The following is a 57,671-nucleotide window of genomic DNA, read 5'->3' on the forward strand; positions in this document are numbered from 1 at the left end:
CCGTAACCCCGACTGAGACAACACCCGTAACCCCAACTGAGACAACACCCGTAACCCCAACTGAGACAACACCCGTAACCCCAACTGAGACAACACCCGTAACCCCAACTGAGACAACACCCGTAACCCCAACTGAGACAACACCCGTAACCCCGACTGACTCTCCAAGCATATAAAACTGCTAATGAGGGTACAAGATATTCTGCGAATGCCGAACGCGGTTCGTTTTGTCATAATTTTGCGTAAGTTCTGGGGACTTAGCTGCTCCATCGCAGTAGCACAGACTTATGCCCGATACCAGATGCAGAACCATGACAAATGAATTGTAGTTACTGCCTTTACAGCAACCACAGCAAAAAGTGATATTCCCTACGACTAGAGAACATCTGCTAGCGCTAGATTAAATCAAGGACAGGACTTACACAGAGTTCACCAGATATCCTTATATAGTGCAATCACATTTTCTGTGTAAGCTCCCAAGAACTAACTTGTTGCTAAAGAGATATATAAATCTATGACTTTTGATTACGACCTGTTTGTAATTGGTGCGGGTTCTGGAGGTTTGGCGGCTTCCAAACGGGCGGCTAGCTATGGAGCAAAAGTGGCGATCGCTGAAGATGATTTAGTTGGTGGTACTTGTGTGATTCGTGGTTGCGTTCCCAAAAAACTTATGGTCTATGGCTCTCACTTTCCCGCACTCTTCAGTGAAGCTTCAGGCTATGGCTGGAAAGTAGGTAATGCCGAGTTGGACTGGGAACATTTCATTACATCTATAGATAAGGAAGTTCGGCGACTGTCCCAACTACATATCAGCTTTTTAGAAAAAGCCGGAGTTGAATTAATTCCTAGCCGTGCCACATTACTAGACTCCCATACAGTAGAAGTTGATGGACGCAAAGTTACAGCAGACAAAATTTTAATTGCTGTTGGCGGGCGTCCCATCAAACCAGATTTACCAGGGATGGAATATGGCATTACCTCTAACGAAATCTTTCATCTAAAAGAACAACCAAAACACATCATCATTCTTGGCGCTGGTTATATTGGCACAGAATTTGCCTGTATCATGCGTGGTTTGGGTTCTGATGTCACACAAATTACCAGAGGTGAAAAGATTTTGAAGGGGTTTGATGAGGACATCACTACAGAAATTGAAGAAGGGATGACGAACCACGGAATTCGATTGATTAAGAATAATGTGGTAAAAACAGTTGAACGCGTGCCGGAAGGATTTAAACTGACTTTATCAGGGGAAGACCAAGAACCAGTAATTGCCGATGTGTTTTTAGTGGCGACTGGTCGAACTCCCAATGTAGATGGACTTGGTTTAGAAAACGCTGGGATTGATGTTGTCGCTAGTTCTATCGAAGGTCCTGGATACGATACCACAAGTGCGATCGCAGTCAATGAATATAGTCAAACTAGTCAAGCCAATATCTTTGCTGTTGGCGATGTCACAGACCGAATCAATTTAACTCCCGTAGCTATTGGCGAAGGTCGCGCCTTTGCTGATAGCGAATTCGGCAATAACCGCCGCGAATTCAGTCACGAAACTGTTCCCACAGCTATATTTTCTACTCCAGAAGCCGCGACAGTAGGCTGGACAGAAGCCGAAGCACGGGAAAAACTCGGTGATGCCGTAAAAATTTTTCGCACTCGCTTTCGCCCCATGTACCATAGTTTGACTGGTAAGCAAGAGAAGATAATGATGAAGTTGGTGGTTGATAGCAACACTGACAAAGTGCTAGGCGCTCACATGGTAGGTGAAAATGCCGCTGAGATAATTCAAGGTATAGCGATCGCCGTCAAGATGGGCGCAACTAAAAAAGATTTTGACGCCACCGTTGGTATCCATCCCTCCGCAGCCGAAGAATTTGTCACAATGCGATAACTAGGTCATTTGTCATTTGTCCTTTGAAATCACAATTGACAAATGACTAAGGACGACCCTAACGGGAAAACTTTAATGCTCACCCAGTATATCTACTTGCACGGCTTCGCTTCCAGTCCTAATTCTGCTAAAGCGCGGGATATAGGCGATCGCTTTGCCAAAATTCACACAAAGCTAAAAATTCCCGATCTAAATGCTGGCAATTTTTCGCAGTTGACAATCACTCGTCAGATGACTCAAGTTGCCGCAGAATTCAGTAATAATTCTACGCCAGTAACGCTTATTGGCTCAAGTTTAGGCGGCTTGACCACTGCCCACTTGGGACAGCAATATTTACAAGTGCAACGTCTCGTGCTTCTAGCACCAGCTTTTGAGTTTTTATCCCATTGGTTACCCAAGCTAGGCGATGAAGAAGTACAGCGTTGGCAGCAAGAAAAATATATCATGGTCTACCACTATGGAGAGGAGCGAAAGCTTCCCTTGAGTTACGATTTCGTTACAGATGCTGCCCAATACCAAGAGGAGTTTTTGCAACGTCCTATCCCCACCCTGATTTTGCATGGAAAAAAGGATGAAGTCATTCCCATTGAAGCCAGTCGTAACTTTGGGCGTTCGCGTCCTTGGGTGAAGTTAGTCGAACTCGACAGTGACCACGCCTTAGGTAATGTTATGGAAGAAATTTGGCAGGCAATTCGCCTCTTTTGCCAATTACCTTGAAGCTGTAAAATATTAGACTCTCACATAACTAATTGTCCTTAGTCATTTGTCCTTTCTTTACTTACTAATGACTAATGACCAATGACCAATGACTTACTAAAATTATGCTTCCCTTTATCCGGTCAGATTTAGCCCAATTTACCGCGTACAAACCTCACCCCAGCAGCGATACAGCCGGAGCTGTCCCCACGCAATTTGATCGGCTAGATACAAATGAAAGCCCCTATGATTTACCACCTGAGTTAAAAGAAAAGCTGGTCTGGACGTATCAGCAAGTAATTGAAACAAATCGTTATCCCGATGGCGGACATGAAACACTTAAGGATGCGATCGCCGAATACGTCAATGAATCAGCCGGTCTCTCAATATCCAATACTGCCGCCAATATCTCTGTGGGCAATGGTTCAGATGAACTAATCCGTTCTTTATTAATCGCTACCTGTCTAGGAGGAGAAGGTTCAATTCTAGTTGCCAATCCCACTTTCTCTATGTACGGAATTTTGGCACAAACTTTGGGTATTCCTATAGTGGCGGTGGGTAGAAATGAAACAAATTTTGAAATTGACTTAGAAGCCGCACAGTCTGCCATCGAACAAACTCAAAATCCCCCCATTCGCGTAGTTTTCGTAGTGCATCCCAATTCGCCTACTGCCAATAGTCTAACTGCGGCAGAGTTGGCATGGTTAAAAAATCTGAGTGAGCATATTTTGGTAGTAATTGATGAAGCTTACTTTGAATTCAGTCAAACTACCTTAGTAGGTGAATTAGCACAGCGCTCCAATTGGGTTATATTACGCACTTTTTCTAAAGCCTTCCGATTGGCATCTCTCCGTGTTGGTTATTGTGTCGCTCATCCCGAAGCGATCGCCATTTTAGAAAAAGTCCGCTTACCTTACAATCTCCCCAGCTTTTCCATAGCAGCAGCATTAGTTGCTTTACAAAACCGCACACTCTTGCTGGGGTCAATTCCCCAAACCCTAAGTGAACGAGCCAAACTAATCGAAGTTTTATCCCAGCAACCAGAACTACGAATTACCGCAAGCGCTGCTAACTTTATTTACCTGCGTCTTAAACCAAATGGCTTTAATTCACAAGATGTTGCGTTAAAAACTTTCCACCAGAAACTTAGGACACTCGGCACTCTTGTGCGACACATTAGCGGAGGATTGCGAATTACTGTAGGAACAATAGAGGAAAACACCCGCACCGTTAATCGAGTACAAGCTGCTTTGGCAAATTTGGAATTTTAGCAATTCACTCAATAATTAAATCGGTTGTCCACCTCACTGCCCAAACGGCGTACTATTCCCACTGTTTGTGGCAGCACACCGACTAAAAGAGCAAAGGCAACATCCGGCAAAAGAGCAACTATTTCTGGCGGAAAGTATTGTTCAAATTGATCGAGAATCTTTTGGACGCGCTGCCCAGCTACAGGGTTTTCTGTAATTTGTTTGATCAATCGAATCCACTGTCGCCTAATCAAGTAAGCCTTCTGGCGTTCTTCATTAGATTCGGGAGTTAATAAAGACAGATTACCTATGGGCAGTGCTCTTTGGCAATCACAATCGTAATCCCCACCCACAGCAGCCCCAGGTCCAGCAAACTCTGCATGGTAGCGTTTAAAGAGGATTAATCCATTTCGTCTACGACTATTGACAATGAAAACTTCTCCACTGTGTAAACGTGTAAGGATATCCGAGCCTTGCGACTGCTCAGTTCCATCTGGCATGACAAGAGAGTCAAGGAAACTAGTTTCAGGGTAATAAGTTGATACCATAGATGTCTGATAGCGCCGATGCTGTTCGCTATCCATGTTTTTTAAACTTTCAACGAATTTGGTAGTAGTATGCACTTCAAAAGGGAACTAGCTGTTATGTAAAATTAGGTTTTTGAATTCTTTATATTATCAAGAGTCTTTTCATCAATTTGACTAAAATAGTAACAAATAGGCATTGTTTAATAATTTAGTGATCATATTTTATGAGATATAACTCGATTTGTCTTTAAATTCGGAGAGGGTTTTCTTAAAGTTTTTATAAAGATGAATAACTTAATTACAAAGTTATTATGAGCTATTGCTAATTTCCTAAAGGTAATTGTACAGCTATTGTCATTATAATTAATTTATTTATCTATATAAAAAACTTTAAAATATTTGTTATTTCATGACCAATAAAAAAAGACAAAATTTAATATTTAATCGTTCTAAGTAAATCTTAAAAACTTATATTTTCATTAATGTGAAGAAGAGTAATAACCGTAAAATCTTCACATTAAATATCATTAAAATAATTATCTGAAGCTATATACATCTAGATATTTAGCTAATCTTGGCTGACTGAGTTTTTAATTAGGTAAGTTTGTGCTTTGATTGTCGATATTGGTGATTTATTTTTTCCAAACTACTGTACTCACAATATCAAAATTTATAATTGCCAAAATAAAATTTAAATAATGGAATCAGCCCTCAGATGCTTGTGCAATAACATTTGGCTTGAGCGCCTTATGAAAAATGTATTCCAATTAGATTCGACTTTATGCACCCGATATCCCAGCTTAAAATAAAGTTGCCTTGCTTGATGGTTATTTTCCAAAACGTGGAGATATAAGTCTTGAAATCCCCACTCACGAGAAACTTTTTCACAGCTAGCCAGTAAGCCTGAAGCCACACCATGTCTCCGGTATTGTGGGTGAACTGCTAAATTGGATAAGTAAGGAAAACCCGTGCCAACCTGGCTCCACGAATCACTGTAACGTACACCCAGTTCCACACTTCCCACTAAATTATTAGCCGCACCAGTAGTAGCTTCAAAGGCGACTAAACAAATATGACGCGGCGGGGGTGATGCCATGCGATGCCTTAAGTCTTCGTAAATACCCAGACGTAGTAATGGAAAAGCCCATCCCCACATACCCTGTTGAGAGTGAAAGCTTTCAGCAATAATTTGGGAAACACCTATCAAATCAGCAGGTGTAGCTGTACGAATTTGAAATTGACAGCAAGCTGGATCGATTGGCTGTTGCTGGTATGGATGAAAAAACCGATATTTCAAGGCTAGTTTAGTATTGATTTGATTCGACGAAAATTTTTTCAAATATCCTCAAACACCATTTAAACTGAAGAAAAACTATATATCTACCCAGGAGCTTGAACTAACCTAACTAAGATTGCTAATTCACTTTTGCTTGTGGATCATACAAAGTTTTACAATTTAGTTTGGGGCTTTATAGCCTGTAAGTTTGAAAAAGTCTTAGAAGTTACAGCTTCATACATCTACAATCTTAAGTTCAGTAGGTTCAGGTGCATATTTTACTTTAGGTAGGAAGAAGATCAGTCTGTTTACCACAAAAGTATCTGTAAATTCGTACAGGTTTATGTAAATGGGTAGACAAATAGCATAACCTGCCCATAGGCATTACCTAAAAAATTGTTAAGTAAGTACACTACCGACAAACTTTGGTTGCAGGACTGAATTTTTTTATGCAATTGCCGCTACACTAACGGGACTTTGATACTAAGTCATAGGAACGGGCTGTACAGTTAGTGGGGAAGAATCTACAGGATTATCCCTAACTTCTTAACCACTACCACTTGTCTTAATGATAGTTCTGATTGCTAAATTAGAAAGAGGCATTTGTCTAATAGTATACTTTGGCTTTAAATCTTATTGTTTTAATTTTTCTGACTCTACCATGACTACCATAAATAAAATTTACCTGCAAGTGTTAGTACAACTGCTGCGGAGGGAAAACTTAATATGCAGCTTCATCTGGATTTTTCAGCCAGCTATGAGTGCTGTATGTAGTATCAGGCGTTGCTCACAGGAGGTGAAGCAAGATTTTGCAAGCAAGCATCGACTCCATAACACTAAAACTGACTATGAAAGCAATTACACTGCACCAAAGCAAACGGTAATCGGCATACGCCATTGAGACGAATTACTGTGAGTAAACGCTCCTACACTCAGCAGTCATGTAGCCAAACAGCCTTATTGGTCGAAATGCTCTGCTCTTACCTGACTCAGAAAAATACTTACCTGATCAGATTATTCTTTATCCGACTGCCGTTGCAGCAGGAAAGCGGTGCATGAAATCCCAAGCAAACAGTAAGCCTAAAATTTTGGTTGTCGATGATGAACCAGACAACCTTGACTTGCTTTACCGCACTTTCTATCGCGACTATAAGGTGCTAAGGGCAAACTCTGGCCCTGCGGCACTCGATCTGCTGGCTCAAGAGGGGGAGGTCGCAGTGATCATCTCCGATCAGCGGATGCCGATGATGAGCGGTACAGAATTTTTGAGCCTGACAGCAACTCAATATCCAGATATTATCCGGATTATTTTAACTGGCTACACCGATGTCGAAGACCTGGTGGAAGCAATTAACGCTGGTAAGGTATTTAAATATGTCACCAAACCGTGGGAAGCTGAGGAACTCAAAGCAGTGGTACGCCAAGCTTTGGATACTCATAATATCCTCAAAGCCCGCACCCGCGAACTTACTCGCACACTCCGACAAGAATCGCTGCTGAATACCGTTACAAATACGATTCGCAGTGCTTTAGACTATCGCCAAATTTTGCAGGCGATTGTAGATACAGTGGGTCATATGTTGGAGGTGGATGTTTGCCTGTTGCGTCCCTTCCAAGATGAGCAGTTAGCGGATAAAGGATTCATTTATCAGAAGGCTCTTTCTGAAGAGGCAGGGGAGCACACACAAGCAGAGGTGCAGGCAAATAATTCTTCTGCTGCGTCCTTCTCAACCTCTGCCCCTCTGCCTCTTTTGGCTCAGACTGTGTGGGAAACCCGCGAAGTCCAGGTGATTCACGATGTAACTGATGATGAGCGTATTCACGGTAATACTCCCGAACTGCGCCAACGTGAGGCAGCTTTTATTGCCGCTAACATTTGCTCTAGTTTAGTTGTGCCATTGATCTGCCAACAAGAACTGATGGCAGTGCTGGCACTACATCAGTGTTCTTTGCCTCGCTTCTGGGGAGATGATGAAGTGCAGCTAGTATTGATGGTGGCAGATCAGGCAGCTTTAGCTTTGTCTCAAGCTTATGCTTACGAACAAGTACGTGCCCTTGCCAAGCGAGAGAGCTTAATTAATACAATTACTAGCGCGATTCGCTCTAGCTTAGACCCCCAAGATATTTTTGCCGCTATCACCCAGCAATTGGGACAAGCTTTACAAGTCGATGGCTGCGTCCTGTCTTTGTGGACAGAGGAAGATGAGTTTGTCGAGTGTGTGGGCTTGTATGAAAGTTTTCAACATTCGGAAAATTTGCGTAGGCACAGCTCGCCGCAGTTGCCAGTTCTAGATAATAATCTTAGTAGTAATAATCACTTATCAACTCAGAGATTACCTTATTCTCAATCATCTATACAGGAGAATCCAATCCTGCAACAAATGCTACAGACACATGAACCTGTGGTAATTGGTAATGTGAGCCATTCTCCCTCAGATGTGCAGGGTTTTGATTTGCCTTTAAAAATGCCAGCACGATCGCTAATGTTTGTGCCATTATTGGCTGATGGGAAATGTATCGGTAGTATTACTTTACATGAGGGTAAAAAAGTACGCCGATGGCTGTCATCTGATATCGATTTGGCTAAAGCAGTAGCATCTCAAGCAGCGATCGCTGTGCAGCAGTCACATCTGTATCAAAAAACTCGCCAACAAGCTGAACGCTTACTGGAATTAGACAAACAAAAAACCGAATTTTTCCAAAATATCTCCCATGAGTTTCGCACACCCATCACCTTGATTCAAGGGCCCTTAGAGTCGGCGGTGGCGGCTGGTGAAGGATTATCTTACTCCCAAAGTGCGATCGCTCTACGTAACTCCCGCCGCCTGCTGCGACTGGTAAATCAACTATTGGATTTACAACGCCTGGATGCGGGGAGAATGCAGCCTAGTTTCCGCCCTTGCGATCTAGTCGAATTTGTCAGCCAAATTGTTGAATCTTTTCGTCCCTACTGTGAGAAAAAAGGACTGCATCTCGCCACCCAGTTAGATGAATGTTCTACGGTGTACTTGGATATGGAAAAATTTGACAAGGTGGTTTATAACCTCCTGTCAAATGCCATGAAGTTCACTCCCGAAGGTGGCACAATCAGTGTCAGACTAAAATCTGAACATGATCGTTGCATATTACAAGTACAAGATACTGGAATTGGCATTATTAAAGAACAAATTCCCCACCTATTTGAGCGCTTCCGCCAAGCTGAAGGTTCCGCAAACCGCTCGTATGAAGGCAGTGGTTTGGGTTTAGCTTTAGTTAAAGAATTGGTAGAACTACATGGTGGTCAAGTCACATTGGAATCAGTTTACGGCGAAGGTACTACCTTTAGTTTATGGCTTGTTAGTGGAAATGCTCATTTACCAGCACAACAAGTACTAGAAACGCCTACTGAACTGAATACAAGCCGAGCTAGTGTAGAATTGGCTGATTTAGAACTGTTAGAGGCAACAACAGACAATATTGAAGATATTACACTAAATTTCTCCCCCAATGTTGATACTCAAGACTCAGCACTTAAGACTCAGCACTCAATTTTAGTTGTAGATGACAACCCGGATTTGCGAACCTATGTATCTGATATTTTTCGCCGCAACGGCTATCATGTACGCACAGCTCGTAACGGTTATGAAGGGCACGGTATAGCTAAGGAAATTATACCCAGCTTGATTGTGACTGATTTAATGATGCCCTTGGTGAGCGGACTTGAGATGATTCAGATGATCCGCAATGAGGAGAAGTTGAAAGGAATACCAATCATTCTGTTGACAGCAAAAGTAGACGAGGAAACCCGCATCGAAGGTACAGAACATGGCGCGGATGCTTATTTAGCAAAACCATTCAATGATCGGGAACTTTTGGCGGAAGTTCGGAATCTTTTAGCATTGAAGGAAAATGAACGCCGAATCGTGGAATTAAATACTTATCTAACAGAATCGGTGTTAAAACGCTTTTTACCAGCTGTATTGGTACAAAAAGCCGCAACTGGAGATTTAACTTTAGATTTGCGCCCAGAACCACGCTTAATTACAGTTTTGTTTAGTGACATTGTGGGTTTTACACAGCTAGCAAATACTCTCAGATCCCGGCGAGTAGCAGAGTTACTAAATGAATATTTAGAAGCCATGACCAAGGTTGTATTTGGCAATGGCGGCACTGTAGATAAATTTATGGGAGATGCTATCTTAGCTTTATACGGAGCGCCGGAAGAACTAACCCCTAATGAACAGGTGCGTCGTGCTATCAACACAGCAAGAGCAATGCACCGCTCACTAGCTGACTTGAACCAGCGCTGGCGAGACCAAGGTGTATTCGATGGTGACAAACTTACTAGCGTACAGTTCCGGTGCGGTATCCACCAAGGTACTGCTGTTGTGGGGATGTTTGGTAGCGCTGAACGTGCCGATTATACTGCCATTGGTCCAAGTGTGAATATTGCTGCAAGGTTGCAAGCTGCGGCTGTTCCCGGTACTATCCTGGTTTCTGCAGCTGTGGCAGATTATTTGCAAGAAGAAGAAATTACTAAAGGTAGTCCGCTAGAACTTAAAGGAGTAGATGAAACAGTTTTGACCTTCGCTGTTAAACCAGAGCTAATTGTTAATCGCTAAAATTTAGACTGGTATTTTAAAGCATTACCAATGAGTAAGAGTGCCTAATCATATCCAGTTTCTATAGTATGACACCATCAGTTGCAGACAAAACTCCAATTCCAGCCAAGGTCTGGAGGCGACACACCGATTCACCCGCTTTGTGGATTTCTGTCGTTATAGGTTCAGTCTCTCTGCACTTACTGGCGTTCTGGCTGATGCGCTCATCTAATGCATTTAGTCTGTGGTTTCCCCAGCAAAGTGAATCTGCTGTTCCCATTGAATTAATAGACATTGCTCCCAAAACAAAAACAACAGCTAAAACAGTTTCGCCAAAGCCAGCATCCGCAAATCAAAAGTCTGTACCAGCGCGTTCACCACAAACAGCACGAACCATGCCCAGAAATCAAGATTTTGGCGCAAGAAATTCTGCTGATAATAATCTCCAGCAAAAGAGCCGAACTTACGCCTCTCAACCTCATAAGCAACCCTTTAGCCAATGGAGAGTTCCTACGCCGACGCCAACGCCGACACCTACATTTACACCGACACCGACACCGACCCCAATACCGAAATCTACACCGACACCTACAGTTCCAGTCGGTAATCTACCTTGGAACCGCCGTCAAGAAATCAAACTGGGAAAGGGAACGCTACTACCAACAGGTATTCCATCAAATCCACCAGTTTCGGAACCTGAAAACAGAGAAACTCCAGCAACTCCGACTAGGGAAACTCCGCCACCCCCGACTAAGGATACTCCGCCAACTCCCACTAGGGAAACTCCAGCAACTCCGACTAAGGAAACTCCACCAACCCCGACTAGAGAAACTTCACCAACTCGAACTAGAGAAACTCCACCAACTCCGACAGAGGGAGCATCGCTAGTAATAGTAGATCCTTTACCTAGAGATGAAATGAGTAACTTGATAGAAACAAGAGGATTTCGACAAGATGCTTTACCTGACGTTATAGCTAGATACAGCGGAAGCACCACAAAACAGTTGGATTCAAGTTTTCTACCAAGCGATTCTGAAGTTAAGCCTGCACAGATCCTTGCTAGCTTAGTAATTGATCACAATGGCAACTTTCAACAGGCTCTAGTTCTAGAAATAGAACCAGCAACACAGCAAAGTGAAAAAATCACATATGAGCGAGTTCTCAACGAGGTTTTCAAAACAGAAAACTTTGTTGCTGCTCACAACAACGATGGCACAAAACCAGATTTGAGCAATCTTTTTGTACGGATCACAATCCAAGCTGCCAATTCCAACTAAATACTTGACTTGAATTTTTACAAAATCTGTGTTATCCTTATAAAGTTGGAAAACTGCGGGCGTAGTTTAGTGGTAAAACTATAGCCTTCCAAGCTATTAATGCGGGTTCGATTCCCGCCGCCCGCTTAGAAAAAGCTCTAAAACGCAATAGTGAATAGAGCGTGAACTGAAACGGTATCTGAATTAAAAAGACTTAGGGCAAAATTCCCTTGTTAAATTAGGTAAAGTTTTAGCAAATTATACTATTACAACAAGTAAGTCTCGGCTTGGTAAAATAACCAGTTAGATAAATAACTATTTCAATTATCCAATACCTACTATGTAAGTAAGTGGGCAAGAATAAATTCACCCATGTTACATAATGTAAAATTAATTATATAAATTGGCTTGTAGTAAGCGGCTCTAGCCGCTTACTACAAGCCTTTAATTATTCACGCCACTTATTTAGTTATTACAATATCTACAAGTAGATAATAAATAGCAAATAGCAAGTCGATCTAATGCTAATACTACGTTAGTCGGTCTATATTGGAGTGGGTATGTTGTCTTTCCGTAACCAGCTGACGCAAGTCTTATGTTAACAGTTTAATTATTGCTTTTCTTGACTAAGTAACAGTCATAATTGATCAAGCGATCGCCAACCTTGGCAAAGAAATAAAAAACTAGAGGAATATCGCACAGCTTTTATTTTCGAGTATCCCTCATTGTTCTAACATCAACAATGTGAAATATTTATTTATCCAAATTTGCCACTGACGTAATCTCGGGTATCTTCCTGTTGAGGATTGTTAAAAATATTCTCTGTAAAGTTGTATTCGACCAGATATCCCATTTTGCTGCCCGTTTCTGTCGCCTGTGCATTGAAAAAGGCTGTCATATCAGACACCCGTGCGGCTTGTTGCATATTATGGGTGACGATAATAATGGTATATTGGGACTTCAGTTCTTGGAGTAATTCTTCAACCCGCAAAGTTGAAATTGGGTCAAGAGCAGAGCAGGGTTCATCCATTAGCAAAACCTCTGGTTGAATTGCGAGCGCACGAGCAATGCACAAGCGTTGCTGTTGACCACCAGATATAGATAAACCACTTTGTTTGAGTTTGTGCTTAACTTCATCCCATAAAGCAGCTTGCCGTAAACTCCGCTCTACCAATTCATCCATATCACCGCGATAACCATTAATCCGTGCTCCAAAGGCGATATTTTCATAAATTGACTTTGGAAAGGGGTTAGGCTTTTGAAAAACCATACCAACCCGACGGCGTAATTCTACTGTGTCAATTCTTTTGTCATAAATATCGGTTTCACCAAAGGTAATTCTTCCTTCAATCCGTGCACCAGGAATCAAGTCATTTAAACGGTTAAAACATCTTAGTACAGTGCTTTTACCGCATCCAGAAGGACCAATAAGAGCAGTAATTTTATTTTTGCCAATGTTTAGGTTAACATCACGAACTGCTTTGAAATTACCATAGAAAACAGATAATTGTTCAGCTTGTAAAATATTCTCGGAAGTAGCGGTTTTTGAGCTTGATACCATACAAAAATTTCAGGTAAATCCTGAAAATCTACATTTAAATGAGGTCGATTTATTTAGCGTGACTGCTGGAATTTATTGCGTAAAAATATTGCTGTTGAATTCATTAACAGCAGCACAATCATCAAAACAACAATACCAGCAGCAGCATTCTGGTGAAACTCTACTTGAGGGCGAGAAACCCAGTCAAAAATTTGAATTGGCAGTGCTGTAAAAGAACTTTGCAAACCTTGTGGAGAAAGCTGAGGCAAGAAAGTAATAAACCCAACAGCCCCAATTACAATCAATGGAGCCGTTTCACCGATCGCTCGTGAAAGTGCCAGAATAGTACCGGTAAGTATACCCGGTAAAGCAATGGGGAAAATTTGTTCTCGGATGATTTGCCACCTGTTAGCACCAAGGGCAAAACCTGCTTGTCGCAAACTATCGGGAACCGCACGTAGCGCTTCACGAGTAGTAATGATGATAATTGGTAGAATCAATAAACTTAAAGTTAAAGCACCAGCTAGTACTGTGCGTCCCTTAGTTATTGGTTCCATTACCCGCACAAAAATTTGTAAGCCCAGCAAGCCATAAATAATTGATGGCACTGCGGCTAAATTTGCAATATTGATTTCAATTAACCGAGTAAACCAGTTGTCCTGGGCATACTCTTCTAAGAAAATTCCTGCGCCTACTCCTAAAGGAAATGAAATTAAAGCCGTTATTACCAAGAGCCAAATAGTACCAACTAAGGGAGCTAATACTCCAGAAGAAGAGGCACGACGCGAGGAAAAACTGGTAAGAAAAGACCAATTCAACCGTCCAACACCGTCAGTTAAGACATCAATGAGCAAAATAGCTAATATCAACAACGCAAATAAAGTTGCAACCCAAGTAGCGATCGCAAAAACTTTGTCAAGGTTGTAGCGTTTATTGATCGATAGGTTAAAGTTCGGATTTGTCCCAGAGTCAGACAGATTTGTAGAGTCAATATTGCCCTTTGTCATTCGTATTTCTCCCGGAAGCGACGAACAAACCAGTAACTAAAAATATTTAGGGCTAAGGTTATGAGAAATAAAGTCATACCCACCGCAAAAATAGTTTTATAGGCCAGTGAGCCTGCTGGTGTGTCTCCTTTACTTACTTGGACAATGTATGCTGTCATTGTCTGAATGGGCACTAGCGGATTTAAGCCCAACTGAGGATTTTGACCAGCCGCGATAGTAACAATCATTGTTTCACCAATCGCGCGGGAAATAGCCAAGATAAAAGAAGCTACTATCCCAGATAAAGCCGCTGGTAAAACTACTGAAATAATTGTTTCCCGCTTAGTTGATCCCAATGCATAGGCACCTTCCCGCAAACTACGCGGAACTGAATAAAGAGCGTCTTCACTCAAAGAAGCTACCAGAGGGATAATTGAAATTCCCAATACTATACCTGCACTCAAAGCATTGAATCCCTGCATCCCTGGGATGAATGTTTGAAGAAAGGGTGTAACTGTGAACAATGCAAAGTAACCAAACACAACAGTGGGTACCCCTGCCAATACTTCTAAGGCTGGCTTTAGCCATTTGCGAAGTTTAGCTGGAGCATACTCACTTAAGCAGATGGCGGCTAACAATCCCAGTGGTAAAGCTACTGCGATCGCAATTACAGATATGAGCAATGTGGCGCTAATTAGCACCATGATTCCGAACTGCTTATTAGTAAACAGCGGTGTCCATTGTGTATCTGTTAAAAACTGCCAGATCGAAACTTCTTGAAAAAATTCAACAGTCTCAAAAATCAGTGTTAAGACAATGCCAATCGTGGTTACAACCGAGATCAAAGCAAACAAGGCGAACAGGACTTTGACGCCAGTTTCTACTCGTTTACTCAAAGTCCGATTAGGCTGCCATAAGTTGGAATTACCTGGTTGATTAGATAACGGGTTGTAAGTCATTTGCGGACAACCTCATAAATTCAAACTCTCTTTGTATGTATGGACACACTACCATTCTATGAGAACTGGCCTTAGGCTGGAAATAAAGCTTACTTTCAAGACCATAAGCCTTAAATAAAGCCAGTATAAGCAGACTTTTTTTGACAAGCTCCTACTTCCAGCTACTAGGGCTTAGTGCAAATTGTGCAGATAAACTCGCATTTTCAAAAAAGTAATTAGTGGATAATTCTTACTTTTCTTGCTTGAGAAGGTCTTTTAAAGTAACACCCACTTGAGAACCCTTACCCTCAAAAATCGAACCTACTTTTCCACTATTAAAGCGTCCCTGAACTTCAGTCAGTAGATCGCTAGGTAAAGGTACATAGCCCACTTCTGTAACTAGCTTTTGGTTTGCTGGAGCATAATTGAAATCAACAAAAGCCTTGACTTCAGGACGAGTCGCCGCAGTTTTCTTAACGTAGATAAACTCTGGGCGCGAAAGCGGCTGATAAGTACCATCGCCGATGGTTTGTGGACTTGGCTGAACACAGCCCTTACCACCATCAATGCCAACCAGCTTTAACTTCTCTTTGTTGTTCTCATAATAGGCATAGCCAAAGAAGGCTATACCACCTTGATCAGCGCTCACTCCCTGTACCAAGGTGTTGTCATCTTCACTAGCAGTGAAATCCCCTCGGCTTTGCCCTTCTTTACCGACAACGGCTTGAGTGAAATAGTCGTAAGTACCAGAGTCAGTACCAGGGCCATACAAACCTATTTTCTGTGCAGGAAATTTCGGGTTAATTTGGTTCCATTGGGTAATTTTGCCTTGAGCCGCAGGTTCCCACATTTTCTTTAGTTCATCAACTTTGAGGCAAGCTGCAAAGTTGTTTTGGGGGTTAACCACTACAGATAGACCATCGTAAGCAATTGGCAATTCAATGTACTCGATATTACCTTTTTTACATAGTTCCACTTCTTCCGGCTTAATGGGGCGGGAAGCATTAGAAATATCAGTTTCACCCGCACAGAATTTCTTGAAGCCGCCACCTGTACCAGAGGAAGCCACAGTAACTTGCACCCCAGGATTAGCCTTTTGAAACTCTTCTGCCATCGCCTCAGAAATAGGATAGACGGTACTAGAACCATCAATCTGGACTTTTCCAGATAAATTTGATCCGGTTGCTGTGTTGGTGGCTGGGGTAGCGCCGCCATCAGCTGCTGGGCTAGAGTTGTTAGAAGCTTGATTATTATCGCCGCAAGAGCCAATACCAATTGCTAGAGCAACCAGGGGAGCAACCAACTGCACCTTTGAAGAGAACATAAGGATCTTTATAAATGATGCTATGGATTAACAGTATGAACATTAGCACCCAAAAGTAAGACAAAGGTTAACAAACGGTTAAGTAAATGCTAATACATACTTATAATTCCTAAAATTAAAGTTAGCAAAGGCACATATTAAGACGGATAAAGCCTTGAAGTCATGATACAAATTATACCATTAATTAGTGTTGCACAAAGTAAAATACAAATAATAATTTGGGTACGTTTTAAATATTTTTTTGAGATTGCACATTTTAAAATAAATTTACTGCTATTAATTATCAATTAACAAGCAGCTTTAAGGTAAGGTATTCCGCAGTAAGATTGAAACCCCTCCTTGCCATTTGGGTTCTGCATACCCCTACGGGGAAGGAAGCTAGCAGTATAAGCAAAGCTAAGGTGGGAGAGTTCATAGATTAATGTTTATACTGGTTCCTGTTGGTTTTTTCTTTTGCCTTTCCCTGGTTGTCTGATAAATGTTTGCTGCTTCCAATCAATTACTATGGTCTATGATTGGCTTACTCCTGACAATGGGTGGTACTTTCCTAGAAGCTTATGGCATCACCTTACCTTGGAGTTGGAGTAGGCACGGAATTCAGACTTTTTCTTTAGGTGTCACTTTTCAAATTGGTGCAGTGCTACTGGTAGGTTGCTTAGGGGGCAAAAATGCCGGTGCCCTGTCGCAAATTGCTTATTTAGTGATGGGTTTAACGTTATTACCAGTATTTGCCGATGGCGGCGGTATCGGTTATATCAAGTTATCTCAATTTGGCTATTTGCTAGGCTTTATTCCTGGAGCTTGGATTTGTGGCTTGTTCGCTTTTAAAGCTAGACCTCGACTGGAAACTCTAGCCTTTAGTTGCATCTGTGGCTTGTTAACTCTCCATCTATGCGGTATTACTTATTTGATTATTAGCTATATTTTTCAGTGGAAAGGCACAGAAAATCTACCCTTGATGCAAGCAATCCTCAGATATTCCTGGTTTGCACTACCAGGGCAACTAACTGTGGTCTGTGCCATTACTGTAATAGCATATGTATTGCGTCATTTAATGTTTTATTAATTTATTGTCCTTTGTCATTTGTCAAAAGCTCATGACCAATGAATGACCCTTACGCGTGACGCTCGTTTGCCTTCGGTGTCTCTCCTTGGGAAAGGAATTGCTAACGCTACGTTATCACCAGTAGCTCCTATGAGCGGCTGTGTTGGGTAGGCAATGCCCAACTTGTATCCCTTCTGGAAGGCAAGCTACGCGCAACATCTCCCCTTGGGAGAAGGAACTGACGTGGTTTCCACACAACTTGCTACAACTTTAGGAGACTTCCTAATGCAGTGGCTCGCCTTCTCCCAAAGGGAGGAATAGCAACTGTGCTGCCTCAATAATGACCAATGACCAATGACTAATTCACCATGCGTTTAAAAAATCGCCTTTTCTGGATCGCTGCCTTCATAGCTTTTTTCTTAGACCAAATAACAAAATACTGGGTGGTGCAAACCTTTAGCTTAGGGCAGACACTACCACTCTTACCTGGGATATTTCACTTCACCTATGTCACTAACACTGGTGCCGCTTTTAGTCTGTTAAGTGGGAAAGTAGAGTGGTTGCGATGGCTATCTTTAGGAGTGAGTTTAGTATTGATAGCGTTGGCCTTGTTTGGCCCAACGTTAAACTTATGGGATCAGTTGGGCTATGGCTTGATTTTAGGTGGAGCTATGGGCAACGGTATTGATCGCTTTGTTTTAGGCTACGTCGTTGATTTTCTTGATTTTCGCCTGATTAACTTTGCTGTATTTAATGTGGCTGACTCATTTATCAGTATCGGTATTGTTTGCCTGTTAATTGCTTCCTTGCAAAAAACACCAACTTCAACTGGCAGGTCGCATTAAACTATTAAGCCTGGGATTAATCATCCCAGGCTATCGATTTTTGAAATCCTTGCTCAGTCTTATATGCGAGGACTTAATTTATTGGTTTTAGCGATTTTGACTTTTCATCTTATACCAGTTCACATAACTGGTGTAAGAAGTCAAGATGCACTGACAATCGCTGAAGACAAACTAGTATTCAGATTATGCCCCAGCTTTTAATTTAATTACCTGGGGTAGGAGTGTTTGGCGAACTAGAGCCTGGAATTGTACTCGGAGAACTCATACCTGGTTCGGTAGTGCTGCCAGGAGTACCAGACTCAGGTGAAGTTGAGCTTCCTGGTTCGGTAGTGCTACCAGGAGTACCAGGTTCATTTGGGGTGACGGTTCCTGGTGCTGGAGTTAAATTGCTAGGAGTGCCAGGTTCAGTTGGGCTGATGGTTCCTGGTGCAGTTGTGCTACCAGGAGTGCCAGGTTCAGTTGGGGTGACGGTTCCTGGTGCTGGAGTTAAATTGCTAGGAGTGCCAGGTTCAGTTGGGGTGATGGTTCCTGGTGCAGTTGTGCTATCAGGAGTGGTGGTGCTATCAGGAGTTGTGCTATCGGGCGTGGTGGTGCTATCAGGCGTGGTTTCTGCCGGAACTGTAGTGCTACCAGGAGCGCTAGGGGTGACTGCTGTGCCACCGGAACAACGGGAATTGAGTGGAAAATACTCGCACAGAATTTTCATTCCTTCCGGCGACATCTTGATTTCCGTTGGTGCACTAGTAGAGTCGCTACTGGATTGGGCTATGGGGGATTTACTGGATTCGGCTACGGCAATATTAGTGGTGAATGCCAAAGATAAAGCCGCACCAATCAGAGTCAGAGATTTTCCCATCATTCTGTAATTAACCTAAACGGAACACTCGGCCCATTAAAACAGACAATAAGATTTAGAAAATCTTCCTAAATGAATATATTTAGGTTTGTTTCAAAATATATGGATATGTAAAATTGGTAAAAATTAAATCTGCTGTCTCCTGATAACTAGTGTTTATAAATACAACAATAAATGTAATAACTGTAGTTATATAACTAGTAATATTATATAAAATAAGCCTTTGAGAATAGAGAAAAAAATGTGCCTTTGTAAATAAGTTACAAAAATAACAAACTAATTCTGGCCTTAAGCTGGTTACAAGTATAAATTAGCTCAAAAAGTACCGTATAAAAAATTTATGCTTTGGCTTATGAGTAAAATGATGAAAGACTAACATCTAAAATTGTAATTCGCCCGATTCTTCACTAAAAACTGTGATGTGAATAGCCGATGAGTTTTCCCCAACCCCCTCAAAAGCCACAAACGTTACTTGGTCAACTGACTCAAGCAGTACATACTATTCAAGCTAGGGTCGATTTTTCTAAATTGGCGCTCAAGCCTAATGCCAAAGTACCGGAACTCTGGGTGCAGGATGCGGGGGCGGATAAGGCAGAGGTATATCCACTGTTGGGCGATCGCTATATTCTAGGTCGTAGCTCCAAATCCAGCGATATCGTCATCCGTAACCCTGTTGTCAGCCAAATTCACCTATCGCTATCGCGGAATTCTACTCAGCGCACACCAGTTTTCGTCATCAAAGACGAAAACTCGACCAATGGCATTTATCGGGGCAAGCGTCGTGTTAATTCCCTGGAACTGCGTCACGGCGATATTCTTACTCTGGGCCCACCAGAACTCGCCGCTTCTGTGCGGTTGCAATACGTCGATCCACCAGCTTGGTATGTCAAAGCTGCCAGTTGGACAGCTTATGGTGTTGGCGGTGTGAGTGCCCTGTTAGCGTTAGTGATTGGCGTAGAATGGCTAAAATTTCAAGTTAAACCCCTACCTACAGCTACACGCGCTCCAGTAGTTGTTTACGCCCGTGATGGAGCCACTCCCCTAAGAGAGCCTCGGACTACCTCTCATGTAGACATGAAGCGATTAGAGGAATTTGGCCCTTATTTACCTGCTGCGGTAGTGGCTTCAGAAGATAGTCGTTACTACTGGCACTTTGGGGTTGACCCTCTGGGAATTTTACGAGCCGTGTTGATCAATAGCCGCAGCGGAGATGTGCAACAAGGAGCCAGCACTGTTACCCAGCAAGTTGCCCGCAGTTTGTTCCGCGAGTATGTAGGAAGACAGGATACCCTTGGACGCAAATTGCGAGAGGCAATTGTCGCTTTGAAGCTCGAAACCTTTTACAGCAAAGATGAAATTTTGCTGATGTACTTAAATCGGGTTTTTTTGGGGGGAGATACCTCTGGCTTTGAGGATGCAGCCCGGTACTACTTTGAGAAGTCGGCTAAAGAATTAACTTTGGCAGAAGCAGCAACTTTGGTAGGAATTTTACCTGCTCCCAACGCTTTCGATTTCTGTGGGGATGGGCCAAATAAGCTAGAAGCAGCTGAATACCGGAATCGCGTGATTAAGCGGTTGCTGGAGATGGGCAAAATTAAACCTGAAGATGCGAACCGAGCTAGACGCTCCACTGTTCAAGTTAGTCCTAAAGTCTGTGAACAGCAAGCTAAGACGATCGCTCCTTATTTTTACAGTTACGTCTTCTCTGAGCTTGAATCAATCTTGGGGGAGGGAGCCGCAAGAGAAGGAAATTATATCATTGAAACAAAGCTTGATCCAGCGATACAGAGCCAAGCAGAAGCAGCATTGAATAATTCAGTGAACAACGCCGGTAGAAATTTTAATTTTTCTCAAGGGGCGGTGGTCACACTTGACTCTAGTACAGGCAGTATCCTGGCAATGGTGGGCGGGACTGATTACAGGAAAAGTCAGTTCAATCGTGCTGTTCAAGCCAAAAGACAACCAGGTTCCACCTTCAAAATTTTTGCTTACACCGCCGCTATTCAACAGGGAATTTCAGAATCAAAAAGTTATTCTTGCGCCGCTTTACCTTGGCAAGGCTTTACTTATAAACCCTGTCGTGCTGGTGCTGGCGCTAGTTTAGATATTGCCACCGGGCTGGCTCTTTCAGAAAATCCCATCGCCCTGCGAGTTGCCAGAGAAGTCGGGCTGAATAGAGTCGTGGCAATGGCACAGCGTTTGGGAATAAAATCAACCCTTGATCCAGTTCCTGGCTTAGTATTAGGTCAAAGTGTGGTCAATGTTTTGGAAATGACTGGTGCTTTTGGCGCTATTGGCAATCGTGGTGTGTGGAATCCTCCCCATGCGATTAACCGAATTTTAGACAGTGGTGATTGCCGCGATCGCAATGATATCAAAACCTGCCGTGTAATCTACTCCTTCGACCAAGATCCAGATGCCAACAAACGAGTGCTGGCAAATGGTGTAGCCGATGAGATGACTAGTTTGATGCGTGGCGTAGTCACAAGAGGTACTGGTCGTAGTGCTGCAATTGGACTGGGGGAAGCTGGAAAAACAGGCACGACTGATAAAAACGTTGACTTATGGTTCATAGGTTTTATCCCCGGTCGGCGGCTTGTGACTGGTGTTTGGCTGGGAAACGACAATAATTCCCCTACATCTGGTAGCAGCGCTCAAGCAGCTCAGTTGTGGGGAAATTATATGCGGAGAATTACAAGGTAAATTGGGGACTGGGGACTGGGGACTAGGAAAAGGCAAAAGGTTACAGGGTGGGCAGAATTCACGTTTGCTAACTTATCTCTTCCCAATTTCCACCAATCCCCAATCCCTAGTCTCCAGTCCCCAATTACTATTGATATCCCCGCCAAGGAATAACTTCCAGCGTACCGCTAGGCTTAAATATCACTTGGAAGTGGGCAAGAGGTTCTTTATCGTTGGGAGCTGCGACGTTGGAACCGTATATAGCGTTGAACATTTTAGGAAGGGGTGTTTCTCGGAAATAGTCAAAGGCGACTTGGTTGAGTGGTTCATAGTCAGCAATTACTCCTTCTTTGTTGACTGCCACCCGATATTTCAAATCTCGCGTAAAAGTGGGAGTACCACTCCAGGTTTGGCGAACTGTACTATAAAGCTTTTGGTTTAAACCTTTGACTATATTAGAGTCAGTAATTTTTGTGCCGACAACCTCTGGTGTTCTAGCATATCCCCGCCAAGGGCTAACTTCTAACACACCTTTTGTAGTAAACACTACTCGAAATTGGGCGATCGGTTCATTGGAAATGGGAGCGCGGTTAGCTGGATTGTAAAGTACGTTAGGCAGAGGAGTTTGTCCCACTCCTAGATTTGCTTCTTTATTCAACGCTTTATAACCAACGATCGCTCCATCCGCAGCTACACCCAGACGATAGATCAAATCCTGTTGCAATCCTGAGCGATTAGTCCAAGCTGGATGAACCTGGTTGTAAACTTGACGATTCAATGCACGTAACTGGGATGGATCAGTAATTTCTGGAACTGTATTTAAAAGTGCTTCTAAATCTTTAACTGTCGGCTTTGTATTAGCTGTGGGCGTTGGTGTCGGGGTTACAGCTGCGAAGGGAGTTGCAGCAGCTGATGCTGGAGGAGTGATATTGTTTGTTGTAGAGCTAGTTTGCTCATCTGGTTTAGGCTGCGGTGGACGCATTTGGGGAGGTGGAATCAAGTTAAAGGCGATCGCTGCTACTGCTAAACTTGACACACCCACAGCAGCAGGTACAGCCTGCCTGATTAAAGCCTGACTAGCACCGCCATAGCGTCTGGTAACTGGTTGTAGTTCTAGAGAAAGCTCAGGTAAAGTTTGGCTATCGGCAAAAAACTGATCCACTGCTTCCACTAAATCAAACAACTGTACCGTATTCAAATCTATTTCAATAGGCGGCCGTTTGGAATTGTTAGAGTGATCAAACCCTTCTGGAGAGCCTTCTGAATGTATAATCAACCTGTGTCGGTTGCTGTCAATTTTCTGAAACTCTACTAGCTCCGATTCCTGGTTGTGTGCTTGCGGATTGGGTACACTACTTAAAAATTCTTGGGCATAGCCACTAACAGCCCTCACCAAACTTTCAAAAAATTCCCGCCCTCCCGTTAGCGGCTGATTGTAACCAGATAAATAACATTCTGCATTTACCAATATTGATAATTCCGGACGCATTTCCTGGAAGTGTGCAGCCCTAGTGACATCACTTAACCCTTCTAAAAGCAGTGTACAATTAGGCAAACTGTACTTACGTTGAATATTCATTCCACTTCACCGTCAAAAAGACTTATCCAGAATCGCTGCATTCCAGCTGTACCAGTACAAAATAGTAATTGTCCTAACAAATTTATAGCTAGCTCATCTAATTTTTCATCAGAACTTAATGCGAGTACACCAGAACGTCGAGCATTCATCCGGCTCTTAAAATGCGCTCTAAACCGCTCTAAGTAATTAGATAGGCGCAAATTCTGTTCCAATGGAATCTGCTTTTCTTCCATTTGTTGACATATCATTAGTAACTGGCGAATCACAACAGTTAAACGCCGCGCTATGTAGCAAGCAATGACTACCAGAGCTTTTGCTTCCATAATAGTTAAGGGACGGCGCATGTGCGCTCTCCGTAGTGGATTAGAGCTACGCATCCGCCATAAATTCACCCTGTCTTTAACAATTCCTTTTAGATCCAACTCTTGAGCAAAAGACAGGATTGCTTCCGAACCACCAAGCTCTAAAGCTTCAATTGCCAATAAAATTAAGTCAATTTGCAGCCTGGTTCTCCGAGGACACGTCTTGGAAGCGATCGCAGGATCTGGTAAAGTGTCCAGAATCATCGGCAGTGACTCTTGGGCTGCACTGTTGAACGGCGTTAAACTTGCTGAGACATTCATTCTATAAATACCTTGTGCGGTTCCAACAGACTAGGTAAAACAAATTTAAGATTCGGTAGCCAAACAAGAACATTAGACTTGTAGTAGTAGCATAACTACCTGATATATACATTACTTAACTCTTTCTACTCAAAGTTTTCCCTATATTGAAATCAAAGTTTTAAAACATAAGTTAATTCACCCCATTTATTTAGTGCAATACCTTTTCTAGCTTGGTTTAGATTCTAATTATCGTCAATAAAGGACGAAGCTTCAGCCTCGATCCCCAGCGTATGACATTATAGTGTACGATTTTTCAGGTATCTGAAAATTGGAGACTAAGGAATAAAGGCTGGGAACTAGAGACTCAGTACTGATGACTCGGTACTAAGATAGTTATGAATTTAAATTAATAATTCCTCACTCTTCACTCCTAGCTTTCCCTACTCCCCACTCCCTACTCCCCATCCCCTGTTTTATGGATTTGAAGTCTCTCGTTCGTGACATTCCAGATTTCCCCAAACCCGGAATTTTATTTCGGGATATTACTACGCTGCTGCGCGATCCAGAGGGACTGCGCTACACTATTGACTTTTTAACACAAAAATGCAATGAAGCTGAAATAAGGGCAGATTATGTCATTGGGATGGAGTCGAGGGGATTTATTTTTGGCTCACCTTTGGCTTATCAATTAGGAGCTGGTTTTATTCCCGTTCGCAAAAAAGGTAAGTTACCAGCAGCTGTTCACTCAATTGAATATGAACTAGAGTATGGTACAGACTGCCTGGAAGTACACCAAGACGCTTTACACCAAGGTAGCCGAGTTTTGATTGTGGACGATTTGATTGCCACGGGCGGAACTGCGAGTGCGACAGCAAAGTTGGTGCAAAAGATTGGCTGCGAACTAGTAGGGTTTGGGTTTATTATCGAGCTACGGGATTTACAAGGACGGACATATTTGCCGGACGTGCCAATTATCTCCCTAATTGAATATTAGTCATGGGTCATTAGTCATTGGTTATTAGTCGCCAGACAAAGGACAAGTGGCAAAAGACAACTGACATAGACGCTCAAAGGGCGGCTTCCCGTAGGGTAGGAAAAAGGACAAAAGACAAATGACATCTACAAAAATTTCCTTGGAGACAGGTCGAGATTGGCTAATAACGCTAGTCACGAGTGAAACTTTTGTTTATGTGGTAAAGCGGATATTGCAGGCACTACTGACTTTGTTGCTAGCGTCAGCGTTGTCGTTTTTCATTATTCAGCTCGCTCCAGGTGATTATGTAGATACGCTGCGGCAAAACCCGAAGATATCGCCAGAAAGAATTGAAGAAATCAAACGGCAGTTTGGCTTGGATAAGTCTTGGCTAGAACAATTTTGGCTGTGGCTATGGCGAATCTTGACAAAGGGAGATTTTGGTACGAGTTTTATTTATCAACGTTCAGTATCGTCGCTGTTGTGGGAACGGGTACCAGCGACTTTGCTATTAGCGATCGCATCTTTAATTGTCACATGGGCAATCGCTATCCCTCTAGGGATATTTGCTGCTGTTAATCAAAATAAGCTAGCAGACCGGATTTTACAGGTGATTAGTTATGCCGGACAAGGCTTTCCCAGTTTCATAACTGCCTTAGCGTTATTGGTTTTAGCCCAAATCACCTCGCCCTTATTCCCAGTGGGTAGTATGACTAGCATCAATCACTCGGAATTGTCGTGGTTCGGCAGAATCTTAGATATCGGCTGGCACATGATTTTACCCACCATCGCCCTCTCAATTACTAGTTTTGCTGGTTTACAACGCATCACTCGCGGCGAATTATTGGATGTTCTGCGTCAAGATTACATCCAAACGGCTCGTGCCAAAGGATTGCCAGAAAACCGCGTTATCTACGTTCATGCTCTCCGCAATGCGATAAATCCCTTAATTACCTTATTAGGTTTTGAATTAGCTGGTTTATTAAATGGTGCCTTTATTGCCGAGTTTTTCTTCAACTGGCCTGGTTTAGGGAGGTTGACTCTACAGGCTTTACAGGCTCAAGATTTATATTTGTTAATGGCAAGCTTGGTAATGGGCGCAGTCTTGCTGATTGCTGGTAATTTAATCGCCGATTTAATGTTAAAAGCCGCCGATCCACGCATTCGCCTAGAAAATCTCAATTAGTCATTAGTCATTGGTCATTAGTCGTTAGTTACTGTCCTTTGCTCCCCCTGCTCCCCTACTCTCCCCATTCCTATCCCCATGCTGTCCGAAGTCTATTACTTGGTGCGCTCAAAAACTGACGGTAATTATCTCATAGCTCGTCCTAACGCCGAAGCATCAGGTTATTTATTGCTGTTTCGAGAAAACTTTGATGCCTTAAGTTATCTGAACACCCACGCGTCAGAAGTGGCAAACCGCTTTACTGTGGAATCTATTCCAGGTACACAGTTGGGAAACTTGCTCAAACGTTGGGGTTTTAGCGGTGTGGGTATTGTGACTGATCCGTTATTGCCCAAAGTTGAGTTTTTGCAGCACAGTTAAGCTAATTACAGCAGATTGCAACATGTTGTGCCCCTACCTGTGTACTTCATTTACTTGAAATAGGCTGTATGTAAACTTGTATTAAGTAAATAAGGATGCGATCGCACAAGTAAAATTAGGCAATATGGGTGAGTTCAACTCATCACCATTGAACAACGTACCAACTAACTTTAAACTCGCTTGTTCACGTCGATAAACTTCCACCTGTTGCTTACGCCAATCTACAATCCAATATTCTCTGACACCTCTTGCTGAGTAAAGCTTTAATTTAAGTTCCCTGTCCCGTTTTTCGTTTTCAATACCAGCAGATAGAACCTCTACTACCAGTTCTGGCGCACCCGTCAAATGCCCCGCCTCGTCCAAAAGCAGGGGTAATCTCTCATTACTAGCCCAGACAACATCAGGAATGACATTATCATTCTCGCCAAAAATTATTCCTGGAGCAGTCACAACTTCTCCCAAACCACTAGTCTGTGACCAATTATCCAAAGAAGTGCTAATTCTGACACAAGTTTTTTGATGGTTCCAGTGAGGCGCTCTGGTCACAAACAATTCTCCGTCAATAATTTCATAGCGGTTCCCGTTATCTGGAAACAACTCTAAATCGGCGGTAGTCCAGCGCACTCTCTCAGATATCGGCTGGTTCATAGACCATCTTCTGTTAGGGGATTTACCTATTTTAGACGGATTGGGCATGGGAAAGAGGCAGAGGGGCGGGGTGCGGGGGGCAGAGGGGGAAAATAAATCTGCTCCCTTGCTTCTTTCCTTGCTCCCTCATATCCCTAGAGACGCGATTAATCGCGTCTCTACCCCAATCTTCTACACCACTACCTTTTCTAAACTCAACTTAGAACGCTTCACTTGCTCAGGAATCGCTACGGGATAATCTCCAGTAAAGCAGGCAGAACAAAAACTATTAGTGTCTTCTCCTGTCGCTTCTAACATTCCCTCCCAACTGAGATAGGCGAGGCTGTCTACTTCCAGTTGTTTGGCAATTTCCGCTACTGACTTGGTAGCAGCAATCAGCTGATCTTGAGAATCGGTGTCAATACCATAGAAGCAGGGATGAGTTACTGGTGGGGAGGAGATTCGCATGTGTACTTCTACTGCACCAGCTTCACGCAAGGTTTTTACCAATTTACGGCTGGTAGTACCCCGCACAATCGAGTCATCAACAATAATTACTCGTTTACCCGCCAGCACATCTTTGAGCGGGTTGAGCTTCATGCGAATACCTGATTCGCGCATGGTTTGTGTTGGCTGAATAAAGGTTCGTCCAACATAGCGATTTTTAATTAGTCCTTCGCCATAAGCTACACCAGAAGCTTGGGAAAATCCGATCGCAGCAGGGATACCTGAATCAGGAACACCAAAGACAATATCGGCATCTACAAAGGATTCTTTAGCTAGTTGATGTCCTAAGCGCATCCGATAGCTGTACAAACTCTCGTTATGCATGACGCTATCAGGGCGAGCAAAGTAAATCATCTCAAAGATACACAATTTCCGCTGGGGCTGTTGACTCCAATGATAGGAAGCCAAACCTTCTTCAGTAATCCAAACTAATTCGCCTGGTTCTACATCTCGTAGGTATTCGGCTCCAATAATGTCTAAACCACAAGTCTCCGAAGCCAAAACGTAACGGACTGGATTACCAGCCAAAGTGCCAATGACTAGGGGGCGAATGCCATTGGTGTCCCGGACACCCATAACGCCATTAGGAGTGCCAATCACTAAACTAAAGGCTCCTTGGCAACGATGAAATGCCTGAATTGATCCCTCTAGCCAATCTGCGCCAGCGTTGATCGCTTCTGCGATCGCAAAAGCGATCATTTCTGAGTCTGTTGTCGTGACTAAGTTGCATTTTTTCTCAAGCAACTCTTGACGTAATTGCGCTGTATTGACTAAATTGCCATTATGTGCTAATGCTAATGAACCTAGACGGGTTTCCAGCACTGCGGGTTGGGCATTAACTTTGCGGCTAGAACCTGTGGTGGAATAACGAGTATGACCAACAGCAAGGCTACCAGGCAAATGATCCAAGATGGATTCATTAAAGACTTGAGACACTAAGCCCATATCTTTGTGGAGGTGTACTTGTGTACCCTCAAAGGTGGCAATACCAGCTGATTCTTGACCCCGATGCTGGAGGGCATACAATCCAAAGTAGGTCAGTTTAGCAACGTTTTCTCCTGGTGCGTAGATGCCAAAAACACCACAAGCTTCTTCTGGCTTGTCAGGCTGATTTTCATGACTATTAATTGGGTTGTTGGTTTGGTCGGGGTATTCATCCGAAGTGACAGAATGAATAGAAATCATGCTAGCTTTGCTCCTGGTGGGGGGGTCAAGTCACTGGGATTATGTCTATAGATAGTTGTAGCTTTCTTAATAAATCTTTAACCATCTATTAAAACAGTACCCTAATTATGATCAGGGACGTTAATAGTTCTGAGTGATTAGTGCTGAGTTCTGAGTGAAGGCTAAATACCCAGGACTCATCACTCAGGGCTTAGGTAGTGGTATGGATGGCGAGACGCCTAGCGATCGCGTGGGAATAGCGATCGTTCATATCTTCGATCCTAACTTTGATTAAGGCTTGGTTATCAGTAGTGAAAACCCCCAAACCCATCTCATAATTACGAACCATACCTACTTTTTGCCACTCTTGACCCAGATGTTCCTGTAAGTATGATTCCCAAATTTCTTGTTGTGCTGATGCTACAGAAACTAAAATCCTGGCACCACCTTCGGCAAACAGCAACTCATCAAAGCGAGATATTAGCTGGGTTGGTGGGATGTCTAAATTGATTTCAGCACCGAGGTTGCCAGCAATACAACATTCTGCTAGTGCGATCGCCACTCCCCCCTCAGCACAATCATGGGCTGAACGTACCCAACCATTACGAATTCCTTCACGGCAAACTTTTTGGACGCGGCGTTCTAAGTCAAAATCTACCCGTGGCGGTTTTCCGGCAACAGTATTATGGATAGTGGCTAAATATTCCGATGCTCCTAGACTGATTTTGGATGCTAGAGGCAATCCGAGAAGATAAATCACATCGCCGGATGCTTGCCAACCTTGACCACAAATTTTGGTGATATCGGGAATCAAGCCTACCATACCCACTACTGGGGTGGGATAAATTGGTTGTGGGATGCCTTGAGAATCAAGAGTTTCATTGTACAAAGAGACATTACCCCCTGTGACGGGAGTTGCCAATTCTCGACAACCTTCTGCCAAACCGCGACAAGCTTCTGCCAATTGCCAGTAACCAATCGGTTTTTCTGGAGAGCCAAAATTCAGGTTATCTGTCACTGCCAGAGGTTCTGCACCCACACAGCTAAGATTGCGTGCAGCTTCTGCCACCACTGCCTTAGCTCCTTCATAGGGGTCAAGATAAACATAACGAGGATTGCAATCTACCGTTGCCGCCACCCCTAATTTTAAATTTTGGATTTGGGATTTTAGATTGGGGATTTCTTCAAGGGGACGCAAGCGCACCACAGCCGCATCTGCACCACCGGGCAGTATCACAGTATTGTTCTGTACTTGATGGTCATACTGACGATATACCCAACTTTTAGATGCGATCGTGGGTGTATCGAGCAAAGTTAACAAAATATCATTCCAACTTTGCACACCTCTTTGGAGTTCTATTCCAGCAGTTGTGCAAGCAGGTAAGGAATCAGGAGTCCATTCCCAAGCTTGACGGGCATATTCTGGCGGTTCTGCTAACAATTCTCGTTCATATAGTGGGGTATTCTCAGCCAAAGCCTCAGCAGGAATTTCTGCTGCTACTGCACCTTGAAAGAGAATCCGCACGATGGGTTCAGCGATGACAGTACCAGCAACAACGGCTTGAAGTCCCCAACGGTGAAAAATGTCGATTAATTCTTGCTCACGCCCCTTATGGGCAACGAACAGCATTCGTTCTTGAGATTCCGAAAGTAGATATTCATAAGGAACCATCCCCCTTTCTCTTGCGGGAATTTTATCTAAATCTAGTTCAATTCCCACACCGCCTTTTGCTGCCATCTCTGAAGTAGAACAGGTGATACCGGCTGCTCCCATATCTTGGGCGGCGACAACTGCACCTGTCTTAAAAGCTTCCAAACAAGCTTCAATTAACGACTTTTCCAAAAATGGGTCACCCACTTGCACAGCAGGGCGATCGTCTATTGACTGATCGCTCAATTCTGCGCTGGCAAAACTAGCCCCTCCCATGCCGTCGCGCCCAGTGGTGGAACCAACATACAGCACGGGGTTGCCTAAGCCAGATGCTCCAGATTTGACGATTTCTGGTGTTTCCATCAAACCTAGTGCCATAACATTCACCAGAGGATTACCAGAGTAAGCAGAGTCAAAATAAACTTCGCCGCCAACGGTGGGTACTCCCACACAATTACCATAATGGGCAATTCCGGCTACCACACCGCTAAACAGCCGTTGGGTTTTGGCATCTTCTAGGGAACCAAAGCGCAGTGAGTTTAATAGGGCAATGGGACGCGCACCCATCGTAAAGATATCTCTGAGAATGCCTCCTACTCCCGTTGCGGCTCCCTGAAAGGGTTCGACCGCTGAAGGGTGATTGTGGGATTCAATCTTAAAGGCTAGTTGGAGTCCGTCACCCAAATCTACAACACCAGCATTTTCACCAGGCCCCACGAGGATGCGGGGCCCTTCGGTAGGAAACTGCTTGAGTAAAGGTCGAGAGTTTTTGTAGCAGCAATGCTCTGACCACATTACCCCAAACATTCCCAGTTCAGCTTTGTTGGGATGACGCCCTAACCGACGGACAATTTCTGCGTATTCTTCTGGTTTAAGACCTTCAGCAGCGATTTCTTGCGGGGAAAAGAAAGCAGGAGATGTGGCGGTCATGGAAATAATGCACCAATTGTACAGAGCATTATTCTATCGATTTACTTACCCTGTAGGTGCAGTTATAGGATGGTTTATGGCTATATGATGCTACAGATTTAACAAGACAAATAAATTTACTTAAAAAAGTATATTTTTTTACACCTAAAGATAGATTGTATTTAATGCTGGATTCCTGGTAATTATACTGATAAATATTAAGTAATAAAAATTTTTTCCTTGTAAAGTGCATAGTCCATTTCCATAATCTGGAAATGGCTATCAGCCTGTCAGATGATCTACTAATTGAACACAGAAAAAACTCATAGGATGCGATCACAAGCAAGTTTTAATTTTTGAAATTCTGATTATTTGGAACTTCATTCGTCTGAAAAACTCCTACAACAGCGGACTCAATCACTGAATCGCTTTTGGATAAAGGATTTCAGGAATTTGAGAAACTGTTTATCCAAATGAGCAAACCGACCGTACTAAACCCAATTAAGAGGATTTTGATCATGCCTAGACTTACCTTTCCACCCAATTTCATCGGCACCCCCAGTGCTGACACTTTAATCGGACAAGAGTTAAATGCATCATTGGCAATTGGTATTGATATTTTAACTGGAGGTTACATTCGTACACTCTCAGGAAAAGACACTATTGAGGGCATCGGTACTGGCGGTAACGGTAGCAACGGCGTTGACGGCAACGGCGGCAGCAGTGGCGGTACTGGAACTGGTATCAGTAACAGTGAGGAACTGCATACTGGAGGTGGAAAAGACACGATCACTGGCTCCGGTACTGGCGGCGACGGCGGTAACGGTATCTTCAGCGGCGACGCTGGTGCCAACGGTGGTACTGGAACTGGCATTGTTAACAGTGGGGAACTGGATACCGGAGACGGAAAAGACACTATCATTGGCATCGGTACTGGCGGCACTGGCGGCAACGCCGAGGCTGCCAGCGATGATAGTATTAGCCCTGGCGGCGACGGTGGTACTGGGACAGGCATTGCTAACAACCGTGGCAGTCTAAATGCAGGGGATGGACAAGACACGATCACCGGCACAGGGAAGGGCGGCAATGGTGGCAGCAGCATATCTGTGATCCCTGGTGATGGTGGAGCTGGAACTGGTATAGCTAACAGTAGCATTCTAAATGCAGGGGACGGAGGAGACACGATCACTGGCATCGGTACTGGCGGCAATGGCGGTAGTAGCGGAGGTGGAAGTGATAACTATGCCGCCTTGATCGGGGTCGGTGGAGCTGGGACAGGCATCACTAACAGTGGCAATTTTAATACAGGGGACGGAAAAGATAGGATCGTCGGTACAGGGAAGGGCGGCAATAGCGGCAATATTTTTGGTAATACCAGCTATGGCGGAACTGGGACAGGCATCAGCAACAGTGGAAATTTTAATACAGAGGACGGAGAAGACACGCTCGTCGGTACTGGTACTGGTGGCAACGGCGGCTATAGCCGATACATCGGCGGGGTCGGTGGAGATGGCATCGGCATCAGCAACAGTGGCAAAATGCACACTCAGGATGGAGAAGACACGCTCTTCGGTACTGGTACTGGGGGCAACGGCGGCAGTGCCGCTGGCAATTCGGGAGGTGGTGAGGGTGGAACTGGGACAGGCATCGCCAACAATGGCAGTTTGAATACAGGGAATGCAAAAGACACGATCACAGGCATCGGTACTGGCGGCGTAGGTGGCGACGGCGTGGGCAACGGTAGAGGTGGATCTGGGACAGGGATAAGCATCGCTAACAATGGCAGTCTGAATGCAGGAGACGGAGAAGACACAATCACTGGTATCGGTACTGGGGGCAACGACGGCGAAGGCGCCATCGGCAACGACGGCGGTGGTACTGGGATCGGCATTGCTAACAGTGGCAGTTTGAATGCAGGAGACGGAGAAGACACAATCACTGGTATCGGTATTGGTGGCATCCGCATCCGCAACTTCAACTTTTTGTCCAACGTCAGTGGTACTGGGACAGGCATCGCTAACAGTGATAGTCTGAATTCAGGGGACGGAAAAGATACGATCTCTGGTACAGGGAAGGGCGGCATTGGCATCGGTACCGACTTCGGTATTGGCAACGGTGGAGTTGGGACAGGCATCGTTAACAGTGGCAGTCTGAATCTAGGGGACGGACAAGACACAATCATCAGCACTGGTACTGGTGGTAACGGCGGGGCTGGCATCGATGGCAGTACTGAGAGGGTCGGCGGCGACGGCGGTACTGGAATCGGCATCAGCAATAGTGGCAAACTGGATACCGAAAACGGAGAAGACACGATCATCGGCACTGGTATTGGCGGCAGTGGCGGCATTGCTCTCGGTGGCATCGGCGACGGTGGTGCTGGGACTGGTATCCAAAACACTAAGGACGCCACCATCTTTACAGGGTCGGGCAAGGACACGATTAAGGGTTATGGGAACAGTTCTGGAACAAACTCCACCGCCTATGGCATCGTCAACGACGGAGTAATTGATACAGGCAATGGTTCTGACATTCTTACCGGACAGGCTACAGCAACAATTGGTGGTACTGCCTATGGCATTTATGGACAAGGAATCATCAAGACTGGCCATGGTAATGACAAAATTATTGCCACCAGCACCCTAGATGGAGTTCAACAGAAAGTTACTATCGGTGGCGGGTTGAGTATTGATCTTGGCACTGGAGATGACTACTTCAAAGGGTTTGGTGGTGCCACTATTGATGGCGGGGATGGTTTTGACACCCTCGATCTTAGAGCTTTCAATCGCTCTGAACTGATCATATCTGGTGTTATTTCTGGCAATACCCTTAATTCTGCCAACATCAGTTTTAATAATAATGGGAGCACCATTAGCTTCTCTACAACTGACTTTGAGAAATTTATCTTTGCAGATAGTTCTTTCTGCTACAGCACTTTGGCAAACGGGGCATAAATTTGTTAATGTTTGTTACTTTCTCTTTCTTGGCTTGGGTTTTAGCCCCTGAGTATTTAAATTGGTGTTTTTTGCTCTTAAGCTGAAAAAGCATCTATTACGGCATATATTCTTACTCAAAACTTACAGGTAACTACTGAAGCTCAGAGAATATTCGGGTATATGCAGTTTAGCTGTAACAATCCTGTGACGAGAATCACACTTATCTATGATTAGGATCGTCTTCCTGCGATCGCTAACTAGGCATAATTAATGACAACTGAACTCTAGCCGAGTCATTAATAGGGAACACACTTAATTGCCGACAGCCTTAATCAAGGACTGTCGGTTTTTTATGTCTATATGTCCTTCATCCTTTGAGAAATGCCCTATAACTATAGCCAATAAAATTTCCCCACAACTGGTTGGTAACTTGACAAAGATTTTGCCACAGCCACTACCAAATGTGGGGAGGGTATGATCAAATTGGGTATCTTATGCCTATCGAGCGCTAATATCTTGCACTCACTCTAGTAGACCGGAAGTATACTCCTAGAACCAGCACATACTTTGATTAAGACATCGCTTGAATGATGTAATCAAAGTAGGGTGCTGCTTCGGCAGCGTCTTCCGCACTCAGTAAGCTAAGGGAAGCTGTTTTGAGGGAATTGATCGCTTCTACCATTCCAGGCACAGGAACGCCCAATGAGTTGTACATTTCCCGCACACCAATCAAACCAATTTTTTCAATTGGTTCTTTGTCACCGGCAAGCACACCATAAGTAATTAGACGTAAGTACCAGCCAAAATCACGGATACATAGAGAGCGCTGGCGTTCTCCGTAAGCATTACCTCCAGGGGAGATAAAGTCAGGACGCTTCTGCCAAAGTTGTTTGGTTGCTTCCTGAACTATCTTTTTTTCGTTTTCGGCTAAGGTAGCCGCAATCCTCGTCCTTTGTACGCCGGTTTGCAAAAAGTCTTTGATATTTTTAAGTTCGCCACTGCTGGGATAACGCAGTTCGTCGTCGGCTTTGAGAATAACTTGGCTAATTACAGTCATGATTATTGAAATCACCTGAAATATTATCTGTTAGTTTAGCGAGTCGGAGGTACACAAGTGAAGAGAGATGATGGATATGAGGGAGCAGGGAGCATAGGGAGAATTAATAACTTTTGACTCTTGACTCTTGACTTTTGACTCTTGATTAATAACTAATGACTAAAATAATTTGGCAGCAGGGTGAATTAATTGAAGTAACGATCGCTAACTTGAGTGATACAGGCGATGGTGTGGGACGCGCTGATGAGCGTGTAGTGTTTGTCCCAGATACTGTCCCAGGCGATCGCGCCATTGTCCGCTTGGTACATGTTAAACCTAAATACGCCCACGGGAAGCTCCAGCAGCTATTAGAGCCATCCTCCCACCGTATCCGACCCAATTGTATTGTGGCGGATAAGTGCGGTGGTTGCCAGTGGCAGCATGTTAATTATGACTACCAGCTAGTAGCCAAGCAAAATCAAGTTATCCAAGCAATGGAGCGCATTGGCGGTTTTGTCCAACCACCGGTAGATCCGGTAATCACCGCCCCTTCTGCTTTGGGCTACCGTAATAAATCTACATATCCTCTGGGCATATCGGCAACGGGACAAGTACAAGCTGGTTACTACCAAAAAGGTAGTCACCAATTAATTAATTTAAATCAATGTCCAGTCCAAGACGTGCGATTAAATCCCTTACTTGCCGAAGTTAAGCAGGATATCCAACAACGGGGTTGGCAAATTTATGACGAACAGCGTCATCAAGGACAAATTCGCCATCTTGGTTTACGCATTGGCCGACACACTGGAGAAATGTTGCTGACTTTGGTGGTGAAAGACTGGAATTTATCAGGAATTGAAACCCAAGCCCAGGAATGGTTAAAGCGTTATCCGCAGTTAGTGGGAGTGTCGCTCAACCGCAATAGCGATCGCACAAATGCTATCTTTGGATTAGAAACCCGTTGCATCGTTGGAGTCCCTCACCTGCGTGAATATTTTGCTGGACTGGAATTTCAAGTGCGCCCAGATACATTTTTCCAAGTGTATACAGAAACCGCAGAAGCACTATTGCAGGTCATTCAATCAGAACTCAATCTTCAAGGGCATGAGTTGCTAGTTGATGCCTACTGTGGTATCGGGACTTTAACTTTACCCCTCGCCAAAAAAGTCCGTCAAGCTACAGGATTAGAGGTGCAACCAGCAGCAGTGGAACAAGCTATTTTGAATGCCCACCGCAACGGAATTGAGAATGTGACATTCCAAGTTGGGGCAGTAGAGAAATTGCTTCCAAAAATGGGCACAATACCAGAAGTAGTAATACTCGATCCGCCACGCAAGGGGTGCGATCGCGCTGTCATAGACACTTTACGGCAATTGAAACCATCTCGGATTGTTTACGTCAGCTGTAAAGTAGCCACCCTTGCTCGTGACCTGAAATTACTTTGTCAAGATGGGCAATATACTATCACACGGGTGCAACCTGCTGATTTTTTTCCTCAAACGGCTCATGTTGAAGCTGCCGCCTTTCTTGTGCTATCACATTTGCACAAGGATAGTAATTCCTTTACAAAAACTGAAATTTGAAATTTTTAGTCTAGTGCATACTAAAGATGCTAAAATTGAATTAAGCTGAAAATAAAAATTCATTTTGTTTAAATAAATTCAAGTTGCATAGGTTCTTAGAAACATGAATTGGATTGTGTAAATGACTAATCGGCAATTAACTAGAGTATGCCAATACTCTGTCAAATTACTAGCATCTTTATAAGTTGCTGAATCCATTATCAAAACTATTCTAGCCGTTGTATTATCTAAGCAATCCCAATTCATACTGTAGAACTAATGCTCCCTAGCATTTTCAAAATTTAGTTTTAAAGACGCAAGTTTGAAGGCAGCATGACCACCTCAAGTTTTATCAGGGTGCCTGTAATAGCAAACTGATGTCTAGCTAACTGAAAGCTATGGGGTTTCTCTTGTGATTACTATTTCACTCCGTCCAGTTGGACGTTATTGGGGCACTATTAGTTTTGCCTCAACCCTCTACCTTTGTCCAATACTAGATTTATTGTTGGCAGAAATTCCAGCAAAATTACAATCCGAACTGCGGCTAGGACTTCAAGAAGCCCTAGTAAACGCAGCTAAACATGGCAATAATCTTGATCCAAGTAAAACAGTTGTAGTTCGTTTTTCCTTAATAGATAATCAATATTGGTGGATAATATCAGACCAGGGTAGCGGCTTTACTCCTTCATCTACTAGTGATGAAGAACCAACAGACTATTTACCACCAGATGAATCAGAAAGTGGTCGTGGTTTATGTCTTCTCCACCAAATTTTTGATCAGGTGGAGTGGAACCGCAAAGGTACAGAATTGAGGCTTTGTAAACAAATGGAAAATCGTCCCCGTTTATCTCTGCGACTGTAACTTAATAAGGAGTTAGGAGTTAATAATTTAAAACTTTTAACTCCTCACTCCTAACTTTTAACTTTTTCCGTGAGTTGGACAGGGAGGGGCAGAAATGGAGCGATCTAACCAACCAATTGCCTGTTCTAATCTAGCTTGAGCTTCTTGTGGCTGATTCTTTAAAAGATACACAATAGCTGCTGCCACTTGTTCATTAGCGCGAGAATTGCGGTTAGACTTGAGGCGATGCCAATCGTTAGGGGAAATGCTCAGTCTTTCCATGAGGGCTTGAGCAAGTTCTAGAGTACTAAGTTCATTCAGTTGACTGGTTTTCGGCAGCTGGGTAGATTGGGACATAACTATTGGCACATTTGCATTTACTTCTACTTTACTACTTGTAAATGAAGCCGCCAAAACAATCACAGCCGTCAGCAGAAAATCAAGAACCAGATTTTGAACAAGAATTAGAGGAAGTAGAGCGATCGCTCCTATCCTTAAAAGAACGTTACGATCAAGTGCAACGCGATTGCCAACAACAGGCACAATGGCAACAGCGCCGCGATCAACTAAAGCACAATAAATCTCACACACCAGAAATCAAAGCAGAGTTACGGCAAATTCAACAGCAGTTGGAAATGCTAGAAGTAAACTTAGAAAGTCAGTTATTTTCTTGGCGTAGCCTCAAAAAACCTTTCTGGCAAGTCGTCCGCTTTGGTGGAATGGGCGTTATCATAGGCTGGATATTAAAGTCTTGTGCTGGATAAATATGGTAAATCGACGGATTGCAGAAATATTGCGAAGTGGTCAACCTGACGAGTCCCTCCAAGTTCAAGGCTGGGTGCGAACGAAGCGCGAGTCTAAAGGGTTTGCTTTTATTGAAGTCAATGACGGCTCATCACTAGCTAATTTGCAAGTCGTCATTAATCAAGATTTGCCAGATTACGAAGCTATATTGAAAAAACTGAATACAGGTGCTGCTGTTGAGGTGACAGGGGTATTAGTGGCTTCTCTGGGTAAAGGACAACGGATTGAGTTGAAAGCCGAGTCCGTGAAAGTTTATGGAGAAGCTGATCCCGATACATATCCCCTGCAAAAGAAACGTCATTCCTTTGAGTTTCTGCGAACCATTGGACATTTGCGATCGCGTACTAATTCCTTTGGTGCAGTTTTCCGCGTCAGAAATGCTTGTTCGACAGCAATTCACCAATTTTTCCAACAAAGAGGCTTTTTGTGGGTACACACACCGATCATCACCGCTAGCGATTGCGAAGGTGCGGGTGAACTGTTTAGCGTTACCAGTTTAGATTTAAAGAATATCCCCCGCACAGAAAACCAAGCAGTAGATTACAGCCAAGACTTTTTTGCTAAACCCACATATTTAACAGTTAGCGGCCAGTTGGAAGCGGAAGTGATGGCGATGGCGTTTAGCAACGTCTACACCTTTGGTCCTACCTTCCGTGCAGAAAATTCCAATACCTCCCGTCACCTAGCAGAATTTTGGATGGTTGAGCCAGAAATGGCTTTTTGTGACTTAGAAGGCGATATGGATTTAGCTGAGGCGTTTCTCAAACACATTTTTAAATATGTGTTAGAAACTTGCCCAGAAGATATGGAATTTTTCAATGAACGCATTGAAAAATCTGTGTTGACAACAGCCGAAAATATTATTAATAATCAGTTTGAACGGTTAACTTACACAGAAGCCATCAAACTCTTAGAAAAAGCTGATGTTAAATTTGAATATCCAGTGAGTTGGGGTTTAGATTTACAATCAGAACACGAACGTTACCTCGCTGAACAATTATTTAAAAAGCCTGCGATCGTTACAGATTATCCAGCGCAAATTAAAGCTTTTTATATGCGCTTGAACGACGATGAAAAAACCGTCCGCGCAATGGATATTCTCGCACCCAAAATTGGCGAAATTGTCGGCGGCTCTCAGCGCGAAGAACGTTTGGAAGTTCTAGAACACCGTGTGTTAGCGCAAGGATTAAAACCAGAAGACTTGTGGTGGTATCTTGATTTGCGTCGTTATGGTACTGTCCCCCACGCTGGTTTTGGACTAGGTTTTGAAAGACTCGTGCAATTTATGACGGGTATGGGAAATATTCGTGATGTGATTCCCTTTCCGCGTACACCCCAAAGTGCTGAGTTTTAGTTTAATTAAATAAGGTAAGGCGATTTTTAATCGCGTCTACAAAAACCAAGTCTGTCTGCGCTGACTCATAAAAACTCCAAAACCCGCGAATGCGGGTTTTGCTTGTATAAGCACCTATTTTCTAAAGCGATTAATTAAAATTAAGAATTTTGAATCTCCTCTTGTAAAACTTGAATTTGCTCAATAGATAATTCAGTAACTTGAGCAATTTGTTCTAAACTCATTCCAATTCGCAACAAATTTAAAGCCAATTTTCTTGTTGTTTCTGCTTTGCCTTTGGCTTCACCTTTAGCTTCGCCTTCTTCTAGGATTTGTTGATAAATGACTGATTCGCGCATAATCTCACTCCTTAAAATCTTGCTAATTACATCTTTCTTTAATACCAAACCTGCTAAGATGCCACTGGCAGCAGCTATATTTCTTTGTAGCTGGCGATCGCTAATTGCTTCAACTGCTTTGGCTACTTGGGTTAATACCATTGTAGGATCGTTTGTCTGACTTAGCACGGCAAAGGGTAATAGACCTGGAATACTCATAAACCTGTCTGTCGGTTGTTCCCACAGGCGTATTACCTCAAACTGATGGTAAGTGTTGTTTAATCTAAAACTGTTTTCATGGACTAATTCTGAACTTGTTTTTCTCAAATAGATTACTATTTGGCGCATTTCTTTGTTAGGAAAGCGGCGATAAACCCTAACCCGATAATCTAACATCCGAAAGGGGATATCTTCATCAGGGTCAGTTTGAAACTCGGTATGTAGAACTAAATCATCAGATTGCAATAAGATTAATGAATCGGCGCGAATTGGTTCGCTTGATAATTCAGTAGGGCTAAGTTCTGTTAATTTAATCGGTGAACCTAGTAACCATGTTGCTAAATCATCTTTGAAGTTTTCGGCAATGAATTTACAGATATTGTCATACATGGCAGCCCTAAAGGAAGGGTATCAGGTATTGTTGATAAAAATTAAGTTTGTTGATGTTGGGTTTCCTTACGTCAACCTAACCTATAAACTATGATATCTAAGATAGTTGTGTGCGTAGAATTATATAATTAATGGCTTATGTGAGTTGAAGGCTGAAACAATGTAGTCTCATTCATAAGGCTAGAGTTTAAAATTTAAGCTAAAGCTGAAACCTTTAATATTGCTTGAGAGTTTTTAATTCACATAAAGCGTAATTAGTTAATCTCAATTTTGACATTATCACCTACCTGTAAACCTAATTCTTGTGCTCGTCCAGACCTCAGTTGAATTACTTGGTCTATTAACACGTAAGTACCGTAGGTGGGACAAGGCTCACTATTACAGGGAAGTGCAGCAGTCTCAATATAGTTGATTATCCCATTTTGAAGAAAAACCATATCCACAGATACAGGGACATTTTTCATCGATAAGCTGACTGTTTGGGCTGAGGGAAATACAAACACCATACCCTGGTTATCTGGTAAAGCAGGTCGATACATCAAGCCCATCATCTGCTGTTCTTGCGTTCGTGCAACTTCTAGCTTTATTTTTCTACCTTTAGGAAAAGTTGCTTGAGCCGAAATTGGCAGATTTTGCCCCATATATAATGAAGCTTGGTTATCAAACTCTGATGTTACTACAGTCAAAGGTTGAGTCTTTTCAAGTTCAATTTTTGTTTGTCGGTCTTTATCGGCTTGTTGCATTTTTTGTGTTAATAAAGTATTTTGACGTGCCCTTTCCCTTGTATCAGCATTTAACTGCTCTCTTCTTTCCCTCATCTCGGCTTCTTCTTTTTGTAAAACTTGAATGTGCTCAATAGAGAATTTAGTAACTTGAGCAATTTGATCTAAACTCATTCCAATTCGTAACAATTTTAAAGCCAAAGTATTTTGACGTTCTCTCTCCTTTATATCAGCATTTAACTGCTCTCTTCTTTCTGCCAAGCTTTTGTCAGATGTAGGCAAAGTTGAAGGACTTATTGTCGGTTGAGATTTAGCAGTTAATGGGACTTCAGGAATTTGGCTAACTGGACTAGGAATAGCTACCGGAACATTTTCTATAGGAGAAACAGAAACCGGATTTTTGGTGTTTGGTTGATTAATAGCCGCAATCACAACAGCAAAACATCCCACTCCTAAGCCAATGAGAACTTGCCAAAGTTTTTGGCTTTTCTGAGTCTGGCTAGAAGACGAATTGACTGATTTAGACCTGTTGGTTGATTGAATTGCCGTTTTTTGCGATAAAAGTTTAGGTATTTGTAATTCTTTTTCAATTCCCTTCAACTTCTGCAAAATCACTTGCGTATTTTGAGGACGCTGATTTGCAGTAGGAGCCATCAAATGGTCGATTAAATCTGCCAAAAGTGGAGAAAGATTGAGTGCAGATTTTCGCCAGTGCAACTCATTAGTCAGAGGGTCATAAATTTCTTTATCCTGGGGTTCCTTACCTGTGAGCAGAAAAATAAAAGTCCGTCCCAATGCAAAAAAGTCTGACTGCTGTACCGAATAACCGTTTTGTTGCTCTGGCGGTGAATAGCCTTGTGAAAAAATTCTGGTATGAGAATTTCCCGCCAAAATGGTTGTCGTGATTTGTCGAACTGCGCCAAAATCAATTAAGACAAGCTGCCCAGCTGGTCGCAGCATGATATTCTGAGGCTTAATGTCACGGTGAAAATATTGATGAGCGTGTACTAAAGCAAGAATTTCTACAAGTTGTTTTAGCCAATTGAGAGCTTGAGTTTCAGAAATACGTTGATAATTACGAAATTCCATCCACTGCTCTAAATTTACGCCTTATTTACGCCTTCAATTTTCTCCATTGCTAAACAGTGCAATGGTACAGAGCTATTTTTAGGTAAAACAGTAAAATAACCATCTGGTTCCACCTTAGGAATACCCACACTGTTTAGCTGACTTAAAACCTTTGCTTCCTGCTGAAACAGTTCAATGGCTTTGGGGTTCTTCTCAGTCAGCACTTTTAAAACTTTAGTTTTCCCGCACTCGTCAACTTCAAAAGTGTTACCAAAGCCACCTTGTCCTAGTTGTTTGATTACCCGATAGCGGCCTTGCAACAGTATTTCTGACCCACAGTTACGGCAAATAGGGTTATTTACATTTGCTGGGTCAACAGGCTTTGGACAATGGGGATTTATACAATAGGTCATTACACAGAAGTAAATATCCTAAAGAATCGATTTTTATTGATATCTAAACAGAGGGTTAAACCTATAAGGTTCTATTAAGAGAGTTCCCTAAAATTTAGACAAAGTAACATATATAGCAGTTCTCACTTCAGTATTAAATTTCATACACAATAAATTAGGGTTACAACAATTGTTATAACCCTAAAAATTCGCTATATTCAATGTGCTCGAAAGCGCTTATAGAATAACAATTAACCTCATAAATACCGAATTATGAGCAATTCTTCACATTTACTACATCTAGTTTAATGGTTTGCAAAGGTAAATACTTTCTTGCTTGCCTACGTGGGATAAGTGACGCTAGTGTTAAAAGAATTGTGCAAAGTAAAACCCCATCCCAGAAGTCGAGTAGGAAGCTAGAATGGCAATTCCAAATAAACAAGTAAAATCTAATACTGATATTTTAGATAATAGACGCACCCAAACTCGCATCCAAGTTCGCATTCCTAAAGACTTGCATGAGGAACCAGTCATTTCACGACTGGTTTCTCACTATGGGGTCATAGTCATTATTGCTGATGCTCAGGTAAGCGCAAACGTGCCACAATATAGCTGCTTCGATCTGGAACTGCGAGGTACTGTTTCCCAGATTGAAAGCGCCCTAACTTACCTAGATGAACTGGATTTAGAAGTTTTGCACCAATCCAGCCCTGAAGAAGATGGTTGGTAGATTTAGTTAGGAGTTAGGAGTTAAAAAATTCATAATTCATAACTCCTAACTGTTAACTATTAACTTTGTTTAAGCCATTTGATTTTCAATCGCCCACCGCGCTAGTTCAGTGCGGTTGTGGAGATTGGTTTTGCCCAACATATTGGACACATGGCTTTCAACTGTGCGCTGACTAACATTTAGTTCTTCAGCAATTTCCCGGTTAGCTAAACCCCTAGCGACAAACTGGACTACCTTCAGTTCAGTTGGGGTTAATTGCACATCGAAGGGAACTTGGATACGGGAACCGTTTTCGCCTCCTTTTGCTTGGTGTTCTTTCCAACGGATAGTTTGTTTCAGCGAGGATTCAACTTGCGCTACGAGTTCTTCTGGTTCAAAGGGTTTGACCATATAAACATCAGCACCTTTATTCAGACCCTTAACTCGGTCTGCACTTTGTCCCTTAGCTGAAAGGAAAAGAACCGGAATCCAACTGGTGCGTTCGTTTTGCCGGACTTGTTCCACAAAAGTATATCCGTCCATTTCCGGCATCATCACGTCGCAGATAATCATGTCTGGAACATCTTGCTCTAAAATTTCCAGAGCTTCACGTCCATTTTCGGCGGTGATGACTTCGTATCCCCGGAATTCTAAGTAATCCTTCACCAGCAAGATGAGGTTAGGGTCATCATCAATCAATAGAAGTCGTTTGTGATCTTTCATGCTGGGCTCTTTCATAGCAGTGGCACTTGTCGCGCTTCGGTCCATCAAAGTCTTGAATATTTATCCTCTATGGTGGGTTATTTGGAGATGTTGTCCTTTTTCCTACTTAACTTGCCTTTGCTGTCTCGAAGTCTCAAAAATGCCGAGCACTTTCAAGAGACTGGTAGCTCGATAGCAAAAGTCCAGCAAGGATACGTATAGCAGTAGTATCTATAATGCGCTATTATATATCGCATTGAAAGTGGCGGGCGAAAAAACACTGATTAAATAATAATCCTTCTGACTCACAAGTAAGTATTGGCTTAAAGATGACCCTACCTCAAAACCAACCCGCACTTTCTTAAAGCTTACTGCTGTACCATATCCTTCGGTTGTTAAGCCTCTATGAGGTGTTCACAAGAAACTAGGGAAGTTTCTGGCAAAGGATGGGTTAAAAATGCATATTCTTCTACCACCTTATTGCCTATTAAGTGTTCTTGGATGATCCGCTCAATAACTTCCGGGCTTGCTTGGCGATACCAGACACCATCAGGGTAAACCACCATTATGGGTCTAGAACAACAAACGCGCAAGCACTTGGCTTTAGTTCTATAGACGCAAATGGGATGACTCTGTTGCGGCTCATCAAGTTTTAACTCTTTAAGCTGCTTTTTTAAGTATTCCCAGGATTCCAGACTAGCTCGTTTTGAGCAGCAGTTAGCAATTGTCTGGTCAGCGCAAATAAAAATGTGTCGCTGAATTTTTGCAAGTCCTAAAATTTCTACGCAATTACTCAGGGCTTTATGTTCTAGAGATTTAGTGGCTTTGGGGATTTGATGGCTGGACTGGATCACTGTATTGTTACTTATCGAGCGGCTCCCTGATTACAGTTCTATAACAATTTCCAAGCTTTGCAAATAAAGTTGACCATAAAAAAATATTCGGAACTTACGGAACAGACCCTGAAAGATAGAAATAATTAAGCATTTATACTTAAGTACATCTATGAGCCTCTAGTTCGGGAACCCGTACTCAAAGAATTCTTGCCATCGGACGCTACTTTTCGGTAGATTAGCACTCAGGAGTCGAGAGTGCTAAACTCTAAGGGAAAGAAATAATATGGCAGCTTTATCTTTAAGCGTTTCTACAGTTAAACCTTTGAGCGATCGCGTTTTCGTAAAAGTGAACGCCTCTGAGGAAAAGACCGCAGGTGGTCTGTATTTGCCCGATACCGCCAAGGAAAAGCCACAAGTAGGGGAAGTAGTTGCCCTTGGCCCTGGTAAGCGTAACGATGACGGTAGCCGTCAAGAATTGGAAATTAAAGTCGGCGATAAGGTGCTGTACTCTAAGTACGCTGGCACTGACATCAAGCTCGGTACCGAAGAATATGTACTGCTTTCTGAAAAAGATATTTTAGCAGTCGTTATTTAGTGGGCAATGAGGAATAGGGAAGAGTTTTCCCGATACCCCATGCCCAATTCAAGAAAAAATTGACCTAATCCCGGAATTTAGACACCTATGGCAAAGCGCATTATCTACAACGAAAACGCCCGTCGCGCCTTAGAACGAGGCATTGACATCCTGGCTGAGGCTGTAGCTGTTACCCTTGGTCCCAAAGGTCGTAACGTAGTCCTAGAAAAGAAATTTGGCGCACCACAAATTGTCAATGACGGTGTAACGATCGCCAAAGAAATCGAATTAGAAGACCATATTGAAAATACTGGCGTAGCTTTGATTCGTCAAGCTGCTTCTAAGACAAACGATGCTGCGGGTGATGGCACCACAACTGCCACCGTTTTAGCTCATGCGATCGTCAAAGAAGGCTTGCGGAACGTTGCAGCTGGTGCTAACGCAATTTCCCTGAAGCGTGGTATTGATAAAGCTACTGCCTTTTTGGTAGACAAAATCAAAGAACACGCCCGTCCAGTGGAAGATTCCAAAGCCATTGCCCAAGTTGGTGCAATCTCGGCTGGTAATGACGAAGAAGTCGGTCAGATGATTGCCCAAGCAATGGACAAGGTGGGCAAGGAAGGCGTAATTTCCCTAGAAGAAGGGAAATCTATGTTCACCGAATTGGAAATCACTGAAGGGATGCGCTTTGACAAAGGCTACATCTCTCCTTATTTCGCTACCGACCCTGAGCGGATGGAAGCGGTTTTTGATGAGCCTTTCATACTGCTGACCGATAAGAAAATCGCTTTGGTACAAGACCTCGTACCAGTGTTAGAGCAAGTAGCTCGTGCTGGTCGTCCTTTGGTGATTATCGCCGAAGATATTGAAAAAGAAGCTTTGGCAACCTTGGTAGTAAACCGTTTACGCGGTGTGCTAAACGTGGCCGCTGTTAAGGCTCCTGGCTTTGGCGATCGCCGCAAAGCACTACTAGAAGATATCGCTGTTTTAACTGGTGGTCAACTAATTACCGAAGATGCGGGTCTGAAGCTGGATAATACCAAGCTAGATAGCCTGGGTAAAGCTCGCCGGATCACCATCACCAAGGACAGCACCACAATTGTTGCCGAAGGTAACGAAGCTGCTGTTAAGGCTCGTGTCGAACAGATTCGTCGTCAAATCGATGAAACCGAATCTTCTTACGACAAAGAGAAATTACAAGAGCGTCTTGCTAAACTCTCTGGTGGTGTTGCTGTAGTGAAAGTTGGTGCAGCGACCGAAACCGAAATGAAAGACAAGAAGTTGCGCCTAGAAGACGCTATCAACGCGACCAAAGCTGCTGTGGAAGAAGGTATCGTTCCTGGTGGTGGTACAACTTTGGCTCACCTTGCTCCTGAATTGGAAGTTTGGGCAAAGAGCAATCTTAAGGATGAAGAGTTGATTGGTGCTTTGATTGTCGTTCGCGCCTTACCTGCACCTCTGAAGCGGATTGCTGAAAACGCCGGTCAGAATGGTGCTGTGATCGCTGAACGCGTGAAAGAGAAAGACTTCAACGTTGGCTACAACGCTGCGACAAACGAATTCGTCGATTTGTTAGCTGCTGGTATTGTTGACCCTGCTAAAGTGACTCGTTCTGCTCTGCAAAACGCTGCTTCAATCGCGGGTATGGTGTTGACAACCGAATGTATCATAGTTGACAAGCCTGAGCCTAAGGATAGCGCTCCTGCTGGCGCTGGTGCTGGTGGCGGCGACTTCGATTACTAATACTTTGTAGTTACATAATTTGTAAAACAGCTGCTTCCCTTGTGGAGGCGGCTGTTTTTTTGTGTCAAGATTCAGGTGTTTCAAACGAGAAAATAACAAAATGGAAGATTACCAAGCCGCTTTTATGCAGCGTCACTGTGATACTGAAATATTATGTAGAAAAGAATCGGAAAGAAGAGTAGCCGCTATGCACTTTGGAGGTGTAACCATTGAGTGTTTATTAAAAGCAATGATTTTTGCTACCTTAGCAAAGGGTGCAACTCAGGAATGGAAGACAGATTCTACTAATCCCGGGCATACTATTACTAATCCGGGACATAGTTACATAGAAGCATTAAATCGGCACAATCGACTTAAATCTAGAATTGCTCATTTTCCTGAAGTGCGAAAATGGCTTAATGAAGTGGAAAATCCAAATAGCCAAAATTTTATAGATATGCGTTATTGTGGCCTTGAGCCTGATGATGAAAGTTACAAACGTTGGTTAAAAGCTTATCAGAATCTCAAGAGGTGGTTACAAAAGCAAGCTACTCAACTTTAAAGAGGTGGTCAAATGCAAGAAAATTGGCAGGTTTTGCTAAAGCAAGAAATTGCAAACCAATATGTGCATAATTCACAAGAATGGGTTGATTTAAATATTTCTACATCAGGTTTATTGAATTTGACTATTGTAAGCGATCGCTTTATTAATTTATCTATTCCTCAAAGGAAAGAACAAAGTTTTAACTTACTTAAATCACAAGTTCCTCATTTATCTCCTGGGTTTATTTCCTTATATACGCCTCAAGAAGCAGATTCACTAAATCTTTCTGCACCGCAGGCTTTTAATACAGCTTCAGTACAAACTTGGCAAGATTTAGCAATTCAAGCAGCAAATCCGCAAAATCAACCTCAACTTCCCCAGCCTGAACCCAGTTTACCCAGAACCGTAACCTTTTATTCCTTTAAAGGAGGAGTAGGTAGAACTACTGCATTAACTCATGTTGCCTCAATTTTGGCAGTACGTGGTCTTAAAGTCGTAGCCGTGGATTTAGATTTAGAAGCACCTGGCTTGAGTACAGCATTCAACCTCAAGCCACAACCAAAGTATGGAATAGTTGACTATTTTTATGAGCGTTCCTATTTACCAGAAGACGTAGAACCAAGTATTTCAATTTCTGAAATATTTGGCGAAGTGAAAATATCTAACGCCACTGGAAGATTATTTGTTGTTCCGGCTGGTTCTCTTAATCTTGATTATGTCTCCAAAGTTGATGATCTTCATGCTACTACTATTATTGATGGAGATCAAAGTCTTTGGTCTTTTTTTAAACGTGAAATTTACGAACAATTAAAACCTGATATTATCTTAATTGATTCGAGAACTGGAATCAATCAATGGGGAGCTTTATCATTAATTCAAGCAGCTGATGAAGCAATTATATTTCTTTTCCCTAACGAACAAAATAAACAAGGAATAGAACTGCTAATCCAATCACTGCAAGGGCTAAAAAACTTATCAATTAATTTTGTTTTTTCTCCTGTTCCTGATGTTACTGAGATTGGTTTATCGAAAGTAAAACAAATTTGGTACTCATTGCTGAACAGATTAAATACGGGAATAAATGAAAATTATGAAACAGATGAAGATGAGTCAGATTTAGATAATTCTCAAACTCCAATAGAAAAACTTTTAGTAGTCCCTTATCTTTTGCCAATCGCTTTGGCTGATAGCTATCCTGTACAAGGTATGCAAGATTACTACACAAAAATTGCTAACTTAATTGATGAAAAAACTGATGAACTCAAACGTAGCAATGTTTTAAATACAATAGATCATCGGTGGAATATTATTGAAAGTCTGCAATTTCCTGAAGTAAATGCTGCTGATCCAAGACAAGATTTGAATCTACTATTTCAGCGTACTACTGATTTTGAAAGATTTTTAGACGATACAACCTGCCTAATTAGAGGGCGAAAAGGCACAGGAAAAACCGCACTTTATTGGCTTTTTCTAAAACACAAAAGTGTTGCTCAAAAACTAGCTCATGGACGGTTAGATAATACTGTATTTTTGTCAGCACATGGGAGATTTCAGGAAAGTCGTCCAACTCGTGATGAATTTCAAATCATCCATGAAACTTTACAACAAAATAGAGGTACATGGGAAGCTTTCTGGAGAGCTTATTTACTACTTAGATGTCATCAGGAAAATTTGTTTAACTTTCCTAAAGGAAAGAAAAGCGCAAAGTATAGTGAATTGAGGAAAATTATTAATAATTTACCTAAAGAAAGATGGCAGTCTGAATCTACTCAAGTTTTGTTAGAATTATCTACTAACTCTGAACTCCGCCTCATAGTCAAAGATGCCATAGATATTCTGCTTAATGAAGAAGCCAAAAATAATTCTCAAAAACTGTGGTTTCTTTACGATGATTTAGATGAAGATTTTCCTGAAGTAGGAGGAATAAGACAGCAAGCACTCACTGGATTATTTCAATTAGTCCAATCTTGTGATGCTAACAGATTAACAGAAATTAGATTTAAAATTTTTTTAAGAGAAGATATATGGAATCGTTTAAGTTTTGACAATAAAAGTCATTTTACTGGACGGGATATTATCCTACAGTGGACTAGGATTGATTTTTTACGATTAGCACTTCGTCAAGCAATACAATCTGAAGATTTCAAGAATTTAGTTGACCGTATTTCTCCTGTCGCTTTTGAAAGTATTGATCAAGCTACAGAAGAGGCAATTGATAAAGCCTTAGAATTACTGTGGGGAAGTCGTCGCCGAGGTGGAAATAGAGCTAAAAATGTATCTCGATGGGTTTATGAACGATTAACAGACTCAAGTAGCACTACTTTTCCTCGGAGTTTAAGTATATTACTGAAAGGAGCAAAAGAACAAGAACTAAGCTATAAGGGACAATCATCAAGCAAATTTCGTACAGACCGTCTACTTCAAGGAAAATCCTTAGAATTTGGTTTGAAAAAAGCATCAGAAAAGCGGTGTGAAGAAATTAAAGAGGAATACCCTGATTTGACTAAATTTTTTGATTCTCTTAAGGGTAAATTAGCCTTCTTATCTAAAGAACAGTTACAAACAGTATGGCAAGAGTCAGCACATGATATAGCAGACTTTGAAGAATTTGCTTCTTTTTTAAGTGAAATTGGCATTATTGAATGGCGCGAAAAAGAGAAACGCTATAAGGTTGCTGATATCTATGTATATGGTTTTGAAATGGATCGTAGAGGCGCGGTATAAAAATGTTTTAGGTTTTTAAGATTTTGATAATTTCTGTAGCTAAAGCCAGCTAGCCGTCCAATGAATTGACTACTGATCTACAAGTAAAGGATAGTTAAATTGTTCAGCTATTGGTTGCAAATAATCTAGTTCTTGATCCTGAGATTGTGCTTCTAATAACTTACGCGCTACATCACGAGCAATTTCTAAAGTTTCAGCAACAGTTCGTCCTTGAGCTACTAAACCTTGAAGATCGTCAGATGTTGCTAAATAAACGTCTTCTGGTAGTTTTTCAATGTGGATGTTTAGCAATCTTTCCATTATTGTATGTAGATGTTACTCTTTAGAGCAGTTTAATTCTTGTCGTATCGCTTTTCTGAAGTACAGCGATGTTTACGACGGGCTACGCCTACGCACTTCTACTTTTATATAAAAACTTATGAGCCAAATTAATCCTGAAACAACCCCCTTACATACCTTAAACCCACTCAACCGATTTTCTGACAGAGCAGAGGATTATGTAAAATATCGACCAAGTTACCCCGCAGATGCAATTGATATTATCTTGGAAGGATTAGGCGAAAATTCACAACTCATAGCAGCAGATATTGGTGCAGGTACAGGAATTTCTTCAAGATTGTTAGCTGAACGCGGAGTTCATGTCATAGCCATAGAACCAAACGCGGCGATGCGAGAAGCTGCTCAAGCACATCCTTTGATAGAGTTTCGTGATGGAACAGCAGAATTTACCCAACTACCTGATAATTCAGTTGATTTAGTTACTTGTTTTCAAGCTTTCCACTGGTTCAATCCCGAACCAACTTTATTGGAATTTCACCGCATTTTAAAACCATCAGCACGCTTGGCTGTGGTGTGGAATAACCGTGATCAAGAAGATGCGTTAACTACAGAATATAGCCGAATAGTCCGCGAAGCATCTAATAATCACCCAGCAGAATCTCGAATGCAAACGGTAGAGCCATTGTTAGTAAATCCCCATTTTATTAATATCCGTGAATATAATTTTACTTATAGACAACAGTTAGATTTAGCTGGACTTATTGGCAGAGCAATGAGTGTTTCTTATTTGCCGCGTGAAGGCTCGGCATACGAACAGCTTATTGATAATTTTCAAGAATTATATCAGCGCTTTCGTGATAAAAGTGGTTTTATCTATATGGTCTATCGCACTAGCGTACACCTTGGCGAAAAACAATGATAAATTGCAAGTAAATTAGCAGAGAATGCATTAAATAAATAAATATAAGATATCTGAACTTTAATCTTGAATTTATAAATGACCTGCAATCCGCAAGTAGAAGAAGGTTGGCATGGCAAACTTAATTTAGTCTATGCCGATTGCCAGGGTAAAACCCAATTAATTTACAATCACCAACAAGCGCCCCTGAAGGTACAACGCCCATTTTACCCAGAAGGGGAAAAAGTTTGTCATAGCGTCATTTTACACACGGCTGGGGGAGTTGTAGGAGGCGATCGCTTATCCTCTAACATCCACCTCCAACCCCAAGCCCAAGCCTTAATTACTACAGCTGCTGCAAGCAAAATATACCGCAGCAATGGCTTACAAGCTAGACAAACCATCCAGATGCAAGTTGACGCTGGTGCTTGTTTAGAATGGTTGCCGCAAGAGACAATTTTATTTAACGACGCAATTTATCGGCAAGATTTACGGGTAGAATTAGCAACCGGGGCCAGTTGGTTAGGTTGGGAAATTACCCGATTTGGTCGCAGTGCTAGAGGAGAGAAATTCTTGCAAGGTGAATGGCGATCGCACACGGAAATTTGGCAGCGAGATGTTCCCTTGTGGATTGATCGGCAATGCTTAGGGGGTAGCGAAGATATTTTTCACAGTCCCCACGGCTTGGCTGGAAAACCAATAGTAGGTAGTCTAGTTTGGGTTGCTGGTGCAGTTTCAGGAGAAATTGTCGAAAAAACGCGAAATTTATGGGATGGGGAAGGAGAAGCGGGTGTTAGTCGATTACAACATGGATTATTGTGTCGATATCGCGGTGCTTCTACATCTGAGGTTAGAAACTGGTTTATTAATGTTTGGCAGATGCTGCGAGTTTCTTTTTTGAATTGTGGTAATTGTATACCAAGAGTGTGGCAGCTTTGAACGAACCACGAAGGCGCGAAGGACGCGAAGGAAGAGGCAAGAATGCAACTGACGCCGCAGGAAAAAGATAAGCTATTAATTTTTACTGCTGCTTTATTAGCAGAAAGACGTAAAGGAAGGGGTTTAAAACTGAATTATCCTGAAGCAGTTGCTTATATTTCTGCTGCCATTTTAGAAGGTGCAAGGGATGGGCAAACTGTAGCTGAATTAATGAGTTATGGTACAACTCTATTGACGCGGGATGATGTCATGGCAGGAATATCAGAAATGGTGCATGAAGTACAGGTAGAAGCTACTTTTCCTGATGGCACAAAGTTAGTAACAGTACATAATCCAATTCGTTAAGTTTGGAAATTTGAGTTTATTATGATTCCTGGGGAAATTATCACACCAACAGGTGAAATTGAACTAAATGTTGGTCGTCCAACTATAAAATTGCAAGTTTCAAATACAGGCGATCGCCCCATACAAGTCGGTTCCCACTATCACTTTTATGAAGTTAACACCGCCTTAAATTTTGACAGAGAACAAGCGCGAGGAATGCGCCTCGATATCCCCGCAGGAACCGCAGTCCGCTTTGAACCAGGCGACGAAAAACAAATAACTCTAATCCCCCTCGTTGGTACTCGCCAAGTCTACGGCTTCAACGCCAAAATTAACGGAAACCTCTAAAAACCTCCGTGTACCTCCGCGCTTCCCTCAGCGTCCCTTTGCGTTAAAAAAAAGGATTTTATATGCCTTACAGAATGGATCGCCGCGCCTACGCCGAAACCTACGGCCCAACAGTAGGCGATCGCATCCGACTTGCAGACACTGAATTATTTATTGAAGTTGAACAAGATTTCACCACCTACGGCGATGAAGTGAAATTTGGCGGCGGTAAAGTCATCCGAGACGGTATGGGACAATCCCCCATTTCTAATGTCGATGGTGCTGTAGATTTAGTAATTACTAATGCCTTAATTCTCGATTGGTGGGGTATTGTCAAAGCGGATATTGGCATTAAAGATGGCAAGATTTTCAAAATTGGTAAAGCCGGGAATCCTTATATTCAAGACAATGTAGATATTATTATCGGCCCTGGAACTGAAGCCTTAGCTGGTGAAGGAATGATTCTCACTGCTGGCGGTATCGATGCCCATATTCATTTTATTTGTCCCCAACAAATTGAAGTGGCGATCGCTTCCGGTATTACCACCATGATTGGCGGTGGTACTGGCCCAGCTACAGGTACAAATGCCACTACCTGCACCCCCGGACCTTGGAATATTTACCGAATGTTGCAAGCTGCTGATGCTTTTCCTGTCAACTTAGGATTTTTAGGTAAAGGTAATGCCAGTCAACCCCAAGGACTTTTAGAACAAGTAGCCGCCGGTGCAATGGGGTTAAAACTCCATGAAGACTGGGGAACCACACCCGCAGCCATTGATACTTGTCTCAGCGTTGCCGATCAATATGATGTGCAAGTAGCGATTCATACTGATACTTTGAACGAAGCCGGATTTGTCGAAGATACGATCGCTGCTTTCAAGAATCGTACCATCCACACCTACCACACCGAAGGCGCAGGCGGAGGACACGCACCAGATATAATCAAAGTTTGCAGCCAAACTAATGTTTTACCATCTTCCACTAATCCCACACGTCCTTATACCCTCAACACCTTAGACGAACACCTGGATATGTTGATGGTATGCCATCACCTTGATCCTGCGATCGCCGAAGATGTAGCTTTCGCCGAATCTCGCATCCGTCGGGAAACCATTGCTGCTGAAGACATTTTGCACGACTTAGGCGCATTTAGCATGATTTCTTCCGACTCCCAGGCGATGGGAAGAGTAGGCGAAGTGATAATTCGTACCTGGCAGACATCTCACAAAATGAAAGTGCAACGGGGAAGTCTTAACCCACAAGGAACTGAGCAAAAAGCAGATAATTTTCGTGCAAAAAGATATGTTGCTAAGTATACGATTAACCCTGCGATCGCTCACGGAATTGCTAAATATGTGGGTTCAGTAGAAGAGGGAAAATTAGCAGATTTATGTTTGTGGCGTCCGGCATTTTTTGGTGTGAAACCAGAGATAGTCATTAAAGGTGGAATGATTGCATGGTCGCAAATGGGCGATGCTAACGCCAGTATTCCCACACCGCAACCAGTGTATATGCGACCGATGTTTGGAAGTTTTGCAGGGGCGCGTCATGCCACATCATTAACTTTTGTTTCCCAAGCAGCTTTAGAGAAAGAAATTCCCAGCCAGCTAGGTTTACAAAAAGCAGCCGTTGCAGTTTCTGGAACACGCCAAGTGAGTAAGCGGGATATGAAGCTGAATGATGCACTACCCCACATTGAAGTAGATCCAGAAACATACCAAGTCAGAGCAGATGGAGAGTTGCTGATTTGTGAACCTGCGACAGTTTTACCAATGGCACAGAGGTACTTTTTGTTTTAATTCATGACCGAGCAACTTTCTATTCTGGCTTTGTTTTAATAAGAACATTATCGAAATATACAGCAGCCCCATTATCGCTGCTTCGTAATGAGATAACTCCAATTTTTCCAGAAGTGTAAGAGTCATCTTCAAATATCCCGACTCTTTGGCTATTAATCCATCCAATTACCCTTTTTCCATTGCAAACAACTCTTAATCGATTTATATTATTACCTCGCTTGATGCTAGTGGAATGTTGCCAGCCCACTTGATCTTCCCATTTTTTACTGGCTATGAGCTTTCCCATTGAAAACTCCCCACTACCTTTAATTAGTAAATAATAAAAATTTTGCCCCACACTAGATTTACTTATATTGCTAGTTCGGGCAACTATACCGAATACTGAATCATCAGTTCCATTGACTTTTTTAGCATCAACTGAAAAATCCAAGTCTTTGAATCTCTGATTTTTATCACCCCAAATAGAAAGTTGAAAATTATTATTTTTAGTTCCAGGATGGAATAAACCTCCATCCTTTATACTTAGCAATGTATCTTTATTCCACTTTTTTGATGGATATTTAAAATCATCGACAAGTACAATATTTGGAAAAAACTCTATTTTATCTTGGAAATTAGCGGTTATCAAGCCAGTTATGAATAGTATCAAAGGTATGAAAATAGCAATTAAATAAACTTTACCTAAATAGGAATATTGTTCTATACGTTTGAGAGATTGAATTAATCCTATAGCTCCACCGATAAAGCAACCAAATACTAACCAACCAATTGCTGCTTGTTCAATGCCAATTGTCTTAAGTGGATATGTAGTTAAGTCAGTAATGATAATAAAGCTTGAACCAATCCATGCCAGAATGTTTATTATCGAATTAATGATAAATATAATTAACCATGATAGTATTAATAAGAAAATTGTTGTTTTAATTAGCCAGCCTATAAGAAGAAAAATCATTCCTTTGATTGGAGAATCTTGCAGGTTATCAACCCATTCATTACTCCAACTTGATCGATTTTCATAGCTTTCTATTAATTCATTTATCGAATTACAAAATATTCCTACTTTTGATTTTACTTTTCCTTTTAAGAAATTTAAATAGTTACGAAATATAAATGCACAAATAAAGAATACTAGACTACAAAAAATAGAACATATAATACGCACTTCTGGCATCCCAAATATACTTAGATGCAAAAAAGGAAAAAATTTTGGTAGATAAGAAGCTCCAACGACTTCGGGAGGGTATGACAAAATCCAATTATCATCTAAACCTACTGATAAATAGTGTCCTAAAATATGGCGGATTAAAAGCATCACTAAGCCTAGAGGGATACCAATCCTAGCAGTTAATGCGATTATAATGTCCCAATTTAGAGATTTTTTGAAGCAAATGGGTACTTTAATTTTGCCAGTATTTGTTTTTATAGTTATTTCGGTATTATAGTGGCCAGCCTCTAGATTAGTAGTATCTATAGTCAACGAAAATTCTAATGATTTTCCTTCAGAACTATGCTGTATTATTTCTATTTCATTCATCTTAGTTGAAGCAATTCCCTTAAGTCTTCCACCAGAAGACTCACAAGTAATTATTAACGTTTTAGGAAACGAATGGCTACCATGTGAAAGAACTCCCAAGTCTAATTTTTCTGTCTTGCTAATATTTAGTTTTGTAATTATGTAACTTATAGGAATCCGACAAGTATATTCAATATCTTTTAAGCAAATGGAAATATTGCCTTGATAATCACCCGGTTCAACTTCAATAGCATCAAAATTAATATCGAATGTTGTGTCAGTAGAGGAATCAAATTGTTCAGGTACACTCAGTCCTGGGAGATTAGGGTCAGTTACATCTCCCCATGCGAACCCACGACCATCGTTACTAATTTTCAAGGAAAGCTTATGTTGGTATCCGATCGGGATTTCACCAAGCTCTAGCTGATTCGGTTCAAAAATGATTTTTGGATATGGAATACGATTTAGATGTTTGCATAATCCCCGCACAAACATCTCCAAACCTTTACGCCTTTCCTCTTTATAGAAACCAACAACTTTTTGTGACAGGTTTGCTAAATCTGTCTGGCTACGTAAGAATAGCCATTTTTCTAGATATCCATTGAATAAGTAATCTGTAGCTATGTCTGGATACTTATCACATAAATAAATTAAATCCACAACTGAAGATGCTTCTTCATGTTTAAACTTTAAGTTGGTTGGTGCTACAACTTTTTTTAATTCTCGGTTATAAAGCCCTAGACTGTCATGTAAAAATTTACTATCCTCACTACTCAAACTGTAGTTGTTTTCCGCGGCCCATTTCTGTATATCTTCTAGGTCTTTCCCTCGCAAAAGCCGCGACTCATCCTGACAGTTAGAGTCTAACCAAGCTGTTATTGCTTCGTGAT

48 protein-coding genes, 1 tRNA gene and 1 pseudogene (1 of these 50 only partly in view) are annotated in these 57,671 nt (G+C 42.3%); 28 read left to right on the forward strand and 22 right to left on the reverse strand.

Features of this window, described 5'->3' with window-relative positions; all coding sequences use genetic code 11:
- Window positions 1-234, reverse strand: a 234-nt coding sequence (locus tag ACEYW6_RS12115; protein ID WP_412979887.1) for a hypothetical protein, incomplete at its 3' end; no start/stop codon positions are given.
- Window positions 235-514: 280 nt separating this feature from the next.
- Between ACEYW6_RS12115 and gor the strand changes: the two genes are divergently transcribed.
- The 3 genes from gor to ACEYW6_RS12130 all read left to right on the forward strand — a co-directional run bounded on the left by gor (window position 515) and on the right by ACEYW6_RS12130 (window position 3,858).
- Window positions 515-1,891, forward strand: coding sequence for a glutathione-disulfide reductase (gene gor / locus ACEYW6_RS12120; protein ID WP_412979888.1), 1,377 nt, complete (start codon window positions 515-517; stop codon window positions 1,889-1,891).
- Window positions 1,892-1,966: 75 nt separating this feature from the next.
- Window positions 1,967-2,608 carry a YqiA/YcfP family alpha/beta fold hydrolase gene (locus tag ACEYW6_RS12125; RefSeq protein ID WP_412979971.1) on the forward strand — a complete coding sequence of 214 codons (642 nt, stop codon included), beginning with the start codon at window positions 1,967-1,969 and terminating at the stop codon, window positions 2,606-2,608.
- Window positions 2,609-2,712: 104 nt separating this feature from the next.
- A complete protein-coding gene (locus tag ACEYW6_RS12130) occupies window positions 2,713-3,858 on the forward strand; it encodes a histidinol-phosphate transaminase (RefSeq protein WP_412979889.1) in 1,146 nt (381 codons plus the stop codon).
- A gap of 8 nt (window positions 3,859-3,866) precedes the next feature.
- Here ACEYW6_RS12130 and ACEYW6_RS12135 read toward each other — a convergent pair whose 3' ends face one another.
- Both ACEYW6_RS12135 and ACEYW6_RS12140 read right to left on the reverse strand, forming a co-directional pair.
- A complete protein-coding gene (locus tag ACEYW6_RS12135) occupies window positions 3,867-4,421 on the reverse strand; it encodes a hypothetical protein (RefSeq protein ID WP_196511812.1) in 555 nt (184 codons plus the stop codon).
- Window positions 4,422-5,055: 634 nt separating this feature from the next.
- Complete coding sequence (locus tag ACEYW6_RS12140) at window positions 5,056-5,703, reverse strand: N-acetyltransferase family protein (RefSeq protein WP_412979890.1); 648 nt, start codon at window positions 5,701-5,703, stop codon at window positions 5,056-5,058.
- Window positions 5,704-6,695: 992 nt separating this feature from the next.
- On the opposite strand from ACEYW6_RS12140, the gene ACEYW6_RS12145 reads away from it, so the two are divergent.
- From ACEYW6_RS12145 to ACEYW6_RS12155, 3 genes are all read left to right on the forward strand, one after another.
- Window positions 6,696-10,241 (forward strand): response regulator, encoded by a 3,546-nt coding sequence (locus tag ACEYW6_RS12145; protein ID WP_412979891.1) that lies wholly within the window; start codon window positions 6,696-6,698, stop codon window positions 10,239-10,241.
- 68 nt (window positions 10,242-10,309) lie between these two features.
- A complete protein-coding gene (locus ACEYW6_RS12150; protein WP_412979892.1) occupies window positions 10,310-11,497 on the forward strand; it encodes a hypothetical protein in 1,188 nt (395 codons plus the stop codon).
- Between the two features lie 55 nt (window positions 11,498-11,552).
- Window positions 11,553-11,623 (forward strand) — tRNA-Gly (locus tag ACEYW6_RS12155).
- Between the two features lie 610 nt (window positions 11,624-12,233).
- Here the strand turns inward: ACEYW6_RS12155 and pstB are convergent.
- The 4 genes from pstB to ACEYW6_RS12175 form a co-directional block, all read right to left on the reverse strand.
- A complete protein-coding gene (pstB, locus tag ACEYW6_RS12160; protein WP_190892501.1) occupies window positions 12,234-13,037 on the reverse strand; it encodes a phosphate ABC transporter ATP-binding protein PstB in 804 nt (267 codons plus the stop codon).
- Between the two features lie 53 nt (window positions 13,038-13,090).
- Complete coding sequence (pstA, locus tag ACEYW6_RS12165; RefSeq protein WP_412979893.1) at window positions 13,091-14,023, reverse strand: phosphate ABC transporter permease PstA; 933 nt, start codon at window positions 14,021-14,023, stop codon at window positions 13,091-13,093.
- Window positions 14,020-14,961 carry a phosphate ABC transporter permease subunit PstC gene (gene pstC, locus ACEYW6_RS12170; RefSeq protein ID WP_190892506.1) on the reverse strand — a complete coding sequence of 314 codons (942 nt, stop codon included), beginning with the start codon at window positions 14,959-14,961 and terminating at the stop codon, window positions 14,020-14,022. Before pstC ends, pstA begins: the two co-directional genes overlap by 4 nt.
- A gap of 229 nt (window positions 14,962-15,190) precedes the next feature.
- On the reverse strand, window positions 15,191-16,264 hold the full coding sequence (locus tag ACEYW6_RS12175; RefSeq protein ID WP_190892508.1) for a PstS family phosphate ABC transporter substrate-binding protein: 1,074 nt from the start codon (window positions 16,262-16,264) through the stop codon (window positions 15,191-15,193).
- Window positions 16,265-16,742: 478 nt separating this feature from the next.
- Between ACEYW6_RS12175 and ACEYW6_RS12180 the strand changes: the two genes are divergently transcribed.
- From ACEYW6_RS12180 to ACEYW6_RS12195, 4 genes are all read left to right on the forward strand, one after another.
- Window positions 16,743-17,330 (forward strand): biotin transporter BioY, encoded by a 588-nt coding sequence (locus ACEYW6_RS12180; protein ID WP_412979894.1) that lies wholly within the window; start codon window positions 16,743-16,745, stop codon window positions 17,328-17,330.
- A gap of 347 nt (window positions 17,331-17,677) precedes the next feature.
- Window positions 17,678-18,154, forward strand: a complete 477-nt coding sequence (lspA, locus tag ACEYW6_RS12185; RefSeq protein ID WP_190892513.1) for a signal peptidase II — start codon at window positions 17,678-17,680, stop codon at window positions 18,152-18,154.
- Between the two features lie 221 nt (window positions 18,155-18,375).
- The gene (locus tag ACEYW6_RS12190; protein WP_412979895.1) at window positions 18,376-19,020 is read left to right on the forward strand and encodes a hypothetical protein; all 645 of its coding nucleotides are present in this window, start codon (window positions 18,376-18,378) and stop codon (window positions 19,018-19,020) included.
- A 422-nt stretch (window positions 19,021-19,442) separates the two neighbouring features.
- A complete protein-coding gene (locus ACEYW6_RS12195) occupies window positions 19,443-21,713 on the forward strand; it encodes a transglycosylase domain-containing protein (protein ID WP_412979896.1) in 2,271 nt (756 codons plus the stop codon).
- Between the two features lie 127 nt (window positions 21,714-21,840).
- Here the strand turns inward: ACEYW6_RS12195 and ACEYW6_RS12200 are convergent, their stop codons facing one another.
- Complete coding sequence (locus ACEYW6_RS12200; RefSeq protein ID WP_196511822.1) at window positions 21,841-23,271, reverse strand: DUF4335 domain-containing protein; 1,431 nt, start codon at window positions 23,269-23,271, stop codon at window positions 21,841-21,843.
- Window positions 23,268-23,894 (reverse strand): DUF3038 domain-containing protein, encoded by a 627-nt coding sequence (locus tag ACEYW6_RS12205; RefSeq protein WP_190892531.1) that lies wholly within the window; start codon window positions 23,892-23,894, stop codon window positions 23,268-23,270. Before ACEYW6_RS12205 ends, ACEYW6_RS12200 begins: the two co-directional genes overlap by 4 nt.
- Before the next feature lie 457 nt (window positions 23,895-24,351).
- On the opposite strand from ACEYW6_RS12205, the gene ACEYW6_RS12210 reads away from it, so the two are divergent.
- The 3 genes from ACEYW6_RS12210 to ACEYW6_RS12220 all read left to right on the forward strand — a co-directional run bounded on the left by ACEYW6_RS12210 (window position 24,352) and on the right by ACEYW6_RS12220 (window position 26,395).
- Window positions 24,352-24,870 carry an adenine phosphoribosyltransferase gene (locus ACEYW6_RS12210; RefSeq protein ID WP_190892705.1) on the forward strand — a complete coding sequence of 173 codons (519 nt, stop codon included), beginning with the start codon at window positions 24,352-24,354 and terminating at the stop codon, window positions 24,868-24,870.
- Window positions 24,871-24,988: 118 nt separating this feature from the next.
- Window positions 24,989-26,035 carry an ABC transporter permease gene (locus ACEYW6_RS12215; RefSeq protein ID WP_190892534.1) on the forward strand — a complete coding sequence of 349 codons (1,047 nt, stop codon included), beginning with the start codon at window positions 24,989-24,991 and terminating at the stop codon, window positions 26,033-26,035.
- Between the two features lie 78 nt (window positions 26,036-26,113).
- Window positions 26,114-26,395 (forward strand): hypothetical protein, encoded by a 282-nt coding sequence (locus ACEYW6_RS12220; RefSeq protein ID WP_196511825.1) that lies wholly within the window; start codon window positions 26,114-26,116, stop codon window positions 26,393-26,395.
- A gap of 81 nt (window positions 26,396-26,476) precedes the next feature.
- Here ACEYW6_RS12220 and ACEYW6_RS12225 read toward each other — a convergent pair whose 3' ends face one another.
- The 3 genes from ACEYW6_RS12225 to purL form a co-directional block, all read right to left on the reverse strand.
- Complete coding sequence (locus ACEYW6_RS12225) at window positions 26,477-27,043, reverse strand: Uma2 family endonuclease (protein WP_412979897.1); 567 nt, start codon at window positions 27,041-27,043, stop codon at window positions 26,477-26,479.
- Window positions 27,044-27,214: 171 nt separating this feature from the next.
- Window positions 27,215-28,714, reverse strand: coding sequence for an amidophosphoribosyltransferase (gene purF, locus ACEYW6_RS12230; protein WP_412979898.1), 1,500 nt, complete (start codon window positions 28,712-28,714; stop codon window positions 27,215-27,217).
- A 190-nt stretch (window positions 28,715-28,904) separates the two neighbouring features.
- Window positions 28,905-31,274 (reverse strand): phosphoribosylformylglycinamidine synthase subunit PurL, encoded by a 2,370-nt coding sequence (gene purL / locus ACEYW6_RS12235; protein WP_412979899.1) that lies wholly within the window; start codon window positions 31,272-31,274, stop codon window positions 28,905-28,907.
- A 497-nt stretch (window positions 31,275-31,771) separates the two neighbouring features.
- Between purL and ACEYW6_RS12240 the strand changes: the two genes are divergently transcribed.
- Complete coding sequence (locus ACEYW6_RS12240; RefSeq protein ID WP_412979900.1) at window positions 31,772-34,204, forward strand: beta strand repeat-containing protein; 2,433 nt, start codon at window positions 31,772-31,774, stop codon at window positions 34,202-34,204.
- Between the two features lie 553 nt (window positions 34,205-34,757).
- Here ACEYW6_RS12240 and ACEYW6_RS12245 read toward each other — a convergent pair.
- Window positions 34,758-35,243 (reverse strand): allophycocyanin subunit alpha-B, encoded by a 486-nt coding sequence (locus ACEYW6_RS12245; RefSeq protein WP_094348587.1) that lies wholly within the window; start codon window positions 35,241-35,243, stop codon window positions 34,758-34,760.
- Window positions 35,244-35,398: 155 nt separating this feature from the next.
- On the opposite strand from ACEYW6_RS12245, the gene rlmD reads away from it, so the two are divergent.
- Together rlmD and ACEYW6_RS12255 are read left to right on the forward strand one after the other, a co-directional pair.
- Window positions 35,399-36,805 (forward strand): 23S rRNA (uracil(1939)-C(5))-methyltransferase RlmD, encoded by a 1,407-nt coding sequence (gene rlmD, locus ACEYW6_RS12250; RefSeq protein ID WP_412979901.1) that lies wholly within the window; start codon window positions 35,399-35,401, stop codon window positions 36,803-36,805.
- 391 nt (window positions 36,806-37,196) lie between these two features.
- Entirely contained in the window at window positions 37,197-37,646 is a 450-nt protein-coding gene (locus tag ACEYW6_RS12255) for an ATP-binding protein (RefSeq protein ID WP_196511350.1), read from the forward strand.
- 57 nt (window positions 37,647-37,703) lie between these two features.
- On the opposite strand, the gene ACEYW6_RS12260 is transcribed toward ACEYW6_RS12255, so the two are convergent.
- On the reverse strand, window positions 37,704-37,982 hold the full coding sequence (locus ACEYW6_RS12260) for a DUF6439 family protein (RefSeq protein WP_094328229.1): 279 nt from the start codon (window positions 37,980-37,982) through the stop codon (window positions 37,704-37,706).
- Window positions 37,983-38,026: 44 nt separating this feature from the next.
- Between ACEYW6_RS12260 and ACEYW6_RS12265 the strand changes: the two genes are divergently transcribed.
- Complete coding sequence (locus ACEYW6_RS12265) at window positions 38,027-38,389, forward strand: hypothetical protein (protein ID WP_412979902.1); 363 nt, start codon at window positions 38,027-38,029, stop codon at window positions 38,387-38,389.
- A gap of 2 nt (window positions 38,390-38,391) precedes the next feature.
- A complete protein-coding gene (gene asnS, locus ACEYW6_RS12270; protein ID WP_412979903.1) occupies window positions 38,392-39,783 on the forward strand; it encodes an asparagine--tRNA ligase in 1,392 nt (463 codons plus the stop codon).
- 140 nt (window positions 39,784-39,923) lie between these two features.
- Here asnS and ACEYW6_RS12275 read toward each other — a convergent pair whose 3' ends face one another.
- The 4 genes and pseudogenes from ACEYW6_RS12275 to ACEYW6_RS12290 form a co-directional block, all read right to left on the reverse strand.
- On the reverse strand, window positions 39,924-40,709 hold the full coding sequence (locus tag ACEYW6_RS12275) for an Rpn family recombination-promoting nuclease/putative transposase (protein WP_412979904.1): 786 nt from the start codon (window positions 40,707-40,709) through the stop codon (window positions 39,924-39,926).
- Window positions 40,710-40,963: 254 nt separating this feature from the next.
- Window positions 40,964-41,452 carry a DUF192 domain-containing protein gene (locus ACEYW6_RS12280; protein WP_412979972.1) on the reverse strand — a complete coding sequence of 163 codons (489 nt, stop codon included), beginning with the start codon at window positions 41,450-41,452 and terminating at the stop codon, window positions 40,964-40,966.
- A 648-nt stretch (window positions 41,453-42,100) separates the two neighbouring features.
- Window positions 42,101-42,520: pseudogene (locus ACEYW6_RS12285) on the reverse strand (serine/threonine protein kinase); the annotation flags it as partial.
- Between the two features lie 14 nt (window positions 42,521-42,534).
- Window positions 42,535-42,912 (reverse strand): 4-Cys prefix domain-containing protein, encoded by a 378-nt coding sequence (locus ACEYW6_RS12290; protein WP_412979905.1) that lies wholly within the window; start codon window positions 42,910-42,912, stop codon window positions 42,535-42,537.
- A gap of 400 nt (window positions 42,913-43,312) precedes the next feature.
- Between ACEYW6_RS12290 and ACEYW6_RS12295 the strand changes: the two genes are divergently transcribed.
- Complete coding sequence (locus ACEYW6_RS12295; protein WP_190892551.1) at window positions 43,313-43,621, forward strand: NIL domain-containing protein; 309 nt, start codon at window positions 43,313-43,315, stop codon at window positions 43,619-43,621.
- Between the two features lie 69 nt (window positions 43,622-43,690).
- On the opposite strand, the gene ACEYW6_RS12300 is transcribed toward ACEYW6_RS12295, so the two are convergent.
- A complete protein-coding gene (locus ACEYW6_RS12300) occupies window positions 43,691-44,368 on the reverse strand; it encodes a response regulator transcription factor (protein ID WP_012407592.1) in 678 nt (225 codons plus the stop codon).
- A 329-nt stretch (window positions 44,369-44,697) separates the two neighbouring features.
- Window positions 44,698-45,156: a (2Fe-2S) ferredoxin domain-containing protein gene (locus ACEYW6_RS12305; RefSeq protein ID WP_412979906.1), complete on the reverse strand. Its 459-nt coding sequence runs from the start codon at window positions 45,154-45,156 to the stop codon at window positions 44,698-44,700.
- Window positions 45,157-45,421: 265 nt separating this feature from the next.
- Here ACEYW6_RS12305 and groES point away from each other — a divergent pair, with 265 nt between their 5' ends.
- The 4 genes from groES (at window position 45,422) to ACEYW6_RS12325 (ending at window position 50,702) form a co-directional block, all read left to right on the forward strand.
- Complete coding sequence (gene groES / locus ACEYW6_RS12310) at window positions 45,422-45,733, forward strand: co-chaperone GroES (RefSeq protein WP_069071443.1); 312 nt, start codon at window positions 45,422-45,424, stop codon at window positions 45,731-45,733.
- Window positions 45,734-45,820: 87 nt separating this feature from the next.
- Window positions 45,821-47,455, forward strand: coding sequence for a chaperonin GroEL (gene groL, locus ACEYW6_RS12315; RefSeq protein WP_190892556.1), 1,635 nt, complete (start codon window positions 45,821-45,823; stop codon window positions 47,453-47,455).
- Window positions 47,456-47,555: 100 nt separating this feature from the next.
- The gene (locus tag ACEYW6_RS12320) at window positions 47,556-47,996 is read left to right on the forward strand and encodes a hypothetical protein (RefSeq protein WP_412979907.1); all 441 of its coding nucleotides are present in this window, start codon (window positions 47,556-47,558) and stop codon (window positions 47,994-47,996) included.
- A gap of 12 nt (window positions 47,997-48,008) precedes the next feature.
- Window positions 48,009-50,702 (forward strand): ParA family protein, encoded by a 2,694-nt coding sequence (locus tag ACEYW6_RS12325; RefSeq protein WP_412979908.1) that lies wholly within the window; start codon window positions 48,009-48,011, stop codon window positions 50,700-50,702.
- Window positions 50,703-50,771: 69 nt separating this feature from the next.
- On the opposite strand, the gene ACEYW6_RS12330 is transcribed toward ACEYW6_RS12325, so the two are convergent.
- Window positions 50,772-51,002, reverse strand: a complete 231-nt coding sequence (locus ACEYW6_RS12330; protein WP_412979909.1) for a type II toxin-antitoxin system HicB family antitoxin — start codon at window positions 51,000-51,002, stop codon at window positions 50,772-50,774.
- A gap of 118 nt (window positions 51,003-51,120) precedes the next feature.
- On the opposite strand from ACEYW6_RS12330, the gene ACEYW6_RS12335 reads away from it, so the two are divergent.
- From ACEYW6_RS12335 to ureC, 5 genes are all read left to right on the forward strand, one after another.
- Window positions 51,121-51,900, forward strand: coding sequence for a class I SAM-dependent methyltransferase (locus tag ACEYW6_RS12335; protein ID WP_412979910.1), 780 nt, complete (start codon window positions 51,121-51,123; stop codon window positions 51,898-51,900).
- 78 nt (window positions 51,901-51,978) lie between these two features.
- The gene (locus ACEYW6_RS12340) at window positions 51,979-52,818 is read left to right on the forward strand and encodes an urease accessory protein UreD (RefSeq protein ID WP_412979911.1); all 840 of its coding nucleotides are present in this window, start codon (window positions 51,979-51,981) and stop codon (window positions 52,816-52,818) included.
- A 42-nt stretch (window positions 52,819-52,860) separates the two neighbouring features.
- Complete coding sequence (gene ureA, locus ACEYW6_RS12345) at window positions 52,861-53,163, forward strand: urease subunit gamma (RefSeq protein WP_412979912.1); 303 nt, start codon at window positions 52,861-52,863, stop codon at window positions 53,161-53,163.
- A 21-nt stretch (window positions 53,164-53,184) separates the two neighbouring features.
- Window positions 53,185-53,490: an urease subunit beta gene (locus tag ACEYW6_RS12350; RefSeq protein WP_412979913.1), complete on the forward strand. Its 306-nt coding sequence runs from the start codon at window positions 53,185-53,187 to the stop codon at window positions 53,488-53,490.
- Between the two features lie 62 nt (window positions 53,491-53,552).
- Entirely contained in the window at window positions 53,553-55,268 is a 1,716-nt protein-coding gene (gene ureC / locus ACEYW6_RS12355) for an urease subunit alpha (RefSeq protein WP_412979914.1), read from the forward strand.
- A gap of 19 nt (window positions 55,269-55,287) precedes the next feature.
- Here ureC and ACEYW6_RS12360 read toward each other — a convergent pair whose 3' ends face one another.
- Window positions 55,288-57,671 carry the 3' portion of an AAA-like domain-containing protein gene (locus tag ACEYW6_RS12360; RefSeq protein ID WP_412979915.1) on the reverse strand. The gene runs 1,108 nt beyond the window's last position, so the window shows 2,384 of its 3,492 coding nt (coding positions 1,109-3,492); its start codon lies beyond the right edge, outside the window; the stop codon is at window positions 55,288-55,290.

The sequence above is a fragment of the Nostoc sp. UIC 10607 genome (genome assembly GCF_047228265.1).
Taxonomy (GTDB): domain Bacteria; phylum Cyanobacteriota; class Cyanobacteriia; order Cyanobacteriales; family Nostocaceae; genus Nostoc; species Nostoc foliaceum_A.

Bases quoted from the DNA above. Each gene is read 5' to 3' on its own strand.
- gor (WP_412979888.1), top strand. From the start codon at position 515: ATGACTTTTGATTACGACCTGTTTGTAATTGGTGCGGGTTCTGGAGGT.
- ACEYW6_RS12125 (WP_412979971.1), top strand. From the start codon at position 1,967: ATGCTCACCCAGTATATCTACTTGCACGGCTTCGCTTCCAGTCCTAAT.
- ACEYW6_RS12130 (WP_412979889.1), top strand. From the start codon at position 2,713: ATGCTTCCCTTTATCCGGTCAGATTTAGCCCAATTTACCGCGTACAAA.
- ACEYW6_RS12135 (WP_196511812.1), bottom strand. From the start codon at position 4,421: ATGGATAGCGAACAGCATCGGCGCTATCAGACATCTATGGTATCAACT.
- ACEYW6_RS12145 (WP_412979891.1), top strand. From the start codon at position 6,696: ATGAAATCCCAAGCAAACAGTAAGCCTAAAATTTTGGTTGTCGATGAT.
- ACEYW6_RS12150 (WP_412979892.1), top strand. From the start codon at position 10,310: ATGACACCATCAGTTGCAGACAAAACTCCAATTCCAGCCAAGGTCTGG.
- pstB (WP_190892501.1), bottom strand. From the start codon at position 13,037: ATGGTATCAAGCTCAAAAACCGCTACTTCCGAGAATATTTTACAAGCT.
- pstA (WP_412979893.1), bottom strand. From the start codon at position 14,023: ATGACAAAGGGCAATATTGACTCTACAAATCTGTCTGACTCTGGGACA.
- pstC (WP_190892506.1), bottom strand. From the start codon at position 14,961: ATGACTTACAACCCGTTATCTAATCAACCAGGTAATTCCAACTTATGG.
- ACEYW6_RS12175 (WP_190892508.1), bottom strand. From the start codon at position 16,264: ATGTTCTCTTCAAAGGTGCAGTTGGTTGCTCCCCTGGTTGCTCTAGCA.
- ACEYW6_RS12180 (WP_412979894.1), top strand. From the start codon at position 16,743: ATGTTTGCTGCTTCCAATCAATTACTATGGTCTATGATTGGCTTACTC.
- lspA (WP_190892513.1), top strand. From the start codon at position 17,678: ATGCGTTTAAAAAATCGCCTTTTCTGGATCGCTGCCTTCATAGCTTTT.
- ACEYW6_RS12195 (WP_412979896.1), top strand. From the start codon at position 19,443: ATGAGTTTTCCCCAACCCCCTCAAAAGCCACAAACGTTACTTGGTCAA.
- ACEYW6_RS12200 (WP_196511822.1), bottom strand. From the start codon at position 23,271: ATGAATATTCAACGTAAGTACAGTTTGCCTAATTGTACACTGCTTTTA.
- ACEYW6_RS12205 (WP_190892531.1), bottom strand. From the start codon at position 23,894: ATGAATGTCTCAGCAAGTTTAACGCCGTTCAACAGTGCAGCCCAAGAG.
- ACEYW6_RS12210 (WP_190892705.1), top strand. From the start codon at position 24,352: ATGGATTTGAAGTCTCTCGTTCGTGACATTCCAGATTTCCCCAAACCC.
- ACEYW6_RS12215 (WP_190892534.1), top strand. From the start codon at position 24,989: ATGACATCTACAAAAATTTCCTTGGAGACAGGTCGAGATTGGCTAATA.
- ACEYW6_RS12220 (WP_196511825.1), top strand. From the start codon at position 26,114: ATGCTGTCCGAAGTCTATTACTTGGTGCGCTCAAAAACTGACGGTAAT.
- ACEYW6_RS12225 (WP_412979897.1), bottom strand. From the start codon at position 27,043: ATGAACCAGCCGATATCTGAGAGAGTGCGCTGGACTACCGCCGATTTA.
- purF (WP_412979898.1), bottom strand. From the start codon at position 28,714: ATGATTTCTATTCATTCTGTCACTTCGGATGAATACCCCGACCAAACC.
- purL (WP_412979899.1), bottom strand. From the start codon at position 31,274: ATGACCGCCACATCTCCTGCTTTCTTTTCCCCGCAAGAAATCGCTGCT.
- ACEYW6_RS12240 (WP_412979900.1), top strand. From the start codon at position 31,772: ATGCCTAGACTTACCTTTCCACCCAATTTCATCGGCACCCCCAGTGCT.
- ACEYW6_RS12245 (WP_094348587.1), bottom strand. From the start codon at position 35,243: ATGACTGTAATTAGCCAAGTTATTCTCAAAGCCGACGACGAACTGCGT.
- rlmD (WP_412979901.1), top strand. From the start codon at position 35,399: ATGACTAAAATAATTTGGCAGCAGGGTGAATTAATTGAAGTAACGATC.
- ACEYW6_RS12260 (WP_094328229.1), bottom strand. From the start codon at position 37,982: ATGTCCCAATCTACCCAGCTGCCGAAAACCAGTCAACTGAATGAACTT.
- ACEYW6_RS12265 (WP_412979902.1), top strand. From the start codon at position 38,027: ATGAAGCCGCCAAAACAATCACAGCCGTCAGCAGAAAATCAAGAACCA.
- asnS (WP_412979903.1), top strand. From the start codon at position 38,392: ATGGTAAATCGACGGATTGCAGAAATATTGCGAAGTGGTCAACCTGAC.
- ACEYW6_RS12275 (WP_412979904.1), bottom strand. From the start codon at position 40,709: ATGTATGACAATATCTGTAAATTCATTGCCGAAAACTTCAAAGATGAT.
- ACEYW6_RS12280 (WP_412979972.1), bottom strand. From the start codon at position 41,452: ATGCAACAAGCCGATAAAGACCGACAAACAAAAATTGAACTTGAAAAG.
- ACEYW6_RS12290 (WP_412979905.1), bottom strand. From the start codon at position 42,912: ATGACCTATTGTATAAATCCCCATTGTCCAAAGCCTGTTGACCCAGCA.
- ACEYW6_RS12295 (WP_190892551.1), top strand. From the start codon at position 43,313: ATGGCAATTCCAAATAAACAAGTAAAATCTAATACTGATATTTTAGAT.
- ACEYW6_RS12300 (WP_012407592.1), bottom strand. From the start codon at position 44,368: ATGGACCGAAGCGCGACAAGTGCCACTGCTATGAAAGAGCCCAGCATG.
- groES (WP_069071443.1), top strand. From the start codon at position 45,422: ATGGCAGCTTTATCTTTAAGCGTTTCTACAGTTAAACCTTTGAGCGAT.
- groL (WP_190892556.1), top strand. From the start codon at position 45,821: ATGGCAAAGCGCATTATCTACAACGAAAACGCCCGTCGCGCCTTAGAA.
- ACEYW6_RS12320 (WP_412979907.1), top strand. From the start codon at position 47,556: ATGGAAGATTACCAAGCCGCTTTTATGCAGCGTCACTGTGATACTGAA.
- ACEYW6_RS12325 (WP_412979908.1), top strand. From the start codon at position 48,009: ATGCAAGAAAATTGGCAGGTTTTGCTAAAGCAAGAAATTGCAAACCAA.
- ACEYW6_RS12330 (WP_412979909.1), bottom strand. From the start codon at position 51,002: ATGGAAAGATTGCTAAACATCCACATTGAAAAACTACCAGAAGACGTT.
- ACEYW6_RS12335 (WP_412979910.1), top strand. From the start codon at position 51,121: ATGAGCCAAATTAATCCTGAAACAACCCCCTTACATACCTTAAACCCA.
- ACEYW6_RS12340 (WP_412979911.1), top strand. From the start codon at position 51,979: ATGACCTGCAATCCGCAAGTAGAAGAAGGTTGGCATGGCAAACTTAAT.
- ureA (WP_412979912.1), top strand. From the start codon at position 52,861: ATGCAACTGACGCCGCAGGAAAAAGATAAGCTATTAATTTTTACTGCT.
- ACEYW6_RS12350 (WP_412979913.1), top strand. From the start codon at position 53,185: ATGATTCCTGGGGAAATTATCACACCAACAGGTGAAATTGAACTAAAT.
- ureC (WP_412979914.1), top strand. From the start codon at position 53,553: ATGCCTTACAGAATGGATCGCCGCGCCTACGCCGAAACCTACGGCCCA.